Genomic DNA, 57,671 nt, shown 5'->3' with positions numbered 1-57,671 from the left:
GGCCGGCTTGCACGGTGCATGCCTGCCGATCTCCATCTCGATGAAGGAATATTATTTTAGATCGTGATATTATTAACTGAGCAATATCGCGAATTTTTCTCTGAAACATTTAATACAATATCGAGCTTGAAATGATTCGCATTGTCACTTCTTTATGGCGTCGACCGTTCGCCTGGTTCTGACTTCCGCGCCACTCGCTACGATGCCGGCATGGTCGCGCCGAGCCCCGCAATTGGTTGGGCCGGAGCTTGTCGAACGGTGGAACGTGGCACGCTGCTCGCGACCGCCCGCAAGCCGAGCGGGGTGAGCAAGACCAGCCAGGCGTCGATCGCCACCGCGACCGGGCCGACCCTGGCCGCGAGGCTCGCCACGCCGGAGATCAGCAGACGGTTGCGCCATCGGCGGGCGCACGGTCAGGCCGCAACCGGGGCGCCCCGGAGGGCAATCGTCCGTGGGCTGACCGGAACGGTCCTGCCGGCGGCGAGGACGTTCCCCCGGCCGTCGCGGCGCTCAGCGCCGTCCTACCGCCGGCCCGCTGAACCGGCCGGAGCCCGGGGCGTCCTCGCTCGCTTTCGCCTGGAAGCGGGTGGCGACCGCGCCGGCCGGAGCACCGACGAGGCCGGCCGGCGGGGTGCCGGCCTTCGCGCGCTGGACGACGCGGACGGAAGCGGCCTCGGCGGCGGGGGCAGCCACCGCGGCGCTGAACAGGGCACGCAGCTGCGACTTGGAGTCCGGAGACTTCGAATCCGACGCCTTGGGATCCGCGGATCTGGAGTCCTGCGACTTGGTATCGTGGGACTTGGATTCCTGGGACTTGGATTCCTGAGACTTGGATTCCTGGGGCCTGGGCTCCGTCGGGGAGGGCGCCAGACGAGGCCGGGGCTGGAGCATCGCTCCCAGAGCCGCCGGGTCGGCCTCGGCCGAGGCGACCCGCACCGAGGCCGGGCGGGCCGGCGGCAGCGGCACGGCGATCGGCGGCGGCGCGGCGACCAGGGCCTCCGCCAGGGCGGCGAATTCCGACGGACGCCGGGGCGGCAGCGGCGTCGCCGGCAGCCCGGCCACCACCGGCTCGGCAGCGCGCATCTCGGGCTCGGGCGCGGCGACCGGGGGCGCGGCTTCCGGCTGGACCGGCTCGGGTTGCACCGCGGCCTGTCGGGGCGCGGCCGGCTGCATGAGGGCGGCGGGCACCGCCGGGGCGGCGTAGGCGAGGGCATCCCGGGTGCCCGCATCCTCCGGCTGGGCGCTGGCGAGCGCCACCGGGCGGACGCGGCCGGCGCGGCCGGAGAGCACCACCGGTGCCGGCGGCGGGGCCGCAGGCTTCGATCCTCCGCCGAACAGCATGGCGAAGAACTGGCCGACGACGTTCGGGCTGTCCTCCTCGTCCGCCGCGGCGATCGCCTGGCTCACGCCCATCACGCTGCCGCCGCGGGCCAGGATCTCGGCCTTGGCCATCTCGTAGCCCGGCATCGGCCGGCCGTCGGCCGGCAGGTGGACGGTGCGGCCGTCGGGAAACAGGCGGGCGAGCTGGTCGTGGCTCATCCGCGGCCAGGAGCGCACCGAGCCGACATCGAGATGGACGAAGGGGCTGTTGGCCTGCGGGTACCAGCCGACGCCGCCGCGCTGCATCTGCATGCCGATCGCCCGGATCTGGTCGATCGAGACGTCGGCGAGGTAGAAATCCATCGCTTTGCCGAGCATGTGCTGGCTGTGCTCGGCCACCGCGCGGGAGCGCCGACGCAGGGCGGCATTGGTCTTCGGCGAGCGGTAGGCCGAGACGACGTGGATCGCATCCTGCGAGCCGACCGCGCGGTGGGCCTCCCACACAACGTCGAACAGCCGCGGGTCCATCTTGGTCGGCTCGTCGAGGCGCCAGTCGCGCAGGAGCCAGTTCAGCTGCTCAAGGGCGGCGCGGTCGTAGCGCCCGTCACGCTTGAACGTGATCGCGGCGCTCTCCTTGGTGTGCTCGTGGAAGATCGCGATCGTGCGGGTGTCGCCGTTGGCGACCGCGTCCTGGGTGTCGCTGGTCGAGGCGACCATCGCCGTCAGGCAGGCGACCAGCGCCAGCGCGCCGCGCCGACAGGAGCGTGATCCCCGGGCCGCCGGATTGGCCGCCCCGCTTCCGGCACGCTTGAGCGCTCGCACGATCCCTCATCCCCGCTCGGGCCGCGTGGCCGCCATGGTGAACGCAAGGTTGCCGAGAACCGTCAACAAACGGTTACCGGGTCCCCGCGACAGACCGGACGGAGAGCTAAGCCTCAACCGTGGCGAAAATCGGCCACGCTTCACAATTTCGTGGGGAGTGCCGAATGACGTTGAAGAATGACCGTCGAGCACGCCCGTCTGCGAAGACGATCCCGCACCCCGAAAAATTACTCGCTTATTATTTAAATAAAATCCGCGCCAGTATGGGAATTACGTCAAGACTCTTTAGTCGTCGCAAATTTCGCAACCAACTCAATCCAATTTATTTCGGCCAGTGACGGAAGTTACATCGCATTATACGAAAATAATTTTCGATTTATCACGGTTGTATGAGTTTTATGTCCGTGCTCAAGTCCTAAACGTCTCGGAGCCACGGTGCAGGAGCTAGTGCAGCGACTACGCCAGCCAGAGAAGGTTCGAGCAATTGTCGGCCTGCGCCGTCCGACGCAGCGGGAACTCCATGTCCTGGCCCGTCGTTCGGCGCCTTCAGGACGATGCAGGTGCATCTGACACGTTCGGCGCATGTCACTGGCGCCGGCATCGTCGCGGGCCGCCCGTGCCGGTGCGCGGACTGGTTCCGCGGCGCCGGGTTCCGGTCCGCCAACGGTCGCTGCCGCGGTCCCGCCCGGCGCGGGCGTGCGGCTGGAGCGCGCGGTGCTCGCCAACGGAGCCCGGACGGAGCAACTCTTGGCGGAAGGCGCAGGTTCGGACATGCTCGGCGATATTCACGCCATGCAGGCTGCCTTCGTGCGCCAGATCGGGACGATCGAGCCGGAATGGCGCGCCGGGTGTCTGCAGATCTCCCCGGGTTCGGCCTCGCTGCGGAAGGCCAACGCCCTGTCGAGGATCGTCGAGCAACGTTTCGATTTCGTCGGCCAGGTCGGCGACCTGATGGTCGACACCATGACCCGCACGGCCGGGCTGATCGAGACCGCGACCGTCGGCGATGCGTACCGGCTGAGCGGCAAGATCAGCGAGCGGCGCGCCCAGGCGCGACGGGCGGGCTCAAAGCGTGATCGTGATCGCGACCGTCCCGCCACCCTCCGCGTCATCCTGGGGCCGCGCAGCGGCCCGGGCTGACGGAGAAAGTGGTCGTCGCGTCGGGACGCCTACCACCACCCCCGTCGGATCGCCCCGGTCTCGCCGAAGTAATCCGGCGCCGGCTGCACCACCGCCGGCTCATCGGGGACGGTCGCATTCGCCACCGGGCGGCGGGGCGCCGGGCGGGGGGCGCCCTCCGCCACATCGCGGTGCGGGTGCGGTGCGGCGGTCGGCGGCTTCGGGGCCGGCTTCGGCTTCTGGCCGGCCTCGGCCGGGAGCGCCTCGGTCGAGAGGCCGAGGGCCACCTTCACCCGGGCATTGACGCCGTAGAGGTCGGGCAGGCTGCGCAAGCTCCCGGTCGAATCCGCCTCCAGGGTGAAATAGGCGAGATGGACCGGGAGCTTCTCCGGCAGCATCACGGTGCGCTCGCCCTTGCCGATCAGCGTCTTCAGCCGCTCGGTCGGCCAGCGCGGCCCGAGCACGACCTGGGCGAAGCGGAACGGATCGTCGACGCGCACGCAGCCATGGCTCAGCGCCCGCTCCGTGCGGGAGAACAGGCTGCGGTTCGGCGTGTCGTGCAGGTAGACCGCATGGTCGTTGGGGAACATGAACTTGATGAAGCCGAGCGCGTTGCGCTCGCCGGGCGGTTGCCGGATCGCGATGCCGTTGCCGCGCCTCACCACCTCGTAGCCGAGGCGTGCCGCGTAGTTCGGATCGCGGGCGAGGCCGGGCAGGAACTGGCTCTTGAGGATCGAGGGCGGCACGGTCCAGGACGGGTTGACCACCGCGTAGGTCATCTCCCCGGAGAAGATCGGCGTCGGCGATTCCGGCTTGCCGACGATCACCCGGGATTCGTCGAGGATGCGGCCGTCACGGACCACCCGCACCTTGAATTCGGGGATGTTGACGAAGACGTGGGTGCGGCCGAGATCGGCCGGCAGCCAGCGCCAGCGCTCCATGTTGGCGAGGAGATCCGCCTCCTGCTTGCCCGGCGCGGTCCCCGCGAGGGCCGCCACGGTGGCGGGATCGAGGACGCCGCTCGCCTTCAGCCCGCGCTCGCGCTGGAAGCTCGAGACGGCAGTCGCCACGCCCTCGTCATAGGCGGTGGCGTCAGAGGCGCCGGAGAGGCCGAACCGGGCACGGATCAGCGGCACGCGGGGGTCGCGCATGCCGGTCTTCAGGGCCGGGCCTTTCGGCAGCCGCACCATCGGCACGGCGCGGTTCGGCTGCTGGGTGCGCAGGGCGGCGAGCTTCGCCTTGAGGGCGAGGTAGCCGGCTTGCGCGGGGTTGTAGGCCTGGAGCAGGGCACCGGCATTCGATCCGGCCGGGGTCAGCCGGGTCAGCACCGCGTCGGCGCCGGGCAGGTCGAGCTTCGGCGTGATGAAGCGCGACAGGCGCGACGGCTCGAGCCGGCCGCCGCGGGCGTCGCGGGCATACAGGACGGCCGCCGCGGAGAGCTTCAGGTCGGCCTCGGCGCGGTCGGCGGGCTTGGCGTGGGGCGGGTCGAGGAGCGGGATCGGGTAGGCGAGGGGATCGAGCCCATCCTCGTCCGCCGCCTGCAGCCGAGCGATCACCGCCTTGGCGGCATCCGACCAGCCGGTCTCGGTGAGCCAGACCGACTTGAACGCGCCGAGCGCGTAGAAGGCCTGCATCGCCTCGCGCTGCTTGGTGGTGAGGCGGCGGATCAGGCTGGCATTCGGGTCGGCGAGGCGTGCCGCCACCGCCTCGGCCACCGGGTCGCCGGGGGCGGGCGGCGGCAGGGCAGGGGCCGCGCTCTCCACCGGCGCGGCCGGCGCGTCGGCGGGGGCGGGCATGGGGGCGCCCGGCAGGGCGGCAGGCTGGACCGGGACGGCCTCGGGTGCGGCCTTCGCCGGGGCAGCGGCCTCGGTCGGGGCGGGCGTGTCCGGGATGGTGGTGATCGCCGGAGCGGACGACCCCGGAGCGGGCACGCTCGCCACCGCGGCGCCGGTCGCGGGCGCGACGCCCTCGGCCCGCGCCCCCGGCAGGCCGGATTGCGCCGCCAGCAGCACCGCGAGGGTCGCTGCCGCGCCCGCGTTCCGCCCGGTCCTGCGCCTGGGAGCCATGGTCCTCTCCTCGAAGCCGCGGCCGGCTAGAGCGGCCACGCTGATCAATCTAGATGAGTAAACACGTCGGCGCAGGACCTGCCATCGCACGGCAGCCACACTCCGGCGACATGCAACCTTGGGCGTTCGCGGCGTGTCGTAGCGCACCGCGACGGTGAGAGCGGCGTTGGACTGAGACGGGTGACCGCGCTGCGTCGCCCAAAACCCGTCAATTGCGGTTTTCTTCGGACGAGCGGCCCGGAATCAGGCCGCGTCCTCGGCCTTCTCGTCGTCGATCCCGAGTTCCTTCAACTTGCGATAGAGGGTCGAGCGGCCGATGCCAAGGCGTCGCGAGACTTCCGACATCCGCCCGCGGTAGAATTGCAGGGCGTAGCGGATGATCTCGCCCTCGAGTCCTTCCATCGTCTTCATCTCGCCGGTCTCCTCGGCGACCAGCGACAGGGCATGGGGGTCGCGGACCTCGACCCGGACGATCTCGCGCACCGGCGCCGGGCCGGTGCCGGGTTCGGGCGCCGCCGGAGCCGGCGGGATGCGCACGTCGAAGCCCTGGACCTGGGCGGCGATCTGCGGGAACTCCGCCACCGTCAGCTCGTCGCCGTCGGCGAGCACCACGGCGCGAAACAGCGCGTTCTCGAGCTGGCGCACGTTGCCGGGCCAGTCGTAGCGGGTGATCAGCGCCATCGCTTCCGCGGCGATGCCGCGGACCCGCTTGCCCTCCTCCGCCGCGAACCGGGCGCAGAACGAGCGGGCGAGATCCGGGATGTCCTCGCGCCGGGCCCGCAAGGGCGGCAGGGTCATCGGGAAGACGTTGAGGCGGTAATACAGGTCCTCGCGGAAGCGACCCTGCTTGACGAGATCGAGGAGCGAGCGGTTCGTCGCCGAGACCAGCCGGATGTCGACCCGCACGCTCTTGCGCCCGCCGACCGGATCGACCTCGCCCTCCTGGAGCGCCCGCAGCAGCTTCACCTGCGCGTCGAGGGGCAATTCGCCGATCTCGTCGAGGAACAGGGTGCCGCCGGAGGCCTCGACGAACTTGCCGAGATGGCGCTCGGTGGCGCCGGTGAAGGCGCCCTTCTCGTGGCCGAACAGGGTCGATTCGACGAGGTTGTCGGGGATCGCCCCGCAATTCACCGTCACGAACGGCTTGCCGCGGCGGTCGCCCGAGCCCTGGATGGCGCGGGCCAGCACCTCCTTGCCGACGCCCGATTCGCCCTCGATCAGCACCGGGATGTTGGATTTCGCCGCCCGCTCGGCCAGCCGCATCACCCGGCCCATGTCGGGGCTCTTCGAGGTCAGGTCGCGGAACGACAGCGCGCCGGAGGCGCGCCGGCGCATCCGCCGGATCTCGTCCTGGAGCTGATCGACCTGAAGGGCGTTGCGGATCGAGACCTGGAGCCGCTCGGGACCGGCGGGCTTGACCACGAAATCGACCGCGCCCGCCCGCATCGCGTTGACCACGGCGTCGATCGAGCCATTGGCGGTCTGAACGATGACGGGGGTGTCGATGCCGGCCTTGCGCAATTCGGCCAGCACGCCGAGCCCGTCGAGGCCGCCCGGCATGGCAAGGTCGAGCAGCACCACGTCGATGCCGGAATCCGGGGACCGGATCGCGTCGAGACCGGCCGTTCCGCTTTCCGCCACCACGGCCTCGAACCCGAGGCGCCGCACCATGGCCTCCGCCAGCCGGCGCTGCACGGGATCGTCGTCGACGATGAGGACCGTGGTGGTCATCTGGACTCCTCGAAGGACCGCGGCCGCGGGGCGCCGCCCCGGGGCCTTTTCCGTGCGTCCGGCAGCCCCGGTGCGCCGGGACATGCGAATCACGCAGGTGTTTCGTTTCGAGGCGTATGCTGCGTCACAACCGTAAAGTGGCCCTTAACGCCAACGGAACGTTACCGTGTGCGGAGAGGCCGCGGCAATCGGAGCGGCCTCGGTTGATCGCGGGCCGCTCGGGGCCGATATGTCCCCGCGCACGCAACCACTCCTGTGCCCGAGAGGAACATCGTCCATGCCGTTGAGTGCCGCCGCGCCGTCGGACAGCGCCCTGAGCACCGCGAAAGCCACGGCCCGCGCCGTCGATCTCGGACCTCTGCCGGAATGGGACCTGTCGGACCTCTATGCCGGCCTCGACGACCCGGCCTTCGCCGCCGACCTCGCCCGGGCCGAGGCCGAGTGCCGCGGCTTCGCCGAGAGCTATCGCGGCCGGATCGCGGAGCTTGCCGCCGGAACCGACGCGCCCGACCGCCTCGGCACCGCGGTGGCCGCCTACGAGGTGATCGAGGACCGCCTCGGCCGGCTGATGTCCTATGCGGGCCTCGTCTATTCGGGCGACACCACCGATCCGGTCCGGGCGAAGTTCTACGGCGACACCCAGGAGCGCCTGACCGCCGCGGCGAGCGACCTCCTGTTCTTCACCCTGGAGCTCAACCGGGTCGATGACGCCGCGGTCGATGCCGCCGCCGCCCATCCGCCGCTGGCCCGCTTCCGCCCCTGGCTCGAGGACATCCGCCGCGAGAAGCCGCATCAGCTGAGCGACGAGGCGGAGAAGCTGTTCCTCGAGAAGTCGGTCACCGGGCGCGCCGCCTGGAACCGGCTGTTCGACGAGACCATCGCCTCCCTGCGCTTTCCCCTGCGCGGCGAAGAACTGACGCTCGAGCCCACCCTCAACAAGCTCCAGGACGCCGACGAGGCCGTGCGCCGCGACGCGGCCGGCGCGCTGAGCAGCGTGTTCCGGGCGAACCTGCGGGTGTTCACGCTCATCACCAACACGCTCGCCAAGGACAAGGAGATCTCCGACCGCTGGCGCGGCTTCACCGACGTCTCGGATGCCCGCCACCTCGCCAACCGGGTCGAGCGCGACACCGTCGAGGCCCTGGTCGCCGCCGTGCAGGCGGCCTATCCGCGCCTGTCGCATCGCTATTACAAGTTGAAGGCGCGGTGGTTCGGGCGCGACAGCCTGGCCTATTGGGACCGCAACGCGCCGCTGCCGAAGGTCGAGCAGCGCACCATCCCCTGGGCCGAGGCGCGCGAGACCGTGCTGTCGGCCTATGGCGCGTTCTCGCCCAAGATGGCCGAGATCGCCCGGCGCTTCTTCGACGGCAGCTGGATCGATGCGCCGGTGCGGCCCGGCAAGGCGCCCGGCGCTTTCGCGCACCCGACCGTACCCTCGGCCCATCCCTTCGTGCTGGTCAATTACCAGGGCAAGCCGCGGGACGTGATGACGCTCGCCCACGAGCTCGGCCACGGCGTCCACCAAGTGCTGGCGGGACCCAACGGCGCCCTGATGGCCCCGACCCCCCTGACGCTGGCCGAGACCGCCAGCGTGTTCGGCGAGATGCTGACCTTCCGCCGCGTGCTGGAGGCCACCACCGATCCGGTCCAGCGCCGGGCGATGCTCGCCGCCAAGGTCGAGGACATGATCAACACGGTGGTGCGCCAGATCGCGTTCTACGCCTTCGAACGCAAGATCCACCTCGCCCGCCGCGAGGGCGAGCTGACGGCCGAGAGGATCTGCGAGCTGTGGATGTCGGTGCAGGCGGAGAGCCTCGGTCCGGCGATCCGCCTCGACGACGGCTACGAGCCGTACTGGGCCTATATCCCGCACTTCATCCACTCGCCGTTCTACGTCTACGCCTACGCCTTCGGCGATTGCCTGGTGAACTCGCTCTACGGCGTCTACCAGCGGGCGAGCGGCGATCCGGCGGCGGAGGCCGCCTTCGTCGAGCGCTACTTCGCGCTGCTCTCGGCCGGCGGCAGCCGGCCCTACGGCGAGCTCCTGGCACCGTTCGGGCTGGATGCCCGCGATCCGGCCTTCTGGCAGATCGGCCTGTCGATGATCGAGGGGATGATCGCGGAACTGGAGGCGATGGAGGCGTGAGGCGACCGCCTTCTGAGCCGAGACATTGTAAGAGTATAGCGCATCTCCCCTCTCCCGTGTGGGAGAGGGGTTGGGGGTGAGGGTGACACGCTTCGGTGTAAAGCTCAGAGCTTCGTGCTGGCAGCTCGACTGTTCAGGGGCATTACGGAAGCGTCACACCCTCATCCCTACCCCTCTCCCAAACCTGGCAGCGATACCGGGCAAGCCCGGCATCGCCTGGAGAGGGGATCCCGCGCGAAAATTCGTTCAAATGATCAATGGCTTATAGCTAACTTTATACAGCGGCGCTGGCCTCACACGGCCTTGCGCCCGAAGAACTCCGCCACCGCGATCCCGCCCAGCACCAGCGCGAGGGCGACCGCCTCGACGGCGCCGAACGGCTCGCCCACCAGCCCCACCGCCAGGATCGCCCCGAAGACCGGCACCAGGTTGTTGAACAGCCCGGCGCGGTTCGGCCCGATCGTCTCGACGCCGCGCATATAGGCGAGCTGCGCCACCAGGGACGGCCCGAGCGCCGTGAAGGCGATCAGCCCCCAGCCGGCGGCGCCGGGCCACAGGACGCGGCCGCTCGCCCATTCGCCGATCAGCAGCGGCATCGAGGTCGCCCAGGCCGCGACCGCCATGGCGGCGAAGAAGGCCAGCGCCGGCACCGCGGGACGGGAGGGGAGGGCGATGGTGTAGCCGGCGTAGAACAGGCAGGCGAGCAGCACCAGCAGGTCGCCGTGGTTGAGATCGAGGGCGGCGAGCCGCGCGAGGTCGCCGTGGCTCGCCACCAGCACCACCCCCGAGAGCGTGATGGCGGAGCCGAGGATCTGGCCCGGTCGCACCGTGACGCCGCGGACGAGAAGGTTGAGGGCGAGCACCAGGACCGGGATCGTGCCCTCGATCAGCGACAGGTTGACGGCGCTGGTGAGCGCGCCCGCCTCGTAGGTGAGCGCGTTGAAGCCGGTATAGCCGAGGCCGCCCATCAGCAGGATCATCGGCCAACGCGCCAGGAGGGCGCGCCGGTGCGTCCAGGTCTCGCGCCCGGCCATGAGCGCGATCGCCGTGAGGGCGATCGACCAGCGCAAGGCGACCAGCGCCTGCGGCGAGACGAGGCCGACCGCGACCTTGCTGGCGACCGCGTTGCCGGCCCAGAGCAGGGCCGCGAAGGCGAGAAGGACGTAGGCGACCGCGGCGGAAGGGCCTGCCCTCACGCCAGCGCCATCAGGAACCGCTCGATCAGCTCCAGGGCCCGTTGTGTCATGGCAAGGTTGTAGCGGATGAAGACGTGGCAACCGCCGGTATAGACCGCGGTGTAGCCGCCATTGTTGGCCGCGGCCCAGCGCATCGACATGAACAGGGTGTCGTCGAGGAGCGGGTCGCGGGTGCCGACCGAGAACAGGGCCGGCGGCAGGCCGGCGAGGTCGGCGTAGAGCGGCGAGACCTCCGGCGAGCGCCGGGCGACGCCCTCGGGCACGAAGCCGTCGGCGAAGCGGCGTATGTCGGTGGAGTTGAGGACCAGGCGCTCGTCGCCCCAGTTGCGCGCACTCGCGGTGACGCCGAGGTCGTAGAGGCCCGAGAACAGGTTGGCGCCGCGGAACGCCTTCGGCAGCCTGTGACGGTCGCGCAGGCGCAGCATCGTCATCACGCTCAGGTGCGCACCGACCGATTCGCCGCCGATGGTCAGGGCCTCCACCCCGAACAGCTTGCGGCCCTCGTGGTAGAGCCAGAGCGCCGCCGCCTCGCAATCGTCGATCGGGGCCGGGTAGGGATGCTCGGGCGCCAGCCGGTACTCGACCGAGACGCAGACGAAGCCGCAGCGCTCGGCGATGCGCTCGAGCCAGGGATCCTGCTCGTCGGCCCCGCCCCAGATCCAGCCGCCGGAATGGATGTGCAGGTAGGCGCCGCGGGCCTTCCGCTGCGGCCGGATCACCCGGAGGGTGAGCGGGCCGCCGGGACCGGCAATGGTCATCGTCTCGGCCCGGGCGCTGCGGGGCATCGCCGGATAGGCGGTGCTGCCGCGGCGGCGGCGCTCGCGCACCTCCCCCACCGGCATGGACCACGGGTCCGGCGCCTGGGCCTGGGCGGCGATGATCTCCCGGTTCATCCTGTCGGCGTCGGGATCGGTTTTCGCCGGGTCGAAGAGCGCGTGGTCGATCATGCTCGGGGTATCAATCTCGCGGCGCTGCGCCGCCGGCTTGCACGGCGGAGCGTCTCGGGGTTGCAGGCGGGCCACCGTCCGGCCCGGCATCGGCAGTCACGCATCTTGGGATAATCCGTGAAGGTTGCCATCTCAGGTCGGGATTGCCAAACGGTGCAATGCGTCAGCCTGCGCCGGGTTTCGTCGAAACCGTGGCAGTTCTGCAACGGTTGCGCGGCATTCGCCAGCGGCAGGGTCGTGAGGAAGCATGAGCGAGCAGAGATTCCACCGTCCCTTCGGCGGTCAAGGGCCGCGCGGACAGGATCCGTACGGTCAAGGTCCGGCCGGCTACGATCCGGGCCCGGGCGGATACCGGGAAGGCCGGTCCTCCGGCCTGCACCGCTTCCTCGGCGGCTCGCCCGGCGCGGTGCTGGTGCGGCTGGTGTTCCTGTCGCTCCTCGTCGGGGCCGGCATGGCGATGCTCGGAGTCACGCCCGGCCTCCTGTTCGCCCAGGCCTACGACACGATCCAGTCGCTGCTGCATCTCGGCTTCGAGACCTTCCACGATGCCGGCCGCTGGTTCGTCGCCGGCGCGGTGGTGGTGGTGCCGCTCTGGCTCCTGTCGCGCGTCTTCGCCCGCGGCCGCTGAGCGGGCTCTCGCGATGATCGCCGCTGCGGGTCCGGAGGTCACGCATCGCCGCATCCTGGGGCTCGCCCTGCCGATGACGCTCGCCAACGTGACGACGCCGCTTCTCGGCCTCGTCGGGACGGCGGCGGTCGGGCGGCTCGGCGACGCGGCCTTGCTCGGCGCCCTGGCGCTCGGGGCGGTGATCTTCGACTACCTGTTCTGGACCTTCGGCGCCTTGCGCATGGCGACCGCCGGCCTCACCGCGCAAGCCACCGGGGCCGGCGACCGGGCCGAGATCGACCGGACGCTCGCCCGGGCGCTCGCGGTCGCGCTCGCCGTCGGCCTCGTGATGGTGGCGCTGCAAGGACCGCTGGCGGCGGCGGCCTTCCGGCTGTTCGGCGCCAGCCCGGCGGTGACGGCGGCGCTCGCCGAGTATTTCGGGGTGCGGATCTGGTGCGCGCCGTTCACGCTGGCGAACTACGCCATCCTCGGCTCGACCTTGGGTCGCGGCCGCACCGATCTCGGCCTCGGCCTCCAGGTCGCGATCAACGCGGTCAACGTCTGTCTGACGCTGCTGTTCGTGCTGGGGCTCGGGCACGGCGTCGCCGGGGCGGCCCTCGCCACGGTGCTGGCGGAGGTCGCCGGCACCGTCCTGGGGCTCGGGGTGCTGCGCCGCCTCGGCGCCCGGCCCTGGCGCGTGCCGCTCCCCGCGATCGTCGAGCGCGCCGGCCTCCTCCGGATGCTGTCGGTCAACGGCGACGTGATGGTGCGCACCCTCGCCCTCATCACCGCGCTGGCTTTGTTCTCCGGTCTCGGCGCCCGGGCCGGCGACGTGACGCTGGCGGCGAATGCCGTGCTGCAGAACCTCTTCCTCGTCGGCAGCTTCTTCCTCGACGGCTTCGCCACCGCGGCGGAGGTCCTGTGCGGCCAGGCGCTCGGCGCCCGCGACGAGGCTGCGTTCCGGGGGGCGGTGCGCCTGTCGCTGGGCTGGTGCCTCGGCTTCGCCCTCGCCGTCTCGGGCCTGTTCCTGGCGCTGGGGGGCCCGTTCATCGACGCGGTGACCGCGGCGCCGGAGGTCCGGTCCTTCGCGCGCGACTACCTCGTCTACGCCGCCCTGACGCCGCTCGCGGCCGCTGCCGCCTTCGCGTTCGACGGGATCTATATCGGGGCGACCTGGACCCGGGCGATGCGCAACCTGATGCTGGCGGCGCTCGCCGTCGACGCCGCGATGCTGGCGCTGACGCGCGATCTCGGCAATGCCGGCCTGTGGCTCGCCATGCTGGCCTTCCTGGCCGCCCGCGGTCTCGGCCAGGCCCTGCTGTATCCGCGGCTCGCGGCCGGTGCCTTCCCGCACCCGCAGGGCGCCGCCCTCGAAGGAGCGACCCGATGAGCGAGGCCGGGAACGACGCGCGGAACCACCCGAAGCGCCCGGATACCCGGATCGCCGGCGGATGCCGCTGCGGCGCCGTGCGCTATGAGGCCGATGGCGAGCCGTGGAACCGCACCGTCTGCCACTGCGGCGATTGCCGCGGCGCCACCGGTGCGCCGATGGTCGGCTGGCTCACTGTGCGGCGCGAGGCGTGCCGCATCGCCGGCAGCCCGACCTGGTTCCGCTCCAGCGCGCGGGCCGAGCGCGCCTTCTGCCCGGCCTGCGGCACGCCGCTCGCCTACCGGGCCGACGACCTGCCCGACGAGATCGACCTCACCCTGGCGAGCCTCGACGCGCCGGAGCGCTTCCCGCCGCGCGACCACGTCTGGGTCTCGCGCCGCCTGTCCTGGGTCGCGCTGCCGGACGGGCTGCCGGCCTATCCGCGGGCGCGCGGCGAGGCCTGACCTCCCGCCCGCGCCCCTCACCGCCGCTTCACGAGACCGAATCCCGCATGACGATGGCGGACCCGATCACAGATCGCGCGGGCGACGACCCGTTCCTCCCGCCCCGCGCGGTCGACGACCGGGCGATCTGTACGTTCAACCACACCATCGACCTGCCCGGCCACGGCACCGTGGCGGGGGCCTGGGACCTGCGGGCCGGGCTCGATTCCTATCTCGGCCACGTCGCGGTGGCGGGCAAGCGCGTGCTCGATTTCGGCGCCACCAGCGGCTTTCTCGGCTTCGCCATGGAGGCGCGCGGCGCCGAGGTGGTGGCCTACGATTTCGCCGGCGAGGCGTGCTGGGAGATGGTGCCGTATCCCGATTTCGAGCGTGCGGTGATCGCCCCGGAGATCCGCAACCACCTGCGCCGGTTCGAGAATGCCTGGTGGTACAGCCACGCGGCGCTCGGCTCGCGGGCCCTGCGGGCCGGCGGCCCGCTCTATGCGGTGCCGAAGGCGGTCGGCCCGGTCGATATCGCGGTGCTCGGCAACGCGCTGACGCGCCTGCGCGACCCGTTCCGGGCCCTCCACGGCGCCCTGCGGCTCACCCGGGAGACCGTGGTGGTCACCGAGATGCTGCCGAAATCGCTGCAATTCCTGCGCTTCCTGCCGCGCAGCATCGGATTGCCGCTCTTCCTCCTGCCCCGCACCGACCAGCGCATCCGCTTCGATGCCTGGTGGACCATCGCGCCGACGACGATGCAGGAATTGCTGGCGATCCTCGGCTTCGGCGAATCGGTGGTGACGTATCACCACCAGCAGCTGCTCGGGCAGAAGCGGCTCTGCTACACCGTGGTGGCGCGGCGCACCGAGCCGACGAACCCGGAATTGTGAGGCGCCCCCACTCCTCCCCCCTCTGCGGACGGCGGCAGACAGGACGACGCTGCCGGGAAGGGCCCGGATCGTTCCGGAGGGCGCGCCCCGATCAGCGCCGCGCGGCCCCTCTCCCGGCCTGCCTCGCAGAGGCTGGGAAGGGTCAGGGTGGCGCGGACTTCCGTCGGCCGGCGCTTCACGCGGTTCGCGCCAGTTCCTCCGCATCGCGCCCGACGACCGCATCGAGGCTCCGGATGCCCTCCTTCTCCATCCGCTGCACCAGCCCGGCCTTGATCTCGCTCACCAGGCCCGGCCCGGCATAGACCAGGGCGGAATAGAGCTGGATCAGGCTGGCGCCGGCCCGGATCTTGGTCCAGGCGGCCTCGGCCGAATCGACCCCGCCGACGCCGATCAGCGGCAGGTCGGGTCCGACGCGCCGGTAGGTCTCGGCGAGCAGCCGGGTCGCGGGTGAGAAGAGCGGCCGGCCGGACAGGCCGCCGGTCTCGGCCCGGGCCGCCGCCCGGAGGCTTGCCGGCCGCGCCACGGTGGTGTTCGAGACGATGAGCGCGTCCATGCCCCGGCGCCGGGCGGTCGCCGTCATCGCGTCGAGGCCGTCGAGGCCGAGATCGGGGGCGATCTTGAGCAGCACCGCGGTGCCGGCGCCCGCTTCGTCCCGGGCCTCGACCACCCGCGCGAGCAGGTCGTCGAGGAAGGCCTCGCCCTGCAGGTCGCGCAGGCCGGGCGTATTGGGCGACGAGACGTTGACGGTGATGAAGTCGACGAGACCGGCGAGGCCGCGCGTGCAGGCGACGTAATCGGCCAGCCGGTCCGCCGACTCCTTGTTGGCCCCGATATTGACCCCGACGATCCCGGGCCGGCCTTTCCTGGCGGCGAGCCGGGCCCGCACCACGTCGAGCCCCTCGCTGTTGAGGCCGAAGCGGTTGATCACCGCCCCGTCCTCCGGCAGCCGGAAGACCCGCGGGCGCGGATTGCCGGGCTGCGGCCGCGGCACCACCCCGCCAACCTCGACGAAGCCGAATCCGAGCCCGAGCAGGGCATCGGGCGCCTGCGCGCCCTTGTCGAATCCCGCCGCCAGACCGATCGGATTGGAAAACTGTCTTGATATAACCGTTACGCAGAGACGGGGATCGTCGGATGCCGGATCCCGCAGGGGAAGCCGCGCGAGTGCCCCAAGGGTCAGGGTATGGGCGGTCTCGGGATCGAGGGCGTGAAGCAGCGGGCGGACGAGGGGGAAGAGGGCCGGGATCACGGTCAACCCTTGATGGAGTTTGGGAAAATATGGTCCCCGCCGGGTCCGAGCGGCAGCGGCGTGACGCTTGTGACGGCAGAGAGCGGGAGCGGGCCGTAGAGGTGCGGGAACAGGGCCCCGCCGCGGGACGGCTCGTAGCGCAGGGCGTCGCCGAGCGCCGCCCCGTCGACGGCGACCAGAAGAAGATTATCCTGTCCCGAGAAATGCTTGGCGGCCGTCTCCGGCGCCTGCGCGGCGGTCGAGAAATGGATGTAGCCATCCGCCCGATCGACCGGCGCGCCCTCGAAGCGGCCAGCCGCCTCGGCCTCACGCCACAGGGATGCGGGGCATATCTTGTAGATCACGGTCACGGGCGCCGCTTGCCTCCTCGATGGGTGTCGGGCGAGCGATAGCGGCGGCGGGACAACCCGGCAACGCCGTTGCCTTTCGGTGAGGGTTCGGTAGTTTACATTTGTTAGTTTGGTGGTGAACACCCACCCGCGTCAGGCCAGGTCCCCATGCTGTCCCACGAGCAAATCTGGTCCGCGATCGATCACCTCGCCCAGCGCAACAACCTCACGGCGTCCGGCCTCGCGAAACGCGCCGGCCTCGACGCGACGAGCTTCAACCGCTCGAAGCGCATCAGTCCCGATGGGCGCAAGCGCTGGCCCTCGACCGAATCGGTCGCCAAGATCCTGGCCGCCACCGGCTCCACCCTGGACGATTTCCTGCGTCTGCTCGGGCCGAGGACCGGCGATTCGCGCACCGTCGTGCCGCTGATCGGCAGCGAGAGCGCCACCGGCCAGATCGGCGCCAACGGGCTGCCGGGCAATGGCAGCGTGGTCCAGGAGGTGGAGGTGCCGGGTCTCGGGGAGGAGAGCTGCTTTGCCATCGAGGCGCGGGGCGGCGCCCTGACGCCGTTGTACCGGGATGGCGACGTGCTGGTGGTCTCGCCCACCGCCGCGATGCGCAAGGGCGACCGGGTGGTCACCTGCCTCGGCGGCGGCGGCATCCTGGCGGCCGAGCTGAAGCGGCGCACCACACGCGCCGCCGAGCTGAGCGCGCCCATTCCCGGCGAGCCCGACCGGGTGATCCCGGTCGCGGACATCGCCTGGATGGCCCGGGTGATGTGGGTGCGCCAATAGTACCGGCGCACCGCGCCATCGATGCGTCGGCACCGCGACGCCGGCTCGGGCTCGTCTCTCGCCGTCGAACCCGCCCGTCCGGCGGTGCCGGGGGATGACGTTCCTCACTCCGCCGCCTGCCGACGGCCGCGCCATTGCGTCAGCAGGGCACGCAGCGCCGCCGGCTTGAGCGGCTTGCCCAGCACCTGGACCCGCTGCGCGGCCGCCGCGTCGCGCACGTCCGGCGAGCGGTCGGCGGTCAGCAGCACCGCCGGGATGTCGGCGGCAAGCGCCGCCCGCAAGCCCGCGATCAGGTCGAGCCCGGTGCCCTGGTCGAGGTGGTAATCGGCCACGATCACGTCGGGACGCACCGATCCGCCGAGGACCAGGGCGAGCGCCTCGCTGAGGGAGCCGGCGGTGTGCAGCGTGCAGCCCCAGCTGCCCACCAGCACCCGCATCCCGTCGACGATCGCCGGCTCGTTGTCGATGGCGAGCACCGTGAGGCCGGCGAGCGGCACGGTGGCCGGGCGCGGCGCCTCGCCCTGCGCCTCGAGGGCCGGCCGCAGGGGCGCGCTCGGCACCGCGACCGAGAAGGCCGAGCCGCGGCCCGGGGTCGAGGCGAGCGTCACCGGATGGTCGAGAAGCCGCGCTGCGCGCTCGACGATCGACAGGCCGAGGCCGAGGCCGCGGGCGACCCGGGCGCCCTGATCGAGGCGCTGGAACTCGCGGAAGACCAGCTTCTGCTGCGCCGCCGGGATGCCGAGGCCGGTATCGCAGACCATCAGCACCACCCGGTCGCCCTGGCGACGGGCGCCGACGAGCACGCGTCCTTGCGGCGTGTACTTGATCGCGTTCGAGACCAGGTTGTGCAGGAGCCGGCGCAGCAATTGCCGATCGGAGCGCAGGGCGAGCGAGGAGGGGAGGACGGTGAGCCGCAATCCCTTCTCCTGCGCCATCGGCCCGAACTCGCGCTGGACCTGGCGGAAGAGGTCCGACACCCGCACGATCGAGAGCTGCGGCTTGAGCGCCCCGGTATCGAGGCGCGAGATCTCCAGCAGGGCGGTCAGGATCTCCTCGACGGCGTCGAGGGAGGCGTCGACGTTCTCGGCGAGGGTCGGGTCGCTGCCCCGGTCGCGCTCGACCAGGGCACTGGCATAGAGCCGTGCCGCGTTGAGCGGCTGGAGGATGTCGTGGCTGGCCGCCGCGAGGAAGCGGGTCTTCGAGGCATTGGCCTCGTCGGCCTCGGCCTTGGCCCGGGTCAACGCGGCGTTGAGGCGGGTCAGCTCCTCGGTGCGCTCGCGCACCCGGGTCTCCAGCTCTTCGTTGAGGCGGGTGCGCGCCTCCTCGGCGGCGACCGAATCGGTCACGTCGGTATAGGTCGCCACCACGCCGCCATTCGGCAGGAGGTTCGCCCGGATCTCGATCACCCGGCCGCTCGGGTGGAGCCGCAGGCGCTGCGGCCCGGATTCGAGCCGGAAGGCGGCGATGCGCTCGCGCACCAGCGTGTCGGCGTCGCGGGCACCGTAGGCGCCGCGGCCGGCATTGAAGCGCACGATGGCTTCGAGATCGATGCCGGGCTGGATCATGTCCGGCGGCAGGTCGTAGAGGTCGGCGAAGGCACGGTTCCAGACGATCAGCTTCATGTCGCGGTCGAAGACCGTGATGCCCTGCTTGGCGTGATCGAGACCGTGCTGGAGGATGTCGCGGCTGTACTGGAACGCCGCCGAGGCGTCGTCGAGGAGCTTGAGCGCCGCCTTCGGCGACACGTTCCGTCGGCGCAGCAGCAGCGACAGGGCGAGCCGGGCCGACGACGCGCCGATCGCCGAAGCGAGCAGGTGCTCGGCATGGCGCAGCTCGGGCAGGCCTGCCACCGCCTCGTCCCGCAGCGGCCGGCCCTGGCCTTGCGCAAATTCCTCGAAGGCCCGCACCGCCCGCTCCTCGCCGAGGAAGCGCGCCACCGTGGCGCGCAGCTCGGCGAGCGTCACGGCGCTGCGGAACAGCCGGAAGCTCGGCGCGACCGGGCCGACCTCGTCGAAGCCGGAGACCTGCCCGAACGCCTCGGCCTGCAGGCGCTCGATCGCGGTGGGCGGGCGCCGCAGCGAAACGCCGAGATAGGCCAGCGTGTTGAGGCCGAGGCTCCACAGCGTGCCGTGGACGAGGCGCGGGAAGTCGTCGAGCCCCATCAGCGCCGTCGGGCTCAGCGCCTCGAGGCCGAACGGCCCGTCGGCGAGCAGCGACGCGGCCCAGCCGTCGCCGGTGACGAGGCTCGGCAGCAGCAGGGTATAGACCCAGACCGTGAACCCGACGATGAGCCCGGCCGCCGCCCCGGCCCCGGTGCCGCGGCCCCAGTACAGCGCGCCGATGAAGGCCGGGGCGATCTGCGCCACCGCCGCGAAGGAGAGGAGGCCGATCGAGGCGAGCGCCACCTCGCCGGCGACCCGCGAATAGATGTAGGCGACCAGCACCACCGCGACGATCGCGATGCGGCGCACCACCAGCACGTAGCCGCCGAGATCCGGGGCGCCGGGCTCCGGCGACGGCGAGGCTCCGGCCACCAGGTTGCGCCGCCGCAAGGCGACCGGGATGACGAGGTGGTTCGAGATCATGATCGCCACCGCGACCGATTCGACGATCACCATGGCGGTCGCCGCCGAGAGGCCGCCGATGAACGCGACGAGGGCGATGCCGTCGGCCCGCTCGTGCAGGGGGAGCGCCAGCACGGTCATGTCGCGCTGCACCGTGCCCTCCGGGAACAGCGCCAGGCCGGCGAGCGCCAGCGGCACCACGAACAGGTTGATGAGCACGAGGTAGAGCGGGAAGGTCCAGGCCGCCCGGCCGATATCGGCGACCGCGCGGTTCTCCACCACCGCCATGTGGAACTGGCGCGGCAGCAGCAGCACGGCCGCGGCCGAGAGCAGGGTCTGCACGATCAGCGTCGCCGGCCCGGAGGTCTGCCCGGCCAGCGTCCCGAGCCCGTGCATGGCGCTCGACGAGGCCGGCAGGTCGCGCAGCATCCAGCCGACGACGAAGCCGCCGACGGTGAGGAAGGCGAGGAGCTTGACCAGGGATTCGAGTGCCACCGCCAGGGTCAGCCCGTCCTGGTGCTCGGTGGCGTCGGCGTGGCGGGTGCCGAAGGCGACCGCGAAGCCCGCCAGCACCAGCGCCACGAACAGCCCGAGATCGCCCAGCATGTCCGCCGGCGCCCCGACTCCGTCGGTGGCGCGCAGGAAGACCTGGAGCGAGGACGCCACCGCCCGCAATTGCAGGGCGATGTAGGGCACCGCGCCGACCACCGAGATCAGGCAGACGAGCGCGGCGATGCGCTCGCTCTTGCCGTAGCGCGCGGCGATGAAGTCGGCGATCGAGGTCGAGTTCTGGGCCTTGGCGATCCGCGCCACCCGGGCGACCAGCCGGTAGCCGAGACCGATCACCAGGATCGGGCCGACATAGATGGTGAGGAAGTCGAGCCCGGCATGGCTCGCGAGCCCGACCGAGCCGAAGAAGGTCCAGGAGGTGCAGTAGACCGCCAGCGACAGCGCGTAGATCGTCGGCCGCACCCGCGCGTCGCGCATCAGGCTCCGCCCGGAGACGTCGCCCCAATGGGCGACCGCGAACAGGGCGCAGATGTAGACGAGGGCCGCCAGCACCACCGTCCAGCCTGCGATCATGGCACTCGTCCGTCCCCGGCCCGGGCGGGGGCCCGGGCATCCATGGTCGGGGCCTGTCTAGACGATTTCGGGGCCGGTGCGACCCCGATACGATTCAGCCGTGGCAGGCGCAGCCGGCGTGGTCGCAGCCGGCATGGTGGGGATGACCCTCGGCGCATTCCTCGCAGCAGAAGGACTTGCCCTCGCGCGACACCGCCTTGGCGACGGGCACCACGCAGACGCAATCTTCGCAGGCGCACTTCACGGTCTCGACAGTCGTGCCGGTCATGGTTCTGGTTCCTCTCGGTGAGTATGGTCGTGATCGTGTCCGTGCGGCTCGGTGAGGTGGGCGACCATGTTGCGCAGGACGTCGCGGACGTGGTCGTCGTCGACCGCGTAGGCGACGTGCCGGCCGTGGCGCACCGCGCGCAGGATGCGGGCGGTGCGCAGCAGGCGCAGGTGGTGCGAGGTCAGCGACTGCGACAGCGCCAGCGTCTCGCCGAGCTCGCCGACCGTGCGTTCCGTCTCCAGGCAGGCGAGCACGATGCGCAGGCGGTTGGGCTCGCCGAGGAGCCGGAAGACCTCCGCCACGTCCGCGACCTGCTCGGGCAACAGGGGCCGCACACCCTCTCCTCAACATATGAACACGTGCTCATGTGTTGCTGACGTTGGAGTACGTGTCAAGACAGGACCACCCGTCGCGGCTGCGGGGAGCCCTCGAACGCGATCGACCCCGCGGCGCCGGTCGCGCCGCGGGGTTGATGACGATCCGCCAGGGGAGGGGGGGGGGAAGTTCAGGCCCGGGCCGCCGACCGCACGCCCGATTGCTGTTCCAGGAATCGGCCGACATCCTCCTCGCGCATCGGCTTCGAGTAGAAGTAGCCCTGGATCAGGCGGCAGCCGATGCCCTGGAGGATGTCGAGCTGCTCGCGCGTCTCCACGCCCTCCACGACGCAGGACAGGGATAGGTCGCGCGACAGCGCGCTGACCGAGCTGACGATCTTGCGGCTCGCCTCGTTCTTCTCGAGGTCGCGCACGAAGCTTCCGTCGACCTTGATCTTGTCGAGCGGCAGCTTCTGGATCTGGCTCAAGGACGAGTAGCCGGTGCCGAAATCGTCGAGCGAGATGCGCGCGCCGGTCGCCTTCAAGCGATGGATGTTGGCCAGCGCCTCGTCGAGGTTCATCATCAGCGCGGTCTCGGTCACCTCGAACTCGACGCGGCGCGGCGACACGCCGCTCTGCATCAGGATCGCGATCAGGGCGAGGACCTTCTCGGAGGCGACGATGTCGTGGCCCGACAGGTTGAACGAGATGCCGACCTCGTCCGGCCATTGCTTGATCGCCGCGAGCGCCTTTCTCAGGAGGACCGGGGTCAGGTTCGAGATGAAGCCGGATTGCTCGGCCGCCACGATGAACCGCCCCGGCGAGACGAAGCCGAGAACCGGGCTCTGCCACCGCGCCAGGCATTCGAGCAGCAGGGTCCTGTCCTCGTGCGAGTCGACGATCGGCTGGAACGTGAGGAAGAATTCGGCGTCGAGGTCGGCCTCCCGCAGGGTGCGTTCCATCAGCGCCATCTCGCGCACGTCGCGCTCGTGCTCCTGGCTGAACACCACCGGCTTCAGGCGGCCGGTGCGCTTGGCGTTGAACAGGGCGTAGTCGGCGCGGTCGTAGAGTTCGGTGATGGTCTCCGCCATGGTCGGGAAGGTCGCGAAGCCGACCGAGCAACCGAGCAGGAGGCGCAGATCGCCGACCTCGATCGGCGTGTGGACGGCATCGATGACGGTCTGACCGATCTCGAGCAGCCGGTCGCCGTCGGCCGAGCCTGTCGCGATGAAGGCGAACTCGTCGCCGCCCAGGCGGTAGATGTCGCCATGCGGCGCGATGATGTCCTGCAGCCGCAAGGCCATTGCCCGGAGCAGCCGGTCACCCACGAGATGGCCGTGGCTGTCGTTGACCGTCTTGAACCCGTCGAGGTCGATGATCGCGAACGAGACCAGGCCACCGCTCTCGCGCGCCGTCGCGAGCGCCTGTTCGAGGTCGCGGAAGCAGCGGCGTCGGTTGCCGATCTCGGTCAGCATGTCGGTGTTGGCGATGCGATAGTTCTGCTCGCTGAGGGCAGCGACCTCGCGGGCCTTGGCCGCGATCTCCTGGCTCTTGGCGTCGACCAGGATCCGCGAGGTCACCAGCCCGACGAAATCCCGGATATGCAGATAGGCCACATAGGCGAGGCCGGCGACGCCACCGCTCAACAGGACGAGCAATCCAGAGATGTCCGAACCCGCGCGCTTCGCCATGTACAGCATGCCGACGACGCAGACGCTGGCGCACAGCACCGATGCCTTGCGCAGGTGGAGAAAGCCGAACAGGAGGAAGACCATCTGCCCGCCCATGCACAGGGCCAGGACCATGAGGGCGTCCGGTGTCGACCATTGTGACAGCCACACCTCCCAGCCGACGATGACCGAGAGACCCACGACAAGCTCGATGCCGACGATGCGCAGCGTGCGGGCGCATTCTTCGGGGGACGGGATCGCATTGCGACGGCGATACAGAAGGGCGAACCAGAAGTAGCCCTTCGGCAGGAGGAACAGCGGGACGAAAACGGCCCAGCTCCACCACGGCGCGAGCCCGGCATGAACGAAGGAGACCGCGCCCGCCACACCGCACAGCGCCACGAACAACGGGATGCAGGTAGAGGCGAGGGCCTTGAACCGGGCTTGTTCAAGGGAGTAGATGAGACTGCCGGTGGCGAGCAAAATCGGCGCTCCTCTGGGGATCCTAACGTCAGGATGCCCCCGGAGGAGTGTAAAAATTCTTGCCGCTACGTCATCGATGGCCGTCGAGACGAGCGGGGGTGCCGAGCCAGGATTCCGGACGCCCGTGACGGGCCGAACCCGCATCCGGCCGGAGCCTCACGTCAGGGCCGTTCCCGGACTTCAGATGATGGGACCTGCCGTGTGACGACGGAGTCCGAGCCGGATGCCCTGGCGTCCGACGGCCGCGACGGCAAACGACCCCGCGGTGCGGTCGGCACTGCGGGGTCGAGGAAAAATCATGACGGAATGGCTTGTCGCGTAGGCGGGACCAGGTCCCCGATCAGGCCACCGCGCGCCCACGCATCAGGTCCGCCCCGTTGCCGACGACGCGGGTGTACAGCGAGGAATAGCCGTCGGCGGCCTTGTCCCAGCCGAAGTCGCGCGACATGGCGCTGCGGCGCATCGCGCCGAGCCGGCGCTTCGACGCGAAGGTGTCGAAGGCACGGCGGATGGCGCCGCTCAGGCCCTTGAGCGAGGCTTCGCCGAACAGGAAGCCGGTGACGCCGTCCTCGACCGTATCGGCGAGACCGCCGGTGCGGTGGGCGATCGGCAACGAGCCGAAGCGCTGGGCGTACATCTGGGCGAGGCCGCAGGGCTCGAAGCGCGACGGCATCAGAAGGAAGTCACTGCCGGCGAACATCCGGTGGGCGTCGGTCTCCTCGAAGCCGACCCGCACCCCGACCGCGCCGGGATGGCGCCGGGCGAGATCGAGGAAGGCGGCCTCGAAGCGCGGCTCGCCCTGGCCGGTGACCACGAGCTGCCCGCCCTCGGCCACGATCGCTTCGGCTGCCGCGAGGGTCAGGTCGACGCCCTTCTGGTGCACGAGGCGCGACACGATGGCGAAGAGCGGCCCGCGCGACACGCCGAGGCCGAAGCGGGTGCGCACCGCGTCGGCATTGGCGCGCTTGCCCTTCCAATCGTCGGGCTCGAAACGGGTGGCGAGGAGGGGATCGGTGCGGGGGTCCCAGCTCTCGTCGATGCCGTTGAGGATGCCGGCGAGCCGGCCCTGATGGGCCCGGGTGCGCAGCAGCCCGTCGAGGCCGCAGCCGAATTCGGGAGTGGTGATCTCGTGGGCGTAGGTCTCGCTGACGGTGGTGACGTGCGAGGCGTAGAACAGGCCGGCCTTGAGGAACGACAGCTTGCCGTAGAACTCGACGCCGTCGATGTGGAAGGCGCTCTCCGGCACGCCGAGGCGGCCGAGATTCTCCCACGGGAACAGGCCCTGATAGGCGAGGTTGTGGATGGTGAGCACGGTCGGCGTGCGCTGGCCGCGCCAAGCCAGGTAGGCCGGCGCCAAAGCCGTCTGCCAGTCGTTGAGGTGGAGGAGGTCGGCGCGCCACTCGGGGTCGGCCCCTTGCGCGATCTCGACCGCCGCGAGGCTGAGCCGGCCGAAGCGCAGGTCGTTGTCGGCGAAATCCACGCCCTGGTCGCCGTAGGGCGAGCCGTCGCGCTCGTAGAGGGCGTCGCAGAGGATCACGTAGACGGGCAGTCCGTCGCCGGTCTCGATCAGGCCGAGGTCGCAGGGCGGCATCTCGGCGCTGCCGGGCAGGTGGGCGACGACCGGGATGTCGGGGTGGCGCTCGACCACCTGGCGGTATCCGGGGATCAGGATCCGCACGTCGTAATGCTGGCGCAGGGCCCGGGGCAGGGAGGCCGCAACCTCGCCGAGGCCGCCGGTCTTGATGAAATCCGCCATCTCGGGCGTGGCGTAGAGGATCCGCGGCTTGAGCGAGCCTCGCAGCGCCTCGATGGCGTCCTGGGGGGAGTCGTCAGGCGACAATGCCGGCGCTTGGGTAGCCGACCATGCCGACGCCGGAAATGTCATGAAATGCCCCCACGCCGCGAGCCGGACGGACTGCGAGCGGACGATGCCGCGGCGTACCGCCACGACAACGCGCAATTCCTGTCTCGGTTCCAGTGCACTGCACAATATCATGCCGCGCGTGCGCGGCAAGAAAAATGTACGTAATCGGAAGACGAGAGCGCGATCCGTGCCGCCTCGCAAAGCTATGCCGCGTCGGGTGCAGGGCTTAGGCGGGTCATGGTCGGATCAGCCGCCGGCCTCGGGCGTGCGCCGGGCGAGCACCAGCGCCTCGTCTCCCGCGAGTGCGAAATGCCCATCCTGTGGGCCCTCGCCGCGTCGGCCGCCGGCGCTCGACAGGAGCACCTCCCAGCCCGGCCCGGGTGGCACTTCGGTTCTGCAAGCCTCGTGCCCGAAATTGAGGGCGATTCGGACGACCGCGTCGCCGTGCAGGCGCTCGTACACGAGGACGTCGCCGGCGCTGGAGACCGCCCGGTAGGCGCCGATGCTCAAGGCCGGATGCTCGCGCCGGAGCGCGATCAGGCGGCGGTGCAGGGTCAGGATCGAGGCGGGATCGTCGCGCAGGTGCTCGACGTTGCGGGTCTGGGCGTGCGGGTCGAGCGGCAGCCAGGGCTCGACGGTGGAGAACCCGGCCTGGGGCCCGGGCGCCCATTGCATCGGCGTGCGCTCCGGGTCGCGGCCGCGGCCGGGCTCGTTGTGCTCCCACGGGTCACGGACGCGCTCGGGCGGGATCGGCACCCGGCCCAGGCCGATCTCGTCGCCGTAATAGAGCGTCGGCGTGCCGCGCAGGGTGAGGAGCAGCACCGCCGCCACCCGTGCCTGCGCATCGCCGACCCGCGCGGCGATGCGCGGCTGGTCGTGGTTGCCGAGCACCCAGTTCGGCCAGCCGCCGGCGGGCAGGGCCGCCTCGTACTCGGCCACCAGGTCCGCCACGGCCTGGGCGTGCCACGGCGTCTGGATCAGCTGGAAGTTGAACGGCAGGTGCGCGCCCGACAGGTCGGTGCCGTAATAGGCGACGAGCCGCTCCAGCGGCAGGTAGATCTCGCCGATCAGCACCCGGGCGTCGTATTCCTCCAGCACCGCCCGCATCTCGGCGATGACCTGCATCACCTCGGGCTGGTCGGCGGAATGGAGCTGGACCAGGCTGTTGATCTCCGGCTCGCCCGGGACGTAGTGCGGGTTGACCGGGTTGTCGCGGAGAGCCTCGTCCTTCATCAGGTGCCAGATCACGTCGACCCGGAAGCCGTCGACGCCGCGGTCGAGCCAGAAGCGCAGCACGTTCGTCATCGCGGCGCGAACCTCAGGGTTGCGCCAGTTCAGGTCGGGCTGCTCGCTCAGGAAGGCGTGGTAGTAGTATTGCCCCGTCGCCGGATCGAGGGTCCAGGCCGGGCCGCCGAAATTGCTGATCCAGTTGTTCGGCGGACCGCCATCGGCCGCCGGCTCGCGCCAGATGTACCAGTCGCGCTTCGGGTTGTCGCGCGACGCCCGGGATTCCCGGAACCACGGATGCTCCTGCGAGCTGTGGTTTGGCACGAAATCCATGATCACCCGCAGGCGGCGGCGATGGGCTTCCGCCACCAGGGCATCGAAATCGGCGAGCGTGCCGAAGAGCGGGTCGATGTCGCAGTAATCCGAGACGTCGTAGCCGTAATCCGCCATCGGCGAGCGGCAGACCGGCGAGAGCCACAGGGCATCGACGCCGAGCCAGGCGAGGTAGTCGAGGCGCGCCGTCACGCCCTGGATGTCGCCGACGCCGTCGCCGTTCGTGTCCTGGAAGGAGCGCGGATAGACCTGGTAGACGATGCCCGCCTTCCACCATAGCTCGCCTGCCAGCAACCGGGCCGGCGCCGCGTCCGGGCCTGCGGGCTTCGCGTCCTCGGTCATGCTGCACTCCTGCAGGCGCCCGTTGGGCGCAATTCGATTGCGGGCTGGGGTTGAGCCGGCAGGCCCTAACCCCTATAACGATGGCGGTTGCGGCTGTGCCTTGCTGGGAAGCCGGTCCGCCGCATCCGGTTCCTCGCCCGCGGCCGCGAGAGGCCGAGCGTGGCAAGCCCGCATCACCGGCGGCCGCGACGTCGCCGGCGACGAGACCGGCGGGGAGGGGGCAGCGCCCCGGCCGGGCTCATCACTCCGGCGCCGTTCCGTCCGAAGGACGGTGCGGCGCGCCGGTCGGGCTAGACCGAAAGTGCAAGCCAGGTCTGCCGGTCGGCCCTTCCCTGGGGGCAATTGCTCACCATAAGGTCCGGCCTGCGAGCGACCTCGAAAGCGTTCACACTCGCTTCAGGCCGCTTCGCCAAAATCAAGTCTCGTTTCCGTGAGACGTGTCGGGACAGCAACACGCGGTCAATCGCGTGGCCGAGCTTGTCCCGGCGTCTCGACATCGACGTTCCACAGCCACACGATGCTGCCGTGGCCGAAGGTTTGCTGCACGGCACGCGACGCCAGATCGCGCTGCAGCAACACGAGACCTGCGGCAGGGAAGGGGGTTCCAAGGTGCTGAACGAGGTTATTCTGTCCGGTCGCCAGCGCGACGAGTCTCGGCAGGACGCGCAGGCGTCGCACGGCTCCGACTCGGCGCGCTCCTGGATGCCGCAGGCGGCGCCCGCCGCCCCCGCGGGCGACGAGGTCACGGTGATGCGCACCGCGATCCTGGCCAAGCTCGCCTACGGCCTGGGCAAGACGCCCGCCACCGCCCGCGACCGCGACTGGTTCGTGGCGACGGCCTTGGCGCTCCGCGACCGCGCGGTCGCCGCGAGCGCGATCACCGCCGGGATCGTGCCGCCGAAGCGCGTGCACTATCTCTCCCTCGAATTCCTGATCGGGCGCCTTCTCTCCGACGCGATGGGCAATCTCGGCGTCGCCGAGACGGTGCGGGCGGCGCTCGCCGGGCTCGACGTCGACCTCGAGGCGGTGGCGGGTGCCGAGCCCGACGCGGCGCTCGGCAATGGCGGCCTCGGGCGGCTGGCCGCCTGCTTCATGGAGAGCATGGCGAGCCTCGCGATTCCCGCCTACGGCTACGGCATCCGCTACGATCACGGCCTGTTCCGGCAGGTGATCGAGGACGGCGTGCAGCGCGAGGTGCCGGAGACTTGGCTGTCCGAGGGCAATCCCTGGGAGTTCGAGCGGGCGGAGGCGGCCTGCGAGGTCGGCTTCGGCGGCGACGTGGTGATGAGCGTCCAGCCGGACGGCACGCTCCGCCGCGTCTGGCGCCCGGCCGAGACCGTGCGCGCGGTTCCGTACGACACCCCGGTCATCGGGCGGGGCGCCAAGCACGTCAACGCGCTGCGCCTGTGGGCCGCCCGCGCCCCCGAGGCGATCGACCTCGCCCGCTTCAATGCCGGCGACCATGTCGGGGCGGTCGCCGAGCGCGCCCGGGCCGAGGCGATCTCGCGGGTGCTCTACCCGAGCGACGGCACGCCGGCCGGCCAGGAGCTGCGCCTGCGCCAGGAATTCTTCTTCACCTCGGCCTCGCTGCAGGACCTGGTGCGCCGCCACGTCGCCGAGCGCGGCGACCTGCGCTCGCTGCCCGACCATGCCGCGATCCAGCTCAACGACACCCACCCGGCCATCGCCGTGCCGGAGCTGATGCGGCTCCTCGTCGACGTGCACGGCCTGGCCTGGGAGGATGCCTGGCACGTCACGACCCAGACGCTCGGCTACACCAACCACACCCTGATGCCGGAGGCCCTGGAGACCTGGCCGGTGGAGCTGATGGAGCGGCTGCTGCCGCGCCACATGCAGATCATCTACCTGATCAACTGGATGCACCTGGAGGAGGTGTCGAAGCACGGCACGTCGCCCGAGAAACTCGCCGAGGTCTCGCTGATCGACGAGAGCCACGGCAAGCGCGTCCGCATGGGCCATCTCGCCTTCCTCGGTGCCCGGCGGGTCAACGGCGTCTCGGCGCTCCACACCGAGCTGATGCGCCAGACGGTGTTCGCGCCGCTCCACGCCCTCGACACCGACAAGATCGTCAACAAGACCAACGGCATCACCTTCCGGCGCTGGCTCCACAACGCCAATCCGGGCCTCACCGCGCTCGCCGTCGAGGCTTTGGGTGCGAAGGTGCTCGACGATCCGCGCCACCTCGAGGGGCTCGCCGCCTTCGCCGACGATGCCGCCTTCCAGGCGCGCTACGCGGCGGTGCGCCGCGAGCGCAAGGAAGCGCTCGCCCGCGTCGTCGAGGAGCGCACCGGCATCGCCCTCGATCCGGAGGCCCTGTTCGACGTCCAGATCAAGCGCATCCACGAGTACAAGCGCCAGCTCCTCAACATCCTGGAGACGGTCGCGCTCTACCAGGCGATCAAGGCGGAGCCGCACCGCGACTGGACGCCCCGGGTCAAGCTGTTCGCCGGCAAGGCGGCGCCGAGCTATCACCAGGCCAAGCTGATCATCCGGCTCGCCAGCGACGTGGCCAAGCGCGTCAACGCCGATCCGGACGTGGCCGGCCGCCTGACGGTGGCCTTCGTGCCGAACTACTCGGTCAGCCTCGCCGAAGCGATCATCCCGGCGGCCGACCTGTCGGAGCAGATCTCGACCGCGGGCCTCGAGGCTTCGGGCACCGGCAACATGAAGCTGGCGCTCAACGGCGCGCTCACCATCGGCACGCTCGACGGCGCCAACATCGAAATCAAGGACCATGTCGGGTCCGACAACATCTTCATCTTCGGCCTCGACGCGGCCGGGGTGCAGCGTACCCAGAGCGAGCCCGGCTATGCCGGCCGCGCCATCGCGGCCTCGGCCCGTCTGCGCGGCGCCCTCGATCTGATCGCAGCGGGCGGCTTCTCGCCGGGCGAGCCGGGCCGCTTCCGTCCCCTCGTCGACGAGCTCACCCACGGTGACCGGTTCCTGCTCACTGCCGATTTCGACGATTACTGGCGGGCGCAGCGCGAGGTCGACGCGGCCTGGCGCAAGCCGCGGACCTGGTGGCGCTCGGCGATCCTCAACACGGCGCGCACAGCGTGGTTCTCGTCGGACCGCACGATGCGGGAATACGCCGAGGAGATCTGGCGGGTGCGGGTGGGCTGACACGGCCTGACCGGGTGACGCGATGAAAAAAGCCCCGCGGCGTGAGCCGCGGGGCTTTTTTCTCGCGGGAAGATAGGTTTGGCGTCGGTCTTCCCCTCACCGCATCGTCCCGGGGCGCGCTTCACGGCCCCAGGATGACGGCCGAGGGTATCGAACGCCTCCGAGCGTCACTCACGCCGCCGGAATATACTGATACGTCCAGGTCTCGCTCAGCGTCTCCTGGCCCAGGCGCAGGAAGAGCCGCAACTCCACCGGCTCCGCTCCGGTCACCGCCAGGTCGAACTCGGCCCGCCAATGGCCCGGCACGTCGTCCGGCACCGCCTCGGTGCGGGCGAGCGGGAAGGTGCCGCGCGACGCCGTGAGCACCGGCTCCGGCTTCACCCCGGCCGGCAACCGGCCTAAGGGCTCGCCCAAAAACTCGACCACGAACTTGCGCACGCCCTTCGGCCGGTCGGTGCCGGCCTGGCCGCCATTGCCCTCGCGGGTCGCGACGACCCGGGCGAGGTAGCTCGGATAGGGCTCGCCCGCGACCCAGTGCAGGCGGTAGGCGAGGTCGTGCGAGGAGCCGGCGCGGGCGGGCTCGCTGGGCACCCACATCGCCACGACGTTGTCGTGGATCTCGTCGTCGGTGGCGTTCTCGACCAGCTGGACGCTGCCCTTGCCCCAGTCGCCGAGCGGCTCGACCCAGAGCGAGGGCCGCCGGTCGTAGTAGACGCCGTCCTGGTAATGGTCGAACAGGCGGTCGCGCTGCATCAGGCCGAAGCCGCGCGGGCGCTCGTCGGAGAAGGCCGAGACCATGGTGCGGGGCGGGTTGCGCAACGGGCGCCAGATCCGCTCGCCGGTGCCGGTCCACAAAGCCAGGCCGTCCGAATCGTGCACCTCCGGCCGCCAGTCGACGGCGGTCGGCTTGGCGGTCTCGGAGAACCAGTACATCGAGGTCAGGGGCGCCAGGCCGAAGCGTCCGACGTCCTTGCGCAGGTGCAGGCTCGCCTCGATGTCCATCACCACCGCCTGGGTGCGGCGCATCTTGAAGCGATAGGCGCCCGCCGCCGAGGGGCCGTCGAGGAGCGTCAGGACCGTGACGGTGTCGGAATCCGGCGCCGGGGTCTCGAACCAGACATGGGTGAAGTCCGGGAATTCCTCCGGCCGGTCCGCCATCACGGTGTCGAGGGCGAGGCCCCTTGCCGAGAGGCCGTACTGGTAGAGCTCGCCGATCGCCCGGAAGTACGAGGCGCCGAGAAAGGCGACCCAGTCGTTGCGGCGCCAGTCAGGGGGGCCGCCGCGGCGCTCCTGGAAGCGGAAGCCGGCGAAGCCCGGATTCGGCGGCAGGCGCCGGGCCGGCGAATCGGCCGGCATCTCGAAGGCGGCCGGATCGTAGATGATCTCGCGGGCCTGGCCCCCCTCGACCACGTGCATCCACACCGGCTTCTGGAAGTAGCGGCCGAGATGGAAGAACGTGACCGGGAAGGCGCTCGGGCCGTCGGCCCACAGGGCGTGGTCGGGCTTGTATTTCAGCTTGCCGTGGGCGTCGTAGTCGATCGCCTGCAGCACGTCGCGGTCGGGCACCGCCGGCGCCGCGTAGGGGCGGGAGGCCATCTCCCGCGCCCGTGCCTTCAGGGCCTCGAAGCTGAAGGCCTCGGGCTGGCCGAGGGGCAGCTCGGCGCTCAGCGCCTGGCTCAACCCTTGGGGCCCGGAACCGAGCAGGAGCGCGGCGCCGGCGAGCAGCGTACGACGGTCGATCATGGCGGCGAGCCCTCTAGCGGATCGGCTCGATGCTGGTGGCCCGGCGCCAGAGCTGGACCATGATGTACAGGGCCATCAGGCTGAACAGCACCATCAGGATGTGGCCGACGGTGTCGCCGAGCTCGAAGATGCCGGCGAGCGCCCAGCCCGCCGCGATTGCGACCGCGAACACCTCGACGCCGACCAGCACCATGATGCTGAGGATGGTGACGAGGCTGCGGGGCTTGAGGGAAGCTGATGCGGGCACGCGGCCTGACCCTTGTCCGGTGTGGCGGGGCGACGGGCGCGCGAGGCGCCTATCGTTTCATGGCTGCGGGGACTAGCCTGAACACCGGGGCCGGCGCAACCGCGCGGGCCCCGCATGACCGCATCGTCACGTGACGTTAAGCCGAGAGTCATCCAAACCCCCGATGCCCGAGACCCCCGTCTTCTCCCGCGCCGCCTGCGCGGCCCCCCACCACCTCGCGGCCGAGGCCGGCCGGGCGATCCTCGAAGAGGGCGGCAACGCCGTCGAGGCGATGCTCGCCATGGCGGCGACGATCGCGGTGGTCTATCCCCACATGAACGGCCTCGGCGGCGACGGCTTCTGGCTGATCCGCGGGCCGAACGGCGTGGTGCGGGCGATCGAGGCGTGCGGACCGGCCGGCAGCCTCGCGACGATCAGGCGCTACCGCGACAAGGGCTACGACGCGATCCCCGAGCGCGGGCCGGATGCGGCGCTCACGGTGGCCGGCGCGGTCGGCGGCTGGGCGCTCGCGCACGCGATCGCCGGTGACCTGGGAGGCCGGCTGCCCCTCGACCTCCTCCTCTCCGACGCGGTCCGGCACGCCCGCGAGGGCGTCGCGGTGTCGCCTTCGGAAGCGCGCTACGTGCCGAAGGAACTCGACACGCTCCACGACCAGCCGGGTTTTCGCGAGACCTTCCTGATCGACGGGATGCCGCCGAAGGCCGGCACCAGGCGGGCGCTGCCGGCCCTCGCCGCGACCCTGGAGCAGCTCGGCCATGCCGGGCTCGACGACTTCTACCGCGGCGATATCGGCCGCGAGATCGCCGCCGACCTCGAACGGGCCGGCAGCCCGGTCACCCGCGGCGACATCGAGCGCTACCGGGCCGTCTCGCGGGCGCCTCTGTCACTGAAGCTGTCGGGCGCGACGGTCTACAATTGCCCGCCGCCGAGCCAAGGCCTCGCGGCGCTGCTGATCCTCGGTCTCTACGAGCGTCTCGGCACCATCCGACCCGAGACGGCAGCGCATTACCACGGCCTGATCGAGGCGACGAAGCGCGCTTTCCGGATCCGCGACGCCGTCGTCACCGATTTCGACCGCCTGCGCCACGACCCCGCGAGTTTTCTCACGCCCGGGCGCCTGGAGGCGGAGGCCGCGGCGATCCGGATGGACCGCGCCTCGCCGTATCCCGTCCGCCCGGTCGGCGACGGGGACACGGTGTGGATGGGGGCGATCGATGCGAGCGGCGTCGCGGTCTCCTACATCCAGTCGGTCTACTGGGAATTCGGCTCGGGCCTCGTCCTGCCGCGCACCGGCCTCGCGTGGCAGAATCGGGGCCTCGCCTTCTCCCTCGATCCGAAGGCGGTCAATCCGCTGGAACCGGGGCGGCGGCCGTTCCACACCCTCAACCCGGCTTTGGCGGTGCTGGCCGACGGGCGGGTGCTGGCCTACGGCAGCATGGGCGGCGACGGGCAGCCGCAATTCCAGGCCCAGGTCTTCACCCGCTACGCGTCGTACGGGATGGGCGTGGCCGAGGCGGTCGACGCGCCGCGCTTCCTGTTCGGACGCACCTGGGGCGCCGAATCGATGAGCGTGAAGGTCGAGGATCGGTTCGAATCGTCCTGCATCGCGGCCTTGTCGCGGATGGGACACGAGGTCGAGGAGCTGGGCGGGTCGTACATCGATTCGCTGGGCCATGCCGGGCTGCTGGTGCGCCATCCCGGCAACGGGCGAGTCGAGGCGACGCACGATCCACGGTCGGATGGCGGGGCGGCGGGGGTGTGATACCCTCACGCCTTGGCATCGACACGTCGATGCCAAGGCGTCCGGCGCATCGGCGCCGGCGCCCGTTCGGGCTTGCCTTGCGCCTTCGAACGGATCCGTTCGAAGGCGCGACGATATGAGACGCCGGGTACCGCCGTACCGCCCCTGGAACAGGGCGAGCCCGGATCAGAATGGGTAGGCGGTGATGAGCCGTCCGATCGGGTCCCGTCGGCAGAACTTGCCAGACGGACCTCACCCTGCCGGTGAGGCCTGCCGGCGCGTTGAGCGGCCCTTCGAAGGCATACCGTACGTCGTAAGCTGTGATCTTCGGTGGCTGTGCGACGCTGCTCGACAGTATGGGATGTTCGAGCAGTGCGGCCGCTAGGAGATCCGGCGCCGATGCATCGAACCCGTAGCTTGCGAAATATCGTGCTTTGGGTCCGCCGCTTGGATGAAGCGAGTTTAGAAGATAGCCGGAGATCTTACGCGTATCGATCGCGAAACTAGTGGGAGACGCTGGATGTGAGATCGGCACGTGTCGCCTCCGGCACAGGCGTCAAGTTTCCCAGCTCGATCGTCGCGAAGACCGGGATTGGGTGGCCCGTCTCCGAGAGCCTCTGGCTGCCGAACTCGACCAAGTACGCCGCGCCGTCGCCGAGGACGGACAAGACGGTTCCGCGCGAGCCCTGCCGAATGGTTTCTCCTTCGTCCCCTTCGACGTCCGTGCGGACTTCGACCTGATCGAGTTCGTGAATCAGTGAAGATCCGGCGGGGAGAGCGGTGTAGGCGAGGTGCGTAGCCACGGCGACGTTCCCGGGGTTCGACGAGGGGCGAGGCGAGGGTAATCCGCGCATTGCGTCACGGACAAGCGTCGGGTGCCCGGAATAGGAAGGGCCCGGCACCTCGCGGCACCGGGCCCTCCTCGACCCCATTCCACGGCCTCAGCGCGGAGCACGCTTGGCCAGGATGCGCTGCAACGTACGCCGGTGCATGTTGAGCCGGCGCGCCGTCTCCGAGACGTTGCGGCCGCACAACTCGTAGACGCGCTGGATGTGCTCCCAGCGCACCCGGTCGGCCGACATCGGGTTCTCCGGCGGGTCGGCGCGTTCGCCGGGCTCGGCCATCAGGGTGCCGTGGATCTCGTCGGCATCGGCGGGCTTCGCCAGGTAGTCGAAGGCGCCGAGCTTCACGGCGGTCACCGCGGTGGCGATGTTGCCGTAGCCGGTCAGGATCACGCCGCGGGCCTCGGGCCGGCGTTCCTTCAGGCGGGCGATCACGTCGAGGCCGTTGCCGTCGCCGAGCCGCATGTCGATCACCGCGAAGGCCGGCGGCTGCGCGTCGACGGCCGAGACGCCCTCGGCGACGCTTTCCGCCACGTGCACCTTGTAGCCGCGTGCCTCCATGGCCCGGGCGAGGCGGGTCGAGAACGGCTTGTCGTCATCCACGATCAGCAGGCTGCGGTCGGCATGGTTGAGGAGGGCGTCGCCCTCCGGGATGGTGCCGGCCGAGGCCTCCGGGCTGAGTGTTCCGTACTGCGTCATCAAACGACGCTCCTCCAGCTTTCAATCAGCAGTTTCAGAGCGTTATATAGGAACGTCGCGGGCCTGCGTCAGGGGTGCGCCGCCGCCCGTACCCGGGTTTCGGTGGCCTTTCGCCTCCCTCTCGAAAACGTGACGTGGCCAAACGATTCGCACCACCGCGCCGGTCGAGGGATCGACCGCATTGGCGAGGTTCAGCTGGGCGCCGGAGCGCTCGATCAGCGTCTTGGCGATGAACAGGCCGAGGCCGAGCCCGGTCCCGCCCTCCGGTCCGGCCTTCGTCGCGCTGCGGGTGCTGACATAGGGCTCGCCGACCCGCAGCAGCACCTCCGGGGCGAAGCCCGGCCCGTCGTCGCGGATCTCGAGCGAGACCCGCTCGGGTCCCCAGCGCGCCTCGATCGAGACGCAGCTCTCGGCGAAGTCGATCGCGTTGTCGACGATGTTGCCGAGGCCGAACATGACCCCGGGATTGCGCCGGCAGGCCGGCTCCGGTCCGTCGCCCTTCGTCGTCACGTCGAGGATGATGCCGAGGGCGCGCTGGGGCGCCACCAGTTCCTCGACGAGGTGGCTGAGCGAGATTGTCTCGATGAAGCCGCCCTGGTCGGCGTCGAGCGAGGTGAGCTTGGCGAGGATGCCGCGGCAGCGCTCGACCTGGTCGCGCAGGAGCGCCAGATCCTCGGCGACGCTCGGGCTCGCCGAGGGGCCGAGCTGGCGGTCGAGTTCCTTGGCCACCACCGTGATGGTGGCCAGCGGCGTGCCGAGCTCGTGGGCCGCCGCCGCCGCCAGCCCGTCGAGCTGCGACAGGTGCTGCTCGCGGGCGAGCACCAGCTCGGTCGCGGCGAGCGCCTGGGCGAGCTGGCGCGCCTCCTCGGCCACGCGCCAGGCGTAAACTCCCGTAAAGGCGGTTCCGAGCAGGATCGCGGTCCAGACGCCCGACACGTACAGGAACGGCAGTTCGAGCGTCTGGCCGGCGAACCACGGCAGCGGCCGGTAGACCAGGGCGAGCAGCGTCGAGAGGCCGACCGCGAGGAGGCCGAGCGCCAGAGTCCGGGCCGGGGGGAGGGCGGTGGCGGAGATCAGGACCGGGGCGAGGAACAGGAGCGCGAACGGGTTCTGCAGGCCCCCGGTGAGGAAGAGCAGGGCGGCGAGCTGGATGATGTCGAAGGCGAGCAGCAACGCCGCGGCGTCGTCGCTGAGCCGGTGGCTCGCCGGGTAGCGGATCCGGAGGGTGAGGTTGAGCCAGGACGAGGCGGCGATGACCAGGAAGCACCAGCCGAACGGCAGCGGCAGACCGAGCCCGAGATGGGCCCCGGCCACCGCGGCGCCCTGGCCGGCCACCGCCAGCCAGCGCAGGCGTACCAGGGTGTCGAGGCGCAGGTGGCGGGCATCGCGCGCCAGATCGGGCTGCTGGGTGTCGAACATGGCCGAGACCATAGTGCGGCGCCGCCCGCCGCCCAGGGCGACATGTCCGCAAAACCCGGGGCGGCCCCGGCTGCCGCAACCCTCCTGGGATCAGGGCGTTGTCATCGTCCGTGCAAGCGCGGGGCCGGGCGCGATGCGGCATCGTTGGCCGGCCCGTCGCGCCGGCTTTCCGAAAAACCGGAATGCTCGCGGGGGTTGAGGCAAAAAGGGCACAGTTCCACCATTTGACAGCTTGGTTTTCCGCAAGTGTTGCCCTTCAATACCGATACTCTATTGTTCGACTCCCTGTTGGGTCGGGCGTCTCCTGGCGGCGGGTGCGCACGTCGCTGGGTCAATCGTGGACGGTGGCGTCATGGATCTCTCGTATTTTTGGTATGAAGCAGCGCACTGGATGCTGACGCCGGCCCGGGTCGCCGCCGACGCCACGCAGCTTGCGTTCAAGAACCCCGCCAACCCGATGACCTACACGCCGTACGGCCGGACCGTGACGGCGGCGTGCGAGATGTTCGAGCGCACCACGCGGCGCTACGGCAAGCCGGCCTTCAACCTGCCGACGACCGTCGTCGAGGGCGTGACGACCGACGTGACCGAGCGGATCGTGTGGTCGAAGCCGTTCTGCCAGGTGATCAAGTTCGAGCGCGACCTGAAGCGGCCGACGGCCCAGGCCCAGCCGAAGGTGCTGGTGGTGGCGCCGATGTCGGGCCACTACGCCACGCTCCTGCGCGGCACCGTCGAGGCTTTGCTGCCGGCCCACGAGGTGATGATCACCGACTGGATCGACGCCCGCATGGTCCCGCTCGAGGCCGGCCGCTTCGACCTCGACAGCTACATCGATTACCTGATCGAGATGTTCCAGGCCTTCGGACCGGACCTGCACGTGATCGCGGTCTGCCAGCCCTCGGTGCCGGTCTTCGCCGCCGTCGCCCGGATGGAGGCCGAGGGCATGGCCGGCGTGCCGACCTCGATGACCCTGATGGGCGGGCCGATCGATACCCGCCGCTCGCCGACGGCAGTGAACTGCCTTGCCGCCGAGCGCGGCTCGGAGTGGTTCAAGCGCAACTGCATCACCGTGGTGCCGCCGGGCTATCCCGGCACCTGGCGCGAGGTCTATCCCGGCTTCTTCCAGCTCTCCGGCTTCATGGGCATGAACCTCGACCGCCACCTGACGGCGCATTGGGACATGTTCAAGCACCTCGTCCGCCATGACGGCGACTCGGCGGAGAAGCACCGCGAATTCTACGACGAGTACCTGTCGGTGATGGATCTGACGGCGGAGTTCTACCTCCAGACCGTCAATACCGTGTTCGTCGAGCACGCCTTGCCGAAGGGCACGATGCGCCACCACGGCGCGCCCGTCGACCCGACGGCCATCCGCCACTGCGCCATCATGGCGGTGGAGGGCGAGAACGACGACATCTCGGGCGTCGGCCAGACCCTGGCGGCCCTCGACCTGACGACCAGCCTGCCCGCCGAGCGCAAGCTGTATCACCTGCAGAAGGGCGTCGGCCATTACGGCGTCTTCAACGGCTCGCGCTTCCGCGCCCACATCGCGCCGCGCATCTCCGCTTTCATGCACGAGATGCAGGGGACGCAGGCCGTCGCCGATCTGCGCGAGGCGTCCTGATCTGTTCGAGCCGTCGCCGCCCCCGCGGCGCCGGCTCTTCCTGAGCGGCGATGTCGCCGATCCCCGTTCTCCGCGCCTGGATCGGGCGGCTTCTCGGCCTCGCGCAGCGATCCGGGACGCTGACAGGCGCGGGGTCTCCCGGGTACAAAGGTGGCATGCGAGTCGCGCTCCTGCGCCGGTCGGCGCCCGAACCCACCCACGTCACCGTCATCCATGCCGGCACCTGCTACCCGGTCGCCGTCCGCCGTCGTTCAGCCGCCCGGCGCATCACCCTGCGGGTATCGAGCGCCACCGGCGAGATCGTCCTGACCCTGCCGGAGCGCACCGATCTCGGTGCGGCGCAGCGTTTCGCCGATTCGCACGGCCAATGGATCGCCGCCCGCGTGGCGAAGCTGCCCGAGCGGGTCGCCTTCGTGCCGGGCGCGGTCGTGCCGCTGCGCGGCGTCCCCCACCGCATCCTGCACTGGTCGACGGTCTCTGGCGCCACCACCGCGACGGAAGCCGCCGGTGGGACGCCGGTGATCGCTGTATCCTGCGGCCTGCCGCATGTCGGGCGCCGGGTGCGCGACTTCCTCGAGGCCGAGGCACGCCGGGACTTGGCCGCCGCGGTGACCCGCCATGCCGGCGCGATCGGCCGGGCGCCGAAGCGCCTGACCATCCGCGACACCCGCAGCCGCTGGGGCTCGTGCTCGGCCGCCGGCCAGCTCAACTTCTCCTGGCGTCTGATCATGGCGCCGCCATCGGTGCTCGACTATCTCGCCGCCCACGAGGTCGCGCATCTCGCCGAGATGAACCACTCGGACCGGTTCTGGCGCGTCGTTGCCGGGCTCTACCCGGATTACGAGGAGCCTGAGGCCTGGCTGAAGCGGCACGGCACCGAGCTGCACCGCTACGGTTGAGGAGCGGGCCCGCGCTCGCTCCGCCGGCCGTCCGCGGTCAATAGCCGTGACCGGCCGACGTCAAGCCCGCTCCGCATTCCGGGCTCCGCTTCGCGGCCCCGGAACGACGAGCCGGACCCTCTTTACCGGCGGATTTCCCGCAAGGGTTTCTACCCCTTCGTGCGCACCACCACGACGCGCTCCGCCGGCCAGGCCGGGCGCGGATCGACGTGGCCCGGATACAGGGTGCGGGGGGCGATGCTGTCGCAGTTCTCGCGCTGGCGCAGGATGATCTCGCCGTTCTCGCCCCGGCGCCGGACGACGCCGCCGTCGCGGCAGAAGCCGGCGATCTCGGCCGAGCGCGAGGCCCGGCGCCCGCGCGGGTTGCGGGCCACCGGCGGGTGCTCGACCGTCAGCGTCGCATCGTGGTTGAGCGAGCGCTCGATGTAGGTCGTCTCGTCGACCGGCAGCGGCTCAGCGAGGGTGGGAGCGGCGGTCAGCAGCAGGAGGGCGAGGGAGGGGGCGGCGCGTCTCATCGGGGGCGGCTCTCGCGGGGAGGGGAGGGCGGATCGGGCAATTATGAACCGCGAACCGTGTGAAACCACTAACAACTGCCGGCTGCGGCGGCCATACAGCTAAGCCCGCATTCCGGCACGGGTTCCCGCCCGCCGGAGGATCCGGCGGGGGCCTCGGCTTGACAGCATCCCGGCCCCGTGGTCGGAACGCCCCCGGACCGGCATGCGGCCGGGGCAGCGGAGCGGTGAGCGGCGTGGAAGACAGCTTGCAACGGATCGGACGCCGGGTGCGGGCCGCCAGCCTCGGGCTCGCGCTCGCGTTCGGCCTGCCGGCCTCCGGCGCCCTGGCGCAGGGCGCGGTGAAGCAGACCTTCGACGACTGGCAGCTGCGCTGCGAGACGCCGGCCGGCGCCAAGGCCGAGCAATGCGCCCTGGTGCAGTACGTCGCCGCCGAGGACCGGCCGAACCTCTCGCTGGTGGTCATCGTGCTGAAGACCGCCGACAACCGCGGCACGCTGCTGCGGGTGGTGGCGCCGCTCGGCGTCCTCCTGCCCTCCGGCCTCGGCCTCAAGGTCGACCAGGCGGAGATCGGCCGCACCTCGTTCGTGCGCTGCCTGTCCACCGGCTGCGTCGCCGAGGTGGTGATGGACGACAAGCTCATCAACCAGCTCAAGTCCGGCCAGCAGGCCACCTTCATCGTCTTCCAGACGCCCGAGGAGGGGGTGGGCATCCCGCTCTCCCTCAAGGGGTTCAAGGACGGCTTCGACAGCCTGAAGTGACCGGAGACCGGGAGAGCATGGTGCGGGAGAGGATCGTGACGGCTCGTTGTCTCGTAGGCCTCGCCGCGGCGACGGCGATGCTCGCCGGCCCCGCGCTGGCCCAGAGTGCCGCCCAGCCGGACGAGGGCAATCCCCTCGCCAACATCTTCAAGTATGGCGGCACCACCAAGCCGCCCGAGGCGCCGCCGAACCTCGACGACGTCTATTGCCCGACCATCGACGTCACCGAGGGCGGCTCTTCCCTGCAGACCATGGCCGGCGGCACGGTGCGCACGCAGATCCGCCTCGGCCAGCTGAGTCGGGCGTGCCGGCCGGCGGAGGGGGGCAGCACGGTCGTCACCGTCGGCGTGCAGGGCATGGTCCTGCTCGGGCCCGGCGGCGCTCCCGGCCGGTTTACCGCTCCTGTCGTCGTCACGCTGAAGGCCGGCAGCCAGGTCATCGGCCGGCGCAGCCATCAGGCCGTGGCGACGATTCCCGCCGGCCAGGCCAGCGGCAGCTTCACGGTGGTGGAGAACGGCTTCGTCGTGCCGGCCGCCCAGGCGAAGGATTTCGAGATCGAGGTCGGTCTCGGCAGCCCGTCGAAGCCCGCCCGGGCGCCGCGGCGCAAGCCTGCCGCCGCCGCCCCGGCCGACGGGTGAGCCCGGCGCCCGGCGCCTGCCGCATCGCCCCCCGGGCGGACGACCCGGACTTCACCCGCGAGCTGATCCCCGCCCGGCCGACAGGGGGGCGGTGGCTCGCCCTCGATTACGCCCTCGACCGTTTCGCCGATCCGGTGCGGCCGCTGCTGCGCTTCGTCAGGACCGACGGCACCCACGAGGACGCGGTGCTGCCCGGGCCGGTGCTCGGGCGCGCCGCCTGGCTCGGGCCGGTGCCGCCCGGCACGCGGCACATCCTGCTCGCCGCCCCGGCGGAGGGGTTCCGGATCGAGACGGCCCGGCTCCTCTCCCGCGCGGTGGTGCTCGCGATCGCAGCGCGCCGCCGGCCGGACAAGCTCCCCGTCGCGCTCTATCAATGGCTGCGCCGCGATGTGCGCCGCCTGCGCAACACCCTGCGCATCGCCGTGGGCGTGCGGCCCCTCGCGCAGTACCCGGCCTGGAAGGCCGAGCGCGTCCGGCCCTTCGAGCCCGCCCTCGACCGGGAGCCGGCCGGACCGCTGCCGCGTCTCGGTCTGATCCTCGAGGCGGCGCCGGACGAGGCGGAAGCGGTGCGCCGCACCGTCAAAGCGCTGCTGGCGCAGGGCCATCGCGACTGGCGCCTGTCGCTGCTCTGGCGTGGCCCGGCTCCCGCCGGCCTTCCTCCCGATCCACGGATCGGCGACGGCGCAAGGCCCGACGGCGCCGCGATTGGCCACCTGCGCCCCGGCGACGTGCTGGCCCCCGACGCCCTGACCCATCTCGCCGCCGCCTTCGCGGGGCGGGAGCCCGCCGATATCGCCTATGCCGACAGCGAGACCGAGACGCGGGACGGCCTGCGCCCCTGCTTCAAGCCGGGCTGGAGCCCGGACCTCGCTCTGACGACGCTCTATCCGGGCCGGCCGCTCCTGGTCTCGACGGCGCTCGCCGCCCGCGCCGGCTGGGAGCCGGAGCAGGGTGCCCGGGCGCTTCTCCTCGCCGCGACCCTCGCCGGCCCGTCGCGCGTCCGTCGCATTCCCCGCATCCTGTGCCGCACGGCGACCGAGACGCCGGATCCCGACGGCCATGCGGCTGACCTCGCCGCCGCCCTGGACCGGGCCGGCTCGCCGGCCACGATGGTGCGGACCGGCGACGTGCTCGATCTCGACTGGCCGCTGCCCGAGCCGCTGCCGCTCGTCTCGATCGTCATCCCGACCCGCGACCGGCCGGATCTGTTGCGGGTGGCGGTGCGAGGCGTCCTGCACGACACCGCCTATCCGTCCCTCGAACTCGTCATCGTCGATAACGGCTCGACCGATCCGGAGGTCGCGGCGCTCTATGCCGAGTGGGAATCCGATCCGCGGGTGCGCCGCCTCGACCGGCCCGGCCCGTTCAACTTCTCGCGCCTCGTCAATGACGGCGTAGCGGCGAGCCGCGGCGATGTCCTGGTGCTCCTCAACAACGACGTCGAGGTGCTGCACCCGGACTGGCTCGCCGCCCTCGTCCGCCAGGCCCTGCGGCCGGAGGTCGGCGCCGTCGGGGCCAAGCTCCTGTTCGGCAACGGCCGGATCCAGCATGCCGGCGTCGTGGTCGGGCTCGGCGGCCGGGCCGGGCACATCCTGCGCAATCGGCCGGCCGACACGCCGGGCCATCTCGGCCGCCTCACCGTGGCGCACGAGGTCGCGGGCGTCACCGCCGCCTGCCTGGCGGTGACGCGGGTGAAGTTCGAGGCGGTCGGCGGCCTCGATGCCGAGGCCTTCCCGATCGACTTCAACGACATCGATCTCTGCCTGCGCCTCGGCGCCCGGGGCTGGCATGCGGTCTGGACCCCGCGGGCGGTGCTCGCCCACCACGAATCGGTCAGCCGCGGCCCGAGCGTCGGCCCGGCGCGGGCGCGGTTCGAGGCCGAGGGCGACTGCTTCGCGGCGCGCTGGCGGGAGGTGATCCGGAACGACCCGTATTACCACCCGGCCTTCGCGGTCACGACCTTCGGGGAGGAGCTGGAATGAGGCTGCCGCCTCACCCGGCCTTCGATCTCCTGCGTTTTGCCGAGGGCCAGCCCGGCCCCGCCCGGCGCTGGCTCATCCGCCTGCTCCTCGCGGCACAGCGCCCCGGCGAGGCGTGGGGCGTCCTGCGTGCGGCGCTCGCCGGCAAGCGTGTGCGGGCCCGCGACCGGGCCGCGATTCTCTGGGGCGCCCGCCACGCCCTGGCTGTCCCACCGCTTCCGACCGGTGCGCCCGAGACCGTACCGGGCCTGTGCGTCGCCACCCCGGCGGCGATCCGGGGCGGAGCCGCCGCATCGGCGTCGCTCGTGGTGCTCACGGCGCCCGGCCACCGGCTGCATCCCGGCGCGGCGACGGCCATCGCCGAGGCCTTCGCGGCCGATTCCGGCCTCGCCGCCCTCTACGGCGACGCCCTCGTGCTCGGGCCGGGAGGAAGGCCGCTGCTGCCGGTCCTGCGCCCGGCCTTCGACCCGGACTACCTGCTCTCTGCCGATTACATCGGCCCGGTCGTGGCGGTCCGGCGCCCGGTGCTCGACCGGCTCGGGCTCGACCCGTCCCTGCCCGGCACCGAGGCGGCCGACCTGCTCCTTCGGCTCGCGGGGGAGAATGCCGATGCGGTGCGCCACCTGCCGCGCCCGCTCTCGACCTGGGCGCCGTTCGCGGCGGCGCCGTCCGAGGACTGGGCCCGCGCGCGCCGGAATCTCGCCGAGCGACACCTCGCCGGCGCCGGCCATGTCGACGGGACGGGCGTCCTCTCCCTGCGTCGCGCCATCCCCGCGCCGCCTCTCGCCACGATCATCATCCCGACCCGCGACCGGGTCGAATTGCTGCGCGCCTGCATCGCGAGCATCCGCGCCCACACCGAGTGGCCGTCCCTCGACATCATCGTCTGCGACAACGACAGCCGCCATCCGCGCACGCTGGCTTATCTCAAGCACCTTCGCGACGAGGGCGTCCGGGTTCTGCCATCTCCTGGCCCGTTCAACTTCGCGGCGATGAACAATCGGGCGGCGGCCGAGGCGCGCGGCGGGCTCCTCGTGTTCGTCAACAACGACGTGGTGGCGTTCCAGGCGGATTGGCTGCGCCGGATGGCCGAGGAGGCGTTGCGACCGGATGTCGGCGCGGTCGGCGCGAAGCTTCTCGACGAGCGCGAGCGGATCCAGCATGGCGGCATCGTGCTCGGCACCGGCGGCCTCGTCACCCACGCCCACCGTCACTTTCCCGGCGCGGCGCCGGGCTACCTCGCCTCGTTGCAGGCGACGCACCGGGTTTCGGCCGTCACGGCGGCCTGCCTGGCGGTGGAGGCCCAGAAATTCCGGGCGGTCGGCGGCTTCGACGAGGCGGCCTTCGCGGTCGATTTCAACGACGTCGACCTCTGCCTGCGGCTGGAGGCGGCGGGCTACCGGACCCTGATGGTGCCCGGTGCCGTCTTGTACCACCACGAGGCGGCGAGCCGGCGCTGGACTCCGGAGGCGCGCGTGCGTCACGAGGACGAGGTGGCGCGCTTGCGGGCGCGCTGGGGCGCGCGGCTGGAGAACGATCCCTGGTATCACCCGGCCTTCGATCCGCGGGCGGGGACGTATGTGCGGCTTCGGGATTGGGCGGGAGCGGGGCTGCGGTGAGCCCGTCGACCTGCCACGGGTCCTGGCACCCTCCGGGTCATCGCAGGACCGCGCAGCGGGACCCGGGATCCATGACCGCCGGTGGTACAGGGCGAAGCGGAGCGCCGGCCGCCGGGTTTCCGCATTGCCAGTGGTGATAGGCACCCGGGTTCTCGCCGTCGGCGAGCCAGGGCCGCCGCACGAGCGCGAGACGATGATCCTGAACGACGACGGGGCCGCCCCCTTCCGGAAGCGGCCCCGCTCTCGTCCCGCTCCGGCGCGAGCCGGAGAACCTTACTGCACCAGGCGCGGTCCGCCGGTCTGGACCTTCTCGTTCTCGCCCAGGATGCCGAGGCGGCGGGCCACCTCGGTATAGGCCTCGATCAGGCCGCCGAGGTCCTTGCGGAACCGGTCCTTGTCGAGCTTGTCCTGGCTCTTGATGTCCCAGAGGCGGCAGGAATCCGGGGAGATCTCGTCGGCGACGACGATGCGCATCATGTCGCCCTCCCAGAGCCGGCCGGTCTCCATCTTGAAGTCGACGAGGCGGATGCCGACGCCGAGGAAGAGACCCGACATGAAGTCGTTGACCCGGATGGCCAGCGCCATGATGTCGTCGATCTCCTGCGGCGTCGCCCAGCCGAAGGCGGTGATGTGCTCCTCCGACACCATCGGGTCGTTGAGCTGGTCGTTCTTGTAGTAGAACTCGATGATCGAGCGCGGGAGCTGGGTGCCTTCCTCCAGGCCGAGCCGCGTCGCCAGGGAGCCCGCCGCCACGTTGCGCACCACCACCTCGAGCGGGATGATCTCGACCTCGCGGATCAGCTGCTCGCGCATGTTGAGCCGACGGATGAAGTGCGTCGGCACGCCGATGTCGTTGAGGTGCTGGAACACGAATTCGGAGATCCGGTTGTTCAGCACGCCCTTGCCGTCGATCACCTCGTGCTTCTTGGCGTTGAAGGCGGTCGCGTCGTCCTTGAAATGCTGGATGAGCGTGCCGGGCTCGGGACCCTCGTAGAGGACCTTCGCCTTGCCCTCGTAGATGCGACGGCGGCGATTCATAGGCGTGTACCGTGGTTTGAGGAAGTCCATGGGGCCGAGGCTCCTGACGACGTGTGGGACCCGCGGCGCGGCGACCTCTGACGAGCGAGGTCGGGCCGGGGGACGCGTCGATCCGGGGCGTCCCGGCAGCCGGGGGCAAATTACCCGAACCGCGAAGGCAGCACAACGCGTTAGCCGGTGCGCCGGGGGGAGCCCGGACGCCGCTGCGATCGGTTGCGGTCGTTGGTCGCGTCGATATGCCCATGACGTGGGCACGATGCAAGCGTGGCAGGAGGGGGCGGCATGTCGCGGGCGAGGGGACCGGCGCCTCGACGGCGGGCTCCCGCGTGACCTAAGCTCGCGCCACGAGCCGCGGCCGAACGCGCGGCCTGCGAGGTGGGAGGGATCGTCATGGGGGAACGGGCAATGGCCGAACGCGGCGGTGCGGTGGCCGCGCTGGCGGCGCGATTCCGCGAGGGCAGGCCGCTGGTCACGGCCTGGTGCGGCATCCCCGAGCCCGCGGTGGCGGGGCTGCTGGCCGCGGAAGGCTTCGACGCCGTCACCCTCGACATGCAGCACGGCGCCCACGATTTCGACAGCATCAACCGCACCATCGCCCTGGTGGCGGCCCGCGGCAAGCCGACCCTGGCGCGGGTGCCGGTCGGCGGATTCGCCACCGTGTCGCGGCTTTTCGATGCCGGGGTCTCGGGCGTGATCGCCCCGATGGTCAACACCGTCGAGGATGCCCGGCGCTTCGCCGCTCTCGCCAAGTACCCGCCGCTCGGCGAGCGCAGCTGGGGCCCGGCCCCGGCGCTCGCCCTCTCGGGCCTGTCGCCCGACACCTACCTGCGGGAGGCCAACGGCTTCTGCCAGACGCTGGCGATGATCGAGACCCGCGAGGCGCTCGCCGCCCTCGACGACATCCTGGCGGTGGACGGGATCGACGGGATCTTCATCGGCCCGTCCGATCTGTCGATCGCGCTCTCGAACGGCGCCGGCCTCGACCCCGACGGCGCGGCGGTGCGCGACGCGCTCAAGCACGCCATGGCGCGCACCCGCTCGGCCGGCAAGCGGATCGGGATCTACTCGCTGTCCGGCCCGCGCACCCGCGAGCTGATCGGCGAGGGCTTCGACCTGATCGCGCTGTCGGGCGATGGCGCCCTGCTGCGGGCCGGCGCCGCGGCCGCGCTCCGGGAGGCGCGGGGCTAACCCTTCGCGCGGGCGAAGCCGGCGGCGAGGAACTGGCCGCCATGGTGCAGGGCGCCGTCGTCGATGCCATGCCCGATCCCGGCGGAGAGATGCCACTCCGCCGGCACGTTCGCCGCCGCGAGCGCCTCGGCCGAGAGGAATAGCGCGTCGACCGGGATCACCTCGTCCTGGTCGCCGTGGACCAGCAGGATCGGCGGGACCGCCGTGGGGGTCAGGCTCTCCGGGCCTCGACCTTCTTCCAGCACCAGCATGCCGGACAGCCCGACCACCGCCGCCACCGGGGCGGGGCGCCGCAGGGCGACGTGCAGGGCCATCATGCAGCCCTGGCTGAAGCCGACGAGCGCGAGCTGATGCGGTCCGAGGCCGTGCGCCTCCAGCTCGGCGTCGAGGAACGCCTCGAGGGTCGGGGCGGCCTTGGTCACCCCGCGCCAGCGCTCGTGCGGATCGCGGAAGGTGAGGGAGAACCATTGCCGGCCGAAGCCCTGGATGCAGGGCTCGGGCGCGTGCGGGGCCACGAAGGCGGCGTCCGGCAGGAGCGGCTGCCATTCCTGCGCGAGGTCGATCAGGTCGTTGCCGTCGGCACCGAAGCCGTGCAGCAGGACGACGAGCTGGCGCGGCGGACGGCCGGAGCGGGGCATCAGGCGCGGGCCGGTGAGGATCGGCATCGGGGCGGGCTCCGTGGGCGGTCGGGGAAGGGGCCGGGGACGGGGCGGTGGCGTCCGTCTCAGGGAACGGGCGCGCCGTCGCGCGCCTTCGCGACCCGGTAATAGGCCCACAGCACCGTGGCGGCGACCCCGCGCCACGGCCGCCAGGCCTCGGCCCGGGCCGTCAGGGCGGCGGCGTTCGGCCGCGTCTCCCGCCCGTCGGCGAGGCGCGCCGCCTCCTGGAGCGCGAGGTCGCCGGCCGGGAAGGCGTCCGGGTGGCCGAGGCAGAACAGCAGGTAGACATCCGCCGTCCACGGGCCGATGCCATGGACCGCGACCATCCGGCGGTGGGCCTCGTCGGCCGGGATTGCGTGCAGGTCGTCGAGCGGCAGGACGCCGTCGATGACGGCCTGCGCCGCCGCCCGCAGGGTGCGGATCTTCGGCGCCGACAGGCCGGCCTCGCGCAAGGTCTCGTCCGGTGCCGCGGCCAGGGCCGTGGCGGTGAGGTCCGGCAGGCGGGCGGTGAGCCGGGCCCAGATCGCCGCGGCGCTGGCGGTCGAGATCTGCTGGCCCACCACGATGCTGGCCAGGCCCTCGAAGCCGGGGGCGCGCTTGCGCAGAACCGGCTCGGCCCCCTCCGCCACCAGCCGCGCGATCACCGGATCGAGGAGCGCCAACGCCGCCGTGCCGGCACGCAGGGCGGCCTCGGAATCGAGCAGCGGCCCGGTGACGCCGCTGGCCTCTGGGCTTATGGCGTGAGGTATCGTCCGCTCCCGCATCTCGCCGTGCCGTCTCCCCGCCTGCGCTTCGCCCCGAGCCCGAACGGGCGCCTGCATCTCGGCCACGCCTACTCGGCCCTCCTCAACGCAGGGGCAGCCCGGGCGCTGCACGGAGACCTGCTGCTGCGCATCGAGGACATCGATCCGGTGCGCTGCCGGCCGGAACTGGCCGACGCGCTCGTCGCCGACCTCGCCTGGCTCGGCTTGCGCTTCCCGGAGCCGGTCTGGCGCCAGTCGGCCCGGATGTCCACCTACCGCGCCGCCCTCGACGGCTTGCGGGCCCGCGGCCTCGTCTATCCCTGCGCCTGCACCCGCCGGGAGATCCTGGCGGCCGCCGGCGACGCCCGCGACCCCGACGGAGCCCCGCTCTATCCCGGCACCTGCCGCGGCCGGCCGGTGCCGCAAGAGCCCCATGCCGTGCCCCATGCCGTGCCTCATGACACGCCCCATGCCTGGCGCCTCGACATGGCCCGCGCGCTCGACGCCTGCCCCGGGCCGCATAACTACACCGCGTTCTCGCCGGGCGGGCCCGACATCGTTCGCGCCGCCGAGCCGGCCCGGTGGGGCGACGCGGTCCTCGCCCGCAAGGACGTGCCGACGAGCTATCACCTCGCCGTGGTCCTCGACGACGCCGCGCAAGGCATCACGCACGTGGTGCGCGGCCAGGATCTCGAAGCCGCCACCGACCTCCACGTGCTGCTCCAGCGCCTGCTCGGCCTGCCGACCCCGCGCTACCACCATCACGGGTTGATCCGGGACGAGGCGGGAGACAAGCTGTCGAAGAGCCTGCGGTCGGAGTCGCTGGCGGCCTTGCGCGAGCGGGGGGTGAGTGCGGCGGAGGTGCGGGCCCGGCTGGGGTTCGATCCGGACGAAGGACGGGCCTGACGGCCCTTGCCCCTCATCCCGCCGCATACGATCCTGCCGCCAAACGGGAGGAACGCCTGTGTCGCTCAGTTTCGGAATCCTCGTCTTCCCGCAGGTCCAGCAGCTCGACCTCACCGGCCCCTACGAGGTCTTCGCCTCGGTGCCGGACAGCGCGGTGCATCTGATCGCCAAGGACGGCGAGCCGGTGCGCTCGGCGACCGGGCTTCCCTTCGTGCCGACCGCCACCTTCGCGACCTGCCCGCCGCTCGACGTGCTGTGCATCCCCGGCGGCGCCGGGGTGAACGCGCTGATGGAGGACGAGGCGACCCTGGACTTCGTGCGCGCCCGCGCGGCGGAGGTCCGCTACCTCACCTCGGTCTGCACCGGGGCGCTGGTGCTCGGCGCGGCCGGGCTGCTCGCCGGAAGGCGGGCGACGACGCACTGGTATGCCCACGATTTCCTCGCCCGCTTCGGCGCCGTGCCGGTGCAGGACCGGGTGGTGCGCGACGGTACCCTGATCACCGCCGGCGGCGTGACCTCGGGCATCGATTTCGGGCTCGCCGTGGTGGCCGAGCTGCTCGGCCGCGAGGAGGCCGAGACGGTGCAGCTCGCTCTCGAATACGCGCCGGCCCCGCCCTTCGCGTCCGGCACCCCGGCCGAGGCGCCGGCGACGGTGGTGGAACGGGCAAAGAAGCGGCTTTGCGGCTCCCGGGCGGCGCGGGAGGCGATCATCGGCCGGATCACGTGACGAGACGGGATCGCGCTCCGCCGCGGTCCTTCGACATTCCGGATGTTCCGGGGCCGCGAAAGCGGAGCCCGGGACGACCCGGAGGCTGTCGGGCCCGTCGCGGACGGCGAGAGCCCGCGTGAGGCAGGCTCAGCGCATCGCCTCGCGCTGCGCCAGCGTCGTCGGCGCGCCGGATTTCTGGATCAGCCCGTCGATCTGGTCGCGCTGGCGCCGGAAATCGGCCAGGAGCCGCCCGTCGAGCTCGCGGCCGCGGGGCACGCGGATCTTCATCGGGTCGACGAAGTGGCCGTTGATGATCACCTCGTAGTGCAGGTGCGCGCCGGTCGAGAGGCCGGTCGAGCCGACATAGCCGATGATCTGGCCCTGCCGGGCCCGGGCGCCGGCGCTGACGCCGCGGCCGAACCGCGACATGTGGTTGTAGGTGGTGACGTAGCCGTTGGCGTGCTGGATCTCGACCCGGCGGCCATAGCCGGAATCCCACTCCGCCTTGATCACCGTGCCGTTGCCGGCCGCGAAGATCGGGGTGCCGATCCGGATCGACCAGTCGACGCCGGTATGAAGCTTGGCGTAGCCGAGCACCGGGTGGCGGCGATAGCCGAAGCCGGAACTCATGTTGCCGTCGGCCACCGGCTTGCGCAGCAGGAATTTCTTCAAGGAGCGGCCGGCTTCGTCGAGATAGTCGATGCTGCCGTCGTCCGGCGACTGGAAGCGGTAGATCCGCCGCGCCTCGCCGCCGAGGTTGAGCGCCGCGAACAGGATGTCGGGCCGCTCTGCCGAGCCGCCGGATTCCTCGTCATAGGTGTAGAACAGCTCGATACCGTCGCCCGGCGCGACGCGGCGCTGGAAATCGACGTCGTAGCCGAAGATCCGCACCATGTCCTCGACGGTGGAGCGCGGCAGGTCGTGGCGCGCCGCGGTCTCGTAGAGGCTGGCATAGAGGCGTGCGCCGGTGCCCTCGTCGTCGTCGTCGGCCTCCGGCTTCGCGGCGGGCTTCTGGGCGGCGCCCTCCGGGACCGGCGGCGCCACCGACACGAAGGCGCCGCGGTCGTTCATGGCGGCGATGGCCTCGACGCCGGATTCGCCGTACAGGATGACCCGGGTGAGCTGGCGCGGGTCGCCGGCCCGCGGGCCGGGCCCGATCTGGAGCCGCATCTGCTGGCCTTCGCCGACCGCGCCGGACCGGACCCGGGTGCCGAGCGCCGCCAGGATCGGGCGGACCTGCTCGTCGAGGCCGCCATTGGCCTTCAGCACGCCCTCCAGGGTCTCGCCGCGCTTGATCGCGACGTCGCGCTCCTCGACGAGCGGCGCGTCGCGCTCGCGCTCGATCTTGGCGAGATCGGTGACGTTCTCGCGCATCACCCGGACTTCGATCGACTTGAACGGGCCGGAGCTGCCGCCGAAATCCCCGCCGCCGTCGAGACCCGGCAGCGTCGCCATGCTGCGCAGGGTGCGCGACAGCATCAGCTGCGGGGCGATCGGCAGGGCCGCGCGCCGGCCGGCCTCCGCGGCGAGCCGCCGCTCCTCCTCGATCTGCGCGGCCACGTCGTCGTCCGACAGGGCGGGCGCCCCGGCCGGCACCGCGAGGTCGCCGAGGTCGCGCTTGACCACCGACACCTCGGCATCCGGCGCATCGGCCGGGGCTTGCGCCTCGGGCGCCCGGTCGGTGCCCGGATCGCTGAAGAAGCGCATCGGGTCGAAGGCCGGGATGTCGGTCGCCGCGATGCCGGCGGTCGCCGACAGCGCCGTGGCGATCCGCACGAAGGGCCGGACCTTGATGATCTCCCGCTCGCCCGCCCGCAGGGTCACGGGCGCCTTGAAGCTCTGCTTGGCGAGGGCGACCATCGGGTTGCGCACCAGCCGGTCGCCCTTGCGGGCGAGGTTGGTGCCGCCCTCGCTGGCGACCGGACGGGGCGCCACGGTGACCGCCTGCGGCAATTCGGCGAAGGTGATCTCGCCTTGCAGCGACACCCAGATCGCCGAGCCGATCAGCGCGGCGCCGGTCATGCCGGTGAGGACGCAGGCCGCGAGCCAGCGCAGGTTGACGTCGCGGCGGTCGGCGCGGGGCGAGGCGGCGCCCGACAGGTCGAGCGGCGGCTCATGGCCCGGATCGGCGGCTCGGCCGCGGGGCGCCTGCTGGGATCCGACCGGGTCGAGGCGCGCGCGCTTCACCGTATGTCCTTCGCCTTCGCTTGGGGCGGCGCCATCGCGCCGCGGGACCGGGGCCGTTCCGCGCCGCCGCGACCATGCGGGGCCCGGTGAGCGAAATCAACGGCCGGCGGGATCCGCATCCCCAGGGGGCAGCTTCGAGGGGCGGGACCCGTGCGTCACCCGTCTCTCCGGCGCCAGCATGTCAGGATTGAGGCGCGGCGCCGTCACTCCGGTGCGACCGCGGTCGCGAGCCAGCAGGCGGCGCCGAGCCGCACCAGTCCTCCCTCCGGCATCGCGGCGCGCACGGCCGCCACGGCGCGCTCCCGCGTCGGCGCGTCGAGGTCGCGCAGCAGCCCCGCGACCGGCCCGACCGTGACGGCGAACCGTGTCGCCGCCTCGGCATCGGAGCCGATCTCGATCGGGCGATCGACGGGCGTCACGGCGGCCCGGGCGAAGCCGGCCCGGTCCAGGACGTCGGTCAGCGCGTCGCCATCGGCGAAGCGGAACGGCCCGGGCGCCTCCGGAGGCGACGGCGCGGGCTCCGGCACCACGCTCAGCACCGCCCGGCGCGCCACGTTCACCCACGCATTCTCCGACAGGGTGCGCCAGCACAGGACCGCGAGACGGCCGCCCGGCCGCAGAGCCCGCCGGAGATTGGCGAAGGCGGCGAGCGAGTCCTCGAAGAACATCACCCCGAACCGCGACAGCACGACATCGTGCTCGGCCGCGAAGGCATGGATCTGGGCATCCGCCTCGATCCAGGCGATCGGGGCGCCGCTCGCCGGCCGGGCCTGGGCCCGGGCCAGCATCGGCCGCGACACGTCCAGGGCCGCGACCGCCCCGGAGGGCCCGATCCGCCCGGCTGCCAGCAGGGCGGTCTCGCCGCAGCCGCAGCCGATATCGAGCACCCGCTCGCCGGGGCGGAGCGCGGCTCCGGCGAGCAGCGCGTCGGTCAGCGGCGCGAAAACCCGGTCGAGTTCCGCCTGCATGGTGGCCCAGCGCTCGCCGACATCGCCGTTCCAGTATTCCACCTGCGAAATCGGCTCCGGCATCGACTCGCCTTCCATCGTCGCGACGGCGCGATGGTAGCCCGCGGCCGAGCTTGCGCAAGCACCCTGCGGCCTCCGGCATGTCGATACGCTACGTCGTCTTGCCTCCTCTGGGCCGCCCGCGCCGCACCGCAGGGGCGGCCGCCGTCGCGCCGTCGTCGCCGCTCTCGGACCCGCGCAGGCGCCGCCGCCCGAGGCCGCTGTTCTTGGCGAGTTCGGAGCGCTGCGACGCGTAGCGGGCCGCCACCATCGGGTAGTCGCGCGGCAATCCCCACTTCTCGCGGTACTGGTCCGGCGTGAGGCCGCGGCCGGCGAGGTGGCGCTTGAGCGTCTTGTAGGGCTTGCCGTCCTCCAGGCTGATGATGTGGTCGGGCGTGACCGTCCGGCGGATCGGGACCGGCGGCTCGGGTTTCGGCGCCTCGGGGGCCGGCGGGGCCATCAGCTGGGACAGGGTCGAATGGATGGCGCCGATCATCGGCGGTAATTCGTTCGGTGGGACCGCGTTGTTCGATACGTAAGCCGTAATGATGGCGGCACAAAGATCGACCACGCGGTCGCCAGATCCGTTCTCCTCGACGTTCATCATCCCACCCCGCTTTTATTGATGACGAATGAATGCATGACGAGGAACGAAGGTCAAACAGACTGAGCGTTCACAGAGGTTAAGCCTGTGGACGTAGCCTTTGTTCGTTGATCAATGCGGGGGAGGCGCGACTAACTTATGTTTACGAAACGGGCTACGCTTTTCGAGGTAGGGCAGTGATCTCGACGAGGCTGGCTCGTGACGACACGCCGCCCGGGCGCAGGCCGGTCGGGGTCGCGCCGCGTCGCCCGAGCGCGCGAATGCGGCGTGCCATGCCTGCCTGGGCGTTTCTAAGGACAGGCTGTGAGATGAGGCTGTGCGAGGATCCGCCCGGCAGCGGAAGAATGGTCGGAGTGGCAGGATTTGAACCTGCGACCCCCACGTCCCGAACGTGGGAACGTACGGGTGCGTTCCGCAGCGCAGGGCCGGTTTCTCCTTCGGGGAGACCTGCTTCGTCGTCGCTCGCCATCGTCCTCCGTCGTCCCCGATCCGTGGCCCACGAGCCTCAATCTGTGGCCGACCTGTGGCCGGGGAACGGGCCGGGAACGGCGTGTCCCTGTCCAGACCACGCCGCCTTGCGAACCCGGAGCACGAGTGGGATCCTGCGTCATGGCTGCGGGCACCGCCCCGGCCGGGGAGGGTTGCGGAGCACCGTGGCCGCCCCGGTGAGCACCCCCTGAAAGGGGCCACGCTCAGGCTGACACGTCCGCGACCGGCTGATCACCGGGGTTGACGGATCTATGTGGACGGAAGGGCTCGGGTCATCCCGGGCCCTTCTGCTTTCCGGCCCCCCGACCCGACCCCGCCGAGCCGGCCGACGAATTGGCCAGGCTCGCCCCGCTCCGCGTCGAGCCCCTCGACAGCTTGTCGCACCTCGCTGGCCATAAAATTATTGCCAAGTCTTTGAACGTGGATCCTGTCGTGTTAATTTTATTGCCAACGGACAGGCACTCTCGCCACCGTCGCACGGAGCCCGTCGGATGAGCACGATCGCCACCACCGCAGCTAAGAAGATCGTCCTTTGGCTCTGCAAAGGCGAGTACCAGTCCTCCCTCATCCACGGGGTTTCTTCCTGGTCCGGATCCGACCTCAAGGGCAGGGCTGCGCGGTACGGCGGGCGCTATCGTGATAGCCGCCATAGCCTGATCGACGCCTGCAAGGGCGCCGGGCTCCGCATCGTGGTCTCCGCGATCGGCGAACGCGGGAGGATGGTCGCGACGATCCTGACGAATGAGGAGGCTAGCCGGATCCCGGTGACGAAGACCGGGGGCGACAATCGCATCGAGGGACACGCCCTGGGGCAGCGGATCGATCGGGTCAAGAAGCGTCTGGCCGCGGAGGAGCGCAAGCGGGCCCGCGAGCTGGCGCTCGACGAGGCTGCCCTGTCGCTTCTCGCCGCCTGAGACCTGCCTCGGGGCTCCCTCCGCCCAGGGCGGATGCAGGGAGCCTCGCACTGGTCTCGGGGGAAGCGCGATGCTCTTGGACGATCTCGTGGACGGCATCAGGCAGGCGTGGGAAAGGGGGCCGACCCCCGATCTCAAGGACGCGATCGACAGGGTCGATCATGTGCTTGAGTTCGGACAGCGGTTCGTGCTCACGCCTGGCGTCGTTCGGCTCGCCAACGACCTCGCCGCCGGATGCCGCGATCCGCACGGGCAACTCGCGCATGTGCGCGTGCCGGGTGTTGCGACATGGATCGAGTGGCATGGGGCCGTGCCCTGGTCCACCCGCGAGGCCAGGCGCGCGGTCTACGTCGTGTCGCTCGATCCGACGCGGCCGATCACGGGGGATGCGATGTGGATGCACCCGACCCCCAGCGGGGCCTACGTCAGCAGGAACTGGGTCTTCTCGGAGGGGACATGAAAGGGCGAGCCGACCCTGCCGCGGCATCGCGCGGCGCACTTCGAGGAGCCGACCGGGACGCCCCTGCAGCTGGCCTGGCTGGTCTCCGTCCTCGCCCTGATCACGACGCCCAGGATCGTCGAGCGGGATCCGGTCAACCTCGATCGCGTCAACCGGGCCCGGGCGAAGCGAGGAAAGCGCGAGCTCGTCGGGTACAGCGAGATCGTCCTGAGGCGCGACGGTCCCGAGGACATGGGGCGGGCTTACGGCAAAACCCCGGCCCGTGAAGTCGATGACGTGGTCCGTCGAGCCCGCCATCACCTCCGGACGCACTGGCGGCTGAAGCGCGGCCGGGTAGAGATTGTGCGTCCGCACTGGCGCGGGAACGAGACCCTCGGCACGATCCGTCAGATCCACCGCGTCGCGCGCCCGTCGGAGCGCGTCAGCCGTTCAATCATGGAGACCAACACGTGACCGCCTCTGCCCCAAAGCCGCGTCGAGAGGTGAAGGTCGACCTCACCGGCCTCACCAAGCGGCAGCTGTCCCTTCGCACGCGTGTGATCCGCCTCGGAGAGTGTGTGTTCGGAGTGCGCTGGCAGTCCGATCTCGCGGCCGCCCTGGCGAAGGAGGCTCGCCGCCCGGTCGGACAGGCGCAGGTCGCTCACTGGATCTCGGGGCGGCGGCCGGTCCCCGAAGCCCTGGTTCCCGCCATAGAGAGCCTTGCCCAAAAGCTGGCCGGGCAACTTTACCATCGGGCCGACACCGTCCTGGCGGATTGGCCGAAGCCAGTGCCTCGCCAGGACGACAAGGCGCTGGATCCCCTGCGACCCTCATCCTCCGACCCGCCCGGGTTTGCACTGAGCCCGAGCGGGCCATCTGCCCCGCTCAGAGCTTGCCGGATCGGATCAAGGACATCGTCTCGGTGCTGACGCTGTACGCCCGGGCCAGCTCCTTGGTCCTGTGGCGGCTGCGCTGGATCGCCTTGATCTCCCTCTCCGAGAGCAGGGAGGCCTCCTCGCGGCGCTCGTTGTGGCCGCGGACGTGGGCGGTAACGGGTATGCGGGTGGTGGTAGCCTGGATTGCACGCATGGGTCATCCTCGCGGTAGTCAGCGAGGAGTGCCCTTGAGGCTTCGCCATTCGGCCCGGCATGACGGCTTCCCGCCACCCGGATGGCCCGCCTCTCCAAAGGCAGACGCTGGACAGAACCACCGCGCGAACGATTTGCCAAGCCCCTTAAGCACTCGCCCGGGTTTGCCTTTGGGCGAGTGCCGGCGCGAGGATGCATTCCTGCATGGAGGCGGCATTGAGCGATCTGCGGGAGTGGTCAGCCCCCATCGGAGTGGTCCGCCCTGAAGTATGGCTTTGAGCCGACGGAGGACGGACGCGATGGGAACGAAGAAGCACAAGCCGGAAGAGGTGGTGACCAAGCTGCGGCAGGTGGACGTGCTGGTCTCGCAGGGGCAGAGCGTGGCTGACGCGATCCGAGCGATTGGCGTGACCGAGGTCACGTATTACCGCTGGCGCAAGGAGTTCGGTGGGCTGAAGTCCGACCAGGTGCGCCGGATGAAGGATCTGGAGACCGAGAACCAGCGGCTGCGCAAGGCGATCGCGGATCTTACCCTCGACAAGCTGATCCTGCAGGAGGCGGCCCGGGGAAACTTCTGAGCCCCGCGCGCCGGCGCGCCTGCATCGAGCATGTCCGGGACGTCCTGCACGTCTCTGAGCACCGCGCCTGTCGCG

The 57,671-nt window shown here is 71.1% G+C and carries 47 protein-coding genes and 2 pseudogenes; 21 read left to right on the top strand and 28 right to left on the bottom strand.

The features are described 5' to 3' along the window. Positions 1-510: 510 nt before the first annotated feature. Entirely contained in the window at positions 511-2,142 is a 1,632-nt protein-coding gene (locus tag FF100_RS26375; RefSeq protein ID WP_425463357.1) for a peptidoglycan L,D-endopeptidase MepK, read from the bottom strand. A 696-nt stretch (positions 2,143-2,838) separates the two neighbouring features. On the opposite strand from FF100_RS26375, the gene FF100_RS26370 reads away from it, so the two are divergent. Then, on the top strand, positions 2,839-3,282 hold the full coding sequence (locus tag FF100_RS26370) for a hypothetical protein (protein ID WP_139038736.1): 444 nt from the start codon (positions 2,839-2,841) through the stop codon (positions 3,280-3,282). A 29-nt stretch (positions 3,283-3,311) separates the two neighbouring features. Here FF100_RS26370 and FF100_RS26365 read toward each other — a convergent pair whose 3' ends face one another. After that, on the bottom strand, positions 3,312-5,327 hold the full coding sequence (locus tag FF100_RS26365) for a L,D-transpeptidase family protein (RefSeq protein WP_205825030.1): 2,016 nt from the start codon (positions 5,325-5,327) through the stop codon (positions 3,312-3,314). 243 nt (positions 5,328-5,570) lie between these two features. Then, on the bottom strand, positions 5,571-7,058 hold the full coding sequence (locus FF100_RS26360) for a sigma-54-dependent transcriptional regulator (RefSeq protein ID WP_139038735.1): 1,488 nt from the start codon (positions 7,056-7,058) through the stop codon (positions 5,571-5,573). Positions 7,059-7,335: 277 nt separating this feature from the next. On the opposite strand from FF100_RS26360, the gene FF100_RS26355 reads away from it, so the two are divergent. Further along, positions 7,336-9,204: a M3 family oligoendopeptidase gene (locus FF100_RS26355; RefSeq protein ID WP_139038734.1), complete on the top strand. Its 1,869-nt coding sequence runs from the start codon at positions 7,336-7,338 to the stop codon at positions 9,202-9,204. Between the two features lie 293 nt (positions 9,205-9,497). Here FF100_RS26355 and FF100_RS26350 read toward each other — a convergent pair whose 3' ends face one another. Together FF100_RS26350 and FF100_RS26345 are read right to left on the bottom strand one after the other, a co-directional pair. After that, positions 9,498-10,400: a DMT family transporter gene (locus FF100_RS26350; RefSeq protein WP_139038733.1), complete on the bottom strand. Its 903-nt coding sequence runs from the start codon at positions 10,398-10,400 to the stop codon at positions 9,498-9,500. Next, complete coding sequence (locus FF100_RS26345) at positions 10,397-11,347, bottom strand: alpha/beta hydrolase (RefSeq protein ID WP_139038732.1); 951 nt, start codon at positions 11,345-11,347, stop codon at positions 10,397-10,399. The genes FF100_RS26350 and FF100_RS26345 overlap by 4 nt, the downstream gene beginning before the upstream one ends. Positions 11,348-11,594: 247 nt before the next feature. On the opposite strand from FF100_RS26345, the gene FF100_RS26340 reads away from it, so the two are divergent. The 4 genes from FF100_RS26340 to FF100_RS26325 are packed head-to-tail and all read left to right on the top strand — an operon-like array spanning position 11,595 to position 14,659. Further along, on the top strand, positions 11,595-11,975 hold the full coding sequence (locus FF100_RS26340; protein WP_139038731.1) for a DUF6460 domain-containing protein: 381 nt from the start codon (positions 11,595-11,597) through the stop codon (positions 11,973-11,975). 13 nt (positions 11,976-11,988) lie between these two features. Beyond that, on the top strand, positions 11,989-13,344 hold the full coding sequence (locus FF100_RS26335) for an MATE family efflux transporter (RefSeq protein ID WP_139038730.1): 1,356 nt from the start codon (positions 11,989-11,991) through the stop codon (positions 13,342-13,344). Beyond that, entirely contained in the window at positions 13,341-13,787 is a 447-nt protein-coding gene (locus tag FF100_RS26330) for a GFA family protein (protein ID WP_139038729.1), read from the top strand. The genes FF100_RS26335 and FF100_RS26330 overlap by 4 nt, the downstream gene beginning before the upstream one ends. A 47-nt stretch (positions 13,788-13,834) precedes the next feature. Further along, on the top strand, positions 13,835-14,659 hold the full coding sequence (locus FF100_RS26325) for a class I SAM-dependent methyltransferase (protein WP_139038728.1): 825 nt from the start codon (positions 13,835-13,837) through the stop codon (positions 14,657-14,659). 175 nt (positions 14,660-14,834) lie between these two features. Here FF100_RS26325 and FF100_RS26320 read toward each other — a convergent pair whose 3' ends face one another. Beyond that, positions 14,835-15,908, bottom strand: coding sequence for a quinone-dependent dihydroorotate dehydrogenase (locus FF100_RS26320; protein ID WP_139038727.1), 1,074 nt, complete (start codon positions 15,906-15,908; stop codon positions 14,835-14,837). A gap of 2 nt (positions 15,909-15,910) precedes the next feature. Continuing rightward, positions 15,911-16,258 carry a DUF952 domain-containing protein gene (locus FF100_RS26315; protein WP_139038726.1) on the bottom strand — a complete coding sequence of 116 codons (348 nt, stop codon included), beginning with the start codon at positions 16,256-16,258 and terminating at the stop codon, positions 15,911-15,913. A 147-nt stretch (positions 16,259-16,405) separates the two neighbouring features. Here FF100_RS26315 and FF100_RS26310 point away from each other — a divergent pair, with 147 nt between their 5' ends. Further along, entirely contained in the window at positions 16,406-17,032 is a 627-nt protein-coding gene (locus FF100_RS26310) for a S24 family peptidase (protein ID WP_139038725.1), read from the top strand. 104 nt (positions 17,033-17,136) lie between these two features. Here the strand turns inward: FF100_RS26310 and FF100_RS26305 are convergent, their stop codons facing one another. From FF100_RS26305 to FF100_RS26280, 6 genes are all read right to left on the bottom strand, one after another. Then, the gene (locus FF100_RS26305; RefSeq protein WP_139038724.1) at positions 17,137-20,679 is read right to left on the bottom strand and encodes a hybrid sensor histidine kinase/response regulator; all 3,543 of its coding nucleotides are present in this window, start codon (positions 20,677-20,679) and stop codon (positions 17,137-17,139) included. A gap of 94 nt (positions 20,680-20,773) precedes the next feature. Beyond that, a complete protein-coding gene (locus FF100_RS26300) occupies positions 20,774-20,947 on the bottom strand; it encodes a metallothionein (RefSeq protein ID WP_139038723.1) in 174 nt (57 codons plus the stop codon). Beyond that, on the bottom strand, positions 20,944-21,282 hold the full coding sequence (locus tag FF100_RS26295; RefSeq protein ID WP_171070335.1) for an ArsR/SmtB family transcription factor: 339 nt from the start codon (positions 21,280-21,282) through the stop codon (positions 20,944-20,946). The genes FF100_RS26300 and FF100_RS26295 overlap by 4 nt, the downstream gene beginning before the upstream one ends. A 170-nt stretch (positions 21,283-21,452) precedes the next feature. Beyond that, on the bottom strand, positions 21,453-23,414 hold the full coding sequence (locus FF100_RS26290; RefSeq protein WP_171070334.1) for a putative bifunctional diguanylate cyclase/phosphodiesterase: 1,962 nt from the start codon (positions 23,412-23,414) through the stop codon (positions 21,453-21,455). A 340-nt stretch (positions 23,415-23,754) separates the two neighbouring features. After that, positions 23,755-25,299, bottom strand: coding sequence for a glycogen synthase GlgA (gene glgA / locus FF100_RS26285; protein ID WP_139038721.1), 1,545 nt, complete (start codon positions 25,297-25,299; stop codon positions 23,755-23,757). A 225-nt stretch (positions 25,300-25,524) separates the two neighbouring features. Next, positions 25,525-27,180, bottom strand: coding sequence for an alpha-amylase family glycosyl hydrolase (locus tag FF100_RS26280; protein ID WP_425463356.1), 1,656 nt, complete (start codon positions 27,178-27,180; stop codon positions 25,525-25,527). Positions 27,181-27,882: 702 nt separating this feature from the next. Between FF100_RS26280 and FF100_RS26275 the strand changes: the two genes are divergently transcribed. Next, positions 27,883-30,324, top strand: coding sequence for a glycogen/starch/alpha-glucan phosphorylase (locus FF100_RS26275; RefSeq protein WP_425463358.1), 2,442 nt, complete (start codon positions 27,883-27,885; stop codon positions 30,322-30,324). Between the two features lie 171 nt (positions 30,325-30,495). Here the strand turns inward: FF100_RS26275 and FF100_RS26270 are convergent, their stop codons facing one another. Continuing rightward, positions 30,496-32,067 (bottom strand): OpgD/OpgG family glucan biosynthesis protein, encoded by a 1,572-nt coding sequence (locus FF100_RS26270; protein ID WP_139038720.1) that lies wholly within the window; start codon positions 32,065-32,067, stop codon positions 30,496-30,498. Positions 32,068-32,080: 13 nt separating this feature from the next. Continuing rightward, positions 32,081-32,260 carry a hypothetical protein gene (locus FF100_RS26265; RefSeq protein ID WP_139038812.1) on the bottom strand — a complete coding sequence of 60 codons (180 nt, stop codon included), beginning with the start codon at positions 32,258-32,260 and terminating at the stop codon, positions 32,081-32,083. 217 nt (positions 32,261-32,477) lie between these two features. Here FF100_RS26265 and FF100_RS26260 point away from each other — a divergent pair, with 217 nt between their 5' ends. Next, positions 32,478-34,076, top strand: a complete 1,599-nt coding sequence (locus FF100_RS26260; RefSeq protein ID WP_139038719.1) for a gamma-glutamyltransferase family protein — start codon at positions 32,478-32,480, stop codon at positions 34,074-34,076. A gap of 220 nt (positions 34,077-34,296) precedes the next feature. Here the strand turns inward: FF100_RS26260 and FF100_RS38685 are convergent. The 4 genes and pseudogenes from FF100_RS38685 to FF100_RS26245 all read right to left on the bottom strand — a co-directional run. After that, a pseudogene (locus tag FF100_RS38685) lies at positions 34,297-34,590 on the bottom strand (DUF6883 domain-containing protein); the annotation flags it as partial. After that, the gene (locus tag FF100_RS26255; protein ID WP_139038718.1) at positions 34,559-34,858 is read right to left on the bottom strand and encodes a hypothetical protein; all 300 of its coding nucleotides are present in this window, start codon (positions 34,856-34,858) and stop codon (positions 34,559-34,561) included. The gene FF100_RS26255 and the pseudogene FF100_RS38685, both read right to left, overlap by 32 nt. A 138-nt stretch (positions 34,859-34,996) precedes the next feature. After that, positions 34,997-35,596 (bottom strand): ActR/PrrA/RegA family redox response regulator transcription factor, encoded by a 600-nt coding sequence (locus FF100_RS26250; protein WP_139038717.1) that lies wholly within the window; start codon positions 35,594-35,596, stop codon positions 34,997-34,999. A 42-nt stretch (positions 35,597-35,638) separates the two neighbouring features. Further along, positions 35,639-37,015, bottom strand: coding sequence for an ActS/PrrB/RegB family redox-sensitive histidine kinase (locus tag FF100_RS26245; protein ID WP_139038716.1), 1,377 nt, complete (start codon positions 37,013-37,015; stop codon positions 35,639-35,641). A 352-nt stretch (positions 37,016-37,367) separates the two neighbouring features. Here FF100_RS26245 and FF100_RS26240 point away from each other — a divergent pair, with 352 nt between their 5' ends. Together FF100_RS26240 and FF100_RS26235 are read left to right on the top strand one after the other, a co-directional pair. After that, the gene (locus FF100_RS26240) at positions 37,368-38,639 is read left to right on the top strand and encodes a polyhydroxyalkanoate depolymerase (RefSeq protein WP_139038715.1); all 1,272 of its coding nucleotides are present in this window, start codon (positions 37,368-37,370) and stop codon (positions 38,637-38,639) included. Between the two features lie 155 nt (positions 38,640-38,794). After that, positions 38,795-39,538: a M48 family metallopeptidase gene (locus FF100_RS26235; protein ID WP_139038714.1), complete on the top strand. Its 744-nt coding sequence runs from the start codon at positions 38,795-38,797 to the stop codon at positions 39,536-39,538. Between the two features lie 149 nt (positions 39,539-39,687). Here FF100_RS26235 and FF100_RS26230 read toward each other — a convergent pair whose 3' ends face one another. Further along, on the bottom strand, positions 39,688-40,053 hold the full coding sequence (locus FF100_RS26230; RefSeq protein WP_139038713.1) for a hypothetical protein: 366 nt from the start codon (positions 40,051-40,053) through the stop codon (positions 39,688-39,690). 245 nt (positions 40,054-40,298) lie between these two features. Here FF100_RS26230 and FF100_RS26225 point away from each other — a divergent pair, with 245 nt between their 5' ends. The 4 genes from FF100_RS26225 to FF100_RS26210 are packed head-to-tail and all read left to right on the top strand — an operon-like array spanning position 40,299 to position 45,047. Beyond that, entirely contained in the window at positions 40,299-40,811 is a 513-nt protein-coding gene (locus tag FF100_RS26225; protein WP_425463355.1) for an invasion associated locus B family protein, read from the top strand. A 35-nt stretch (positions 40,812-40,846) separates the two neighbouring features. Further along, a complete protein-coding gene (locus tag FF100_RS26220) occupies positions 40,847-41,449 on the top strand; it encodes a hypothetical protein (RefSeq protein ID WP_246102387.1) in 603 nt (200 codons plus the stop codon). Further along, on the top strand, positions 41,446-43,431 hold the full coding sequence (locus FF100_RS26215; RefSeq protein WP_139038712.1) for a glycosyltransferase family 2 protein: 1,986 nt from the start codon (positions 41,446-41,448) through the stop codon (positions 43,429-43,431). Before FF100_RS26220 ends, FF100_RS26215 begins: the two co-directional genes overlap by 4 nt. Next, the gene (locus FF100_RS26210; RefSeq protein ID WP_139038711.1) at positions 43,428-45,047 is read left to right on the top strand and encodes a glycosyltransferase family 2 protein; all 1,620 of its coding nucleotides are present in this window, start codon (positions 43,428-43,430) and stop codon (positions 45,045-45,047) included. Before FF100_RS26215 ends, FF100_RS26210 begins: the two co-directional genes overlap by 4 nt. 273 nt (positions 45,048-45,320) lie before the next feature. Here the strand turns inward: FF100_RS26210 and purC are convergent, their stop codons facing one another. Further along, on the bottom strand, positions 45,321-46,115 hold the full coding sequence (purC, locus tag FF100_RS26205; RefSeq protein WP_063928401.1) for a phosphoribosylaminoimidazolesuccinocarboxamide synthase: 795 nt from the start codon (positions 46,113-46,115) through the stop codon (positions 45,321-45,323). Positions 46,116-46,490: 375 nt separating this feature from the next. Between purC and FF100_RS26200 the strand changes: the two genes are divergently transcribed. Beyond that, positions 46,491-47,273: an HpcH/HpaI aldolase family protein gene (locus FF100_RS26200; RefSeq protein ID WP_139038809.1), complete on the top strand. Its 783-nt coding sequence runs from the start codon at positions 46,491-46,493 to the stop codon at positions 47,271-47,273. Here the strand turns inward: FF100_RS26200 and FF100_RS26195 are convergent. Together FF100_RS26195 and FF100_RS26190 are read right to left on the bottom strand one after the other, a co-directional pair. Beyond that, complete coding sequence (locus FF100_RS26195; protein ID WP_139038710.1) at positions 47,270-47,938, bottom strand: alpha/beta hydrolase; 669 nt, start codon at positions 47,936-47,938, stop codon at positions 47,270-47,272. The two genes, FF100_RS26200 and FF100_RS26195, sit on opposite strands and share 4 nt — an antisense overlap. 59 nt (positions 47,939-47,997) lie before the next feature. After that, positions 47,998-48,696, bottom strand: a complete 699-nt coding sequence (locus tag FF100_RS26190) for a DNA-3-methyladenine glycosylase family protein (RefSeq protein WP_139038709.1) — start codon at positions 48,694-48,696, stop codon at positions 47,998-48,000. Positions 48,697-48,702: 6 nt separating this feature from the next. On the opposite strand from FF100_RS26190, the gene gluQRS reads away from it, so the two are divergent. Next, complete coding sequence (gluQRS, locus tag FF100_RS26185; protein WP_139038708.1) at positions 48,703-49,581, top strand: tRNA glutamyl-Q(34) synthetase GluQRS; 879 nt, start codon at positions 48,703-48,705, stop codon at positions 49,579-49,581. 58 nt (positions 49,582-49,639) lie between these two features. Then, positions 49,640-50,308, top strand: coding sequence for a DJ-1/PfpI family protein (locus FF100_RS26180; protein WP_139038707.1), 669 nt, complete (start codon positions 49,640-49,642; stop codon positions 50,306-50,308). Positions 50,309-50,437: 129 nt separating this feature from the next. On the opposite strand, the gene FF100_RS26175 is transcribed toward FF100_RS26180, so the two are convergent. From FF100_RS26175 to FF100_RS26165, 3 genes are all read right to left on the bottom strand, one after another. After that, on the bottom strand, positions 50,438-52,477 hold the full coding sequence (locus tag FF100_RS26175) for a M23 family metallopeptidase (protein ID WP_139038706.1): 2,040 nt from the start codon (positions 52,475-52,477) through the stop codon (positions 50,438-50,440). Positions 52,478-52,680: 203 nt separating this feature from the next. Beyond that, positions 52,681-53,508 carry a class I SAM-dependent methyltransferase gene (locus tag FF100_RS26170; protein WP_139038705.1) on the bottom strand — a complete coding sequence of 276 codons (828 nt, stop codon included), beginning with the start codon at positions 53,506-53,508 and terminating at the stop codon, positions 52,681-52,683. Between the two features lie 88 nt (positions 53,509-53,596). Next, positions 53,597-54,088, bottom strand: coding sequence for a Ros/MucR family transcriptional regulator (locus FF100_RS26165; RefSeq protein WP_139038808.1), 492 nt, complete (start codon positions 54,086-54,088; stop codon positions 53,597-53,599). 980 nt (positions 54,089-55,068) lie between these two features. On the opposite strand from FF100_RS26165, the gene FF100_RS26155 reads away from it, so the two are divergent. Both FF100_RS26155 and FF100_RS26150 read left to right on the top strand, forming a co-directional pair. Further along, positions 55,069-55,491: a hypothetical protein gene (locus FF100_RS26155; RefSeq protein WP_139038704.1), complete on the top strand. Its 423-nt coding sequence runs from the start codon at positions 55,069-55,071 to the stop codon at positions 55,489-55,491. 76 nt (positions 55,492-55,567) lie between these two features. Then, positions 55,568-55,951: a hypothetical protein gene (locus FF100_RS26150; protein ID WP_139038703.1), complete on the top strand. Its 384-nt coding sequence runs from the start codon at positions 55,568-55,570 to the stop codon at positions 55,949-55,951. Positions 55,952-56,337: 386 nt separating this feature from the next. Here FF100_RS26150 and FF100_RS26145 read toward each other — a convergent pair whose 3' ends face one another. Together FF100_RS26145 and FF100_RS26140 are read right to left on the bottom strand one after the other, a co-directional pair. After that, a complete protein-coding gene (locus FF100_RS26145) occupies positions 56,338-56,682 on the bottom strand; it encodes a hypothetical protein (protein ID WP_205825028.1) in 345 nt (114 codons plus the stop codon). Positions 56,683-56,815: 133 nt separating this feature from the next. Further along, entirely contained in the window at positions 56,816-57,019 is a 204-nt protein-coding gene (locus tag FF100_RS26140; protein WP_139038701.1) for a hypothetical protein, read from the bottom strand. Between the two features lie 298 nt (positions 57,020-57,317). Here FF100_RS26140 and FF100_RS26135 point away from each other — a divergent pair. After that, positions 57,318-57,671 (top strand): annotated as a pseudogene (locus FF100_RS26135) (transposase); the annotation flags it as partial.

The organism is Methylobacterium terricola (assembly GCF_006151805.1).
Classification (GTDB): Bacteria; Pseudomonadota; Alphaproteobacteria; order Rhizobiales; family Beijerinckiaceae; genus Methylobacterium; species Methylobacterium terricola.
The sequence above is the reverse complement of the archived record's forward strand: the minus strand, read 5'-3'. Positions and strand labels throughout refer to the sequence as shown.

Excerpts from the sequence above, each read along its gene's own strand:
- FF100_RS26365 (WP_205825030.1), bottom strand. The coding sequence starts at position 5,327 with ATGGCTCCCAGGCGCAGGACCGGGCGGAACGCGGGCGCGGCAGCGACC.
- FF100_RS26360 (WP_139038735.1), bottom strand. The coding sequence starts at position 7,058 with ATGACCACCACGGTCCTCATCGTCGACGACGATCCCGTGCAGCGCCGG.
- FF100_RS26355 (WP_139038734.1), top strand. The coding sequence starts at position 7,336 with ATGCCGTTGAGTGCCGCCGCGCCGTCGGACAGCGCCCTGAGCACCGCG.
- FF100_RS26345 (WP_139038732.1), bottom strand. The coding sequence starts at position 11,347 with ATGATCGACCACGCGCTCTTCGACCCGGCGAAAACCGATCCCGACGCC.
- FF100_RS26340 (WP_139038731.1), top strand. The coding sequence starts at position 11,595 with ATGAGCGAGCAGAGATTCCACCGTCCCTTCGGCGGTCAAGGGCCGCGC.
- FF100_RS26335 (WP_139038730.1), top strand. The coding sequence starts at position 11,989 with ATGATCGCCGCTGCGGGTCCGGAGGTCACGCATCGCCGCATCCTGGGG.
- FF100_RS26330 (WP_139038729.1), top strand. The coding sequence starts at position 13,341 with ATGAGCGAGGCCGGGAACGACGCGCGGAACCACCCGAAGCGCCCGGAT.
- FF100_RS26325 (WP_139038728.1), top strand. The coding sequence starts at position 13,835 with ATGACGATGGCGGACCCGATCACAGATCGCGCGGGCGACGACCCGTTC.
- FF100_RS26310 (WP_139038725.1), top strand. The coding sequence starts at position 16,406 with ATGCTGTCCCACGAGCAAATCTGGTCCGCGATCGATCACCTCGCCCAG.
- FF100_RS26305 (WP_139038724.1), bottom strand. The coding sequence starts at position 20,679 with ATGATCGCAGGCTGGACGGTGGTGCTGGCGGCCCTCGTCTACATCTGC.
- FF100_RS26300 (WP_139038723.1), bottom strand. The coding sequence starts at position 20,947 with ATGACCGGCACGACTGTCGAGACCGTGAAGTGCGCCTGCGAAGATTGC.
- glgA (WP_139038721.1), bottom strand. The coding sequence starts at position 25,299 with ATGACATTTCCGGCGTCGGCATGGTCGGCTACCCAAGCGCCGGCATTG.
- FF100_RS26280 (WP_425463356.1), bottom strand. The coding sequence starts at position 27,180 with ATGACCGAGGACGCGAAGCCCGCAGGCCCGGACGCGGCGCCGGCCCGG.
- FF100_RS26275 (WP_425463358.1), top strand. The coding sequence starts at position 27,883 with ATGCCGCAGGCGGCGCCCGCCGCCCCCGCGGGCGACGAGGTCACGGTG.
- FF100_RS26270 (WP_139038720.1), bottom strand. The coding sequence starts at position 32,067 with ATGATCGACCGTCGTACGCTGCTCGCCGGCGCCGCGCTCCTGCTCGGT.
- FF100_RS26265 (WP_139038812.1), bottom strand. The coding sequence starts at position 32,260 with ATGGTGCTGGTCGGCGTCGAGGTGTTCGCGGTCGCAATCGCGGCGGGC.
- FF100_RS26260 (WP_139038719.1), top strand. The coding sequence starts at position 32,478 with ATGCCCGAGACCCCCGTCTTCTCCCGCGCCGCCTGCGCGGCCCCCCAC.
- FF100_RS26250 (WP_139038717.1), bottom strand. The coding sequence starts at position 35,596 with ATGACGCAGTACGGAACACTCAGCCCGGAGGCCTCGGCCGGCACCATC.
- FF100_RS26245 (WP_139038716.1), bottom strand. The coding sequence starts at position 37,015 with ATGTTCGACACCCAGCAGCCCGATCTGGCGCGCGATGCCCGCCACCTG.
- FF100_RS26240 (WP_139038715.1), top strand. The coding sequence starts at position 37,368 with ATGGATCTCTCGTATTTTTGGTATGAAGCAGCGCACTGGATGCTGACG.
- FF100_RS26235 (WP_139038714.1), top strand. The coding sequence starts at position 38,795 with ATGCGAGTCGCGCTCCTGCGCCGGTCGGCGCCCGAACCCACCCACGTC.
- FF100_RS26230 (WP_139038713.1), bottom strand. The coding sequence starts at position 40,053 with ATGAGACGCGCCGCCCCCTCCCTCGCCCTCCTGCTGCTGACCGCCGCT.
- FF100_RS26210 (WP_139038711.1), top strand. The coding sequence starts at position 43,428 with ATGAGGCTGCCGCCTCACCCGGCCTTCGATCTCCTGCGTTTTGCCGAG.
- purC (WP_063928401.1), bottom strand. The coding sequence starts at position 46,115 with ATGGACTTCCTCAAACCACGGTACACGCCTATGAATCGCCGCCGTCGC.
- FF100_RS26200 (WP_139038809.1), top strand. The coding sequence starts at position 46,491 with ATGGCCGAACGCGGCGGTGCGGTGGCCGCGCTGGCGGCGCGATTCCGC.
- FF100_RS26195 (WP_139038710.1), bottom strand. The coding sequence starts at position 47,938 with ATGCCGATCCTCACCGGCCCGCGCCTGATGCCCCGCTCCGGCCGTCCG.
- FF100_RS26190 (WP_139038709.1), bottom strand. The coding sequence starts at position 48,696 with ATGCGGGAGCGGACGATACCTCACGCCATAAGCCCAGAGGCCAGCGGC.
- FF100_RS26170 (WP_139038705.1), bottom strand. The coding sequence starts at position 53,508 with ATGCCGGAGCCGATTTCGCAGGTGGAATACTGGAACGGCGATGTCGGC.
- FF100_RS26165 (WP_139038808.1), bottom strand. The coding sequence starts at position 54,088 with ATGAACGTCGAGGAGAACGGATCTGGCGACCGCGTGGTCGATCTTTGT.
- FF100_RS26155 (WP_139038704.1), top strand. The coding sequence starts at position 55,069 with ATGAGCACGATCGCCACCACCGCAGCTAAGAAGATCGTCCTTTGGCTC.
- FF100_RS26145 (WP_205825028.1), bottom strand. The coding sequence starts at position 56,682 with ATGGTAAAGTTGCCCGGCCAGCTTTTGGGCAAGGCTCTCTATGGCGGG.
- FF100_RS26140 (WP_139038701.1), bottom strand. The coding sequence starts at position 57,019 with ATGCGTGCAATCCAGGCTACCACCACCCGCATACCCGTTACCGCCCAC.